The organism is Streptomyces sp. NPDC007917, from assembly GCF_042959105.1.
Classification (GTDB): domain Bacteria; phylum Actinomycetota; class Actinomycetes; order Streptomycetales; family Streptomycetaceae; genus Streptomyces.
Window position 1 is genome coordinate 115,343 of sequence record NZ_JBIBKK010000018.1, and the last position, 57,671, is coordinate 173,013.

General features: G+C 71.4%; 32 protein-coding genes (2 of these 32 running past the window's edge). 18 read left to right on the forward strand and 14 right to left on the reverse strand.

Annotation, left to right across the window (positions count from 1 at the left end):
- Positions 1-11,947: the 5' portion of an amino acid adenylation domain-containing protein gene (locus ACFZDL_RS30735; RefSeq protein ID WP_353595001.1), read on the reverse strand. It extends 764 nt beyond the left edge of the window; only the first 11,947 of its 12,711 coding nucleotides appear in the window; the start codon lies at positions 11,945-11,947; its stop codon lies beyond the left edge, outside the window.
- A 731-nt stretch (positions 11,948-12,678) separates the two neighbouring features.
- On the opposite strand from ACFZDL_RS30735, the gene ACFZDL_RS30740 reads away from it, so the two are divergent.
- Together ACFZDL_RS30740 and ACFZDL_RS30745 are read left to right on the forward strand one after the other, a co-directional pair.
- Positions 12,679-14,169, forward strand: coding sequence for a tryptophan 7-halogenase (locus tag ACFZDL_RS30740; protein ID WP_353595028.1), 1,491 nt, complete (start codon positions 12,679-12,681; stop codon positions 14,167-14,169).
- A 72-nt stretch (positions 14,170-14,241) separates the two neighbouring features.
- Positions 14,242-15,000 carry a 3-hydroxyacyl-CoA dehydrogenase gene (locus ACFZDL_RS30745; protein ID WP_353595000.1) on the forward strand — a complete coding sequence of 253 codons (759 nt, stop codon included), beginning with the start codon at positions 14,242-14,244 and terminating at the stop codon, positions 14,998-15,000.
- Between the two features lie 57 nt (positions 15,001-15,057).
- On the opposite strand, the gene ACFZDL_RS30750 is transcribed toward ACFZDL_RS30745, so the two are convergent.
- The 7 genes from ACFZDL_RS30750 to ACFZDL_RS30780 form a co-directional block, all read right to left on the reverse strand.
- Positions 15,058-16,581 (reverse strand): MDR family MFS transporter, encoded by a 1,524-nt coding sequence (locus tag ACFZDL_RS30750; RefSeq protein WP_353595026.1) that lies wholly within the window; start codon positions 16,579-16,581, stop codon positions 15,058-15,060.
- 205 nt (positions 16,582-16,786) lie between these two features.
- Entirely contained in the window at positions 16,787-17,413 is a 627-nt protein-coding gene (locus tag ACFZDL_RS30755) for a TetR family transcriptional regulator (protein WP_353594999.1), read from the reverse strand.
- 153 nt (positions 17,414-17,566) lie between these two features.
- Positions 17,567-18,508 carry an NAD-dependent epimerase/dehydratase family protein gene (locus ACFZDL_RS30760; RefSeq protein WP_353594998.1) on the reverse strand — a complete coding sequence of 314 codons (942 nt, stop codon included), beginning with the start codon at positions 18,506-18,508 and terminating at the stop codon, positions 17,567-17,569.
- A gap of 58 nt (positions 18,509-18,566) precedes the next feature.
- A complete protein-coding gene (locus tag ACFZDL_RS30765) occupies positions 18,567-20,321 on the reverse strand; it encodes an alpha/beta hydrolase (protein WP_353594997.1) in 1,755 nt (584 codons plus the stop codon).
- 90 nt (positions 20,322-20,411) lie between these two features.
- Positions 20,412-21,386 carry a 2-hydroxyacid dehydrogenase gene (locus ACFZDL_RS30770; RefSeq protein WP_353595024.1) on the reverse strand — a complete coding sequence of 325 codons (975 nt, stop codon included), beginning with the start codon at positions 21,384-21,386 and terminating at the stop codon, positions 20,412-20,414.
- A gap of 16 nt (positions 21,387-21,402) precedes the next feature.
- A complete protein-coding gene (locus ACFZDL_RS30775; RefSeq protein ID WP_353594996.1) occupies positions 21,403-22,677 on the reverse strand; it encodes a glucarate dehydratase family protein in 1,275 nt (424 codons plus the stop codon).
- A 58-nt stretch (positions 22,678-22,735) separates the two neighbouring features.
- Positions 22,736-23,698: a 2-hydroxyacid dehydrogenase gene (locus tag ACFZDL_RS30780; RefSeq protein WP_353594995.1), complete on the reverse strand. Its 963-nt coding sequence runs from the start codon at positions 23,696-23,698 to the stop codon at positions 22,736-22,738.
- Between the two features lie 376 nt (positions 23,699-24,074).
- Between ACFZDL_RS30780 and ACFZDL_RS30785 the strand changes: the two genes are divergently transcribed.
- The 6 genes from ACFZDL_RS30785 to ACFZDL_RS30810 are packed head-to-tail and all read left to right on the forward strand — an operon-like array spanning position 24,075 to position 30,316.
- Positions 24,075-25,589, forward strand: coding sequence for an ABC transporter substrate-binding protein (locus ACFZDL_RS30785; protein ID WP_353594994.1), 1,515 nt, complete (start codon positions 24,075-24,077; stop codon positions 25,587-25,589).
- A 1-nt stretch (position 25,590) separates the two neighbouring features.
- Positions 25,591-26,520 carry an ABC transporter permease gene (locus ACFZDL_RS30790; protein WP_353594993.1) on the forward strand — a complete coding sequence of 310 codons (930 nt, stop codon included), beginning with the start codon at positions 25,591-25,593 and terminating at the stop codon, positions 26,518-26,520.
- Positions 26,521-26,534: 14 nt separating this feature from the next.
- Positions 26,535-27,530, forward strand: a complete 996-nt coding sequence (locus tag ACFZDL_RS30795) for an ABC transporter permease (RefSeq protein ID WP_353594992.1) — start codon at positions 26,535-26,537, stop codon at positions 27,528-27,530.
- Positions 27,527-28,540, forward strand: coding sequence for an ABC transporter ATP-binding protein (locus ACFZDL_RS30800; protein ID WP_353594991.1), 1,014 nt, complete (start codon positions 27,527-27,529; stop codon positions 28,538-28,540). The genes ACFZDL_RS30795 and ACFZDL_RS30800 overlap by 4 nt, the downstream gene beginning before the upstream one ends.
- Positions 28,533-29,603, forward strand: a complete 1,071-nt coding sequence (locus ACFZDL_RS30805; RefSeq protein WP_353594990.1) for an oligopeptide/dipeptide ABC transporter ATP-binding protein — start codon at positions 28,533-28,535, stop codon at positions 29,601-29,603. The genes ACFZDL_RS30800 and ACFZDL_RS30805 overlap by 8 nt, the downstream gene beginning before the upstream one ends.
- On the forward strand, positions 29,600-30,316 hold the full coding sequence (locus tag ACFZDL_RS30810; RefSeq protein WP_353594989.1) for a sulfite exporter TauE/SafE family protein: 717 nt from the start codon (positions 29,600-29,602) through the stop codon (positions 30,314-30,316). The genes ACFZDL_RS30805 and ACFZDL_RS30810 overlap by 4 nt, the downstream gene beginning before the upstream one ends.
- Positions 30,317-30,549: 233 nt before the next feature.
- Here the strand turns inward: ACFZDL_RS30810 and ACFZDL_RS30815 are convergent, their stop codons facing one another.
- The gene (locus ACFZDL_RS30815; RefSeq protein WP_353594988.1) at positions 30,550-30,855 is read right to left on the reverse strand and encodes a hypothetical protein; all 306 of its coding nucleotides are present in this window, start codon (positions 30,853-30,855) and stop codon (positions 30,550-30,552) included.
- A 141-nt stretch (positions 30,856-30,996) separates the two neighbouring features.
- On the opposite strand from ACFZDL_RS30815, the gene ACFZDL_RS30820 reads away from it, so the two are divergent.
- Positions 30,997-31,887 carry an oxygenase MpaB family protein gene (locus ACFZDL_RS30820; protein ID WP_353594987.1) on the forward strand — a complete coding sequence of 297 codons (891 nt, stop codon included), beginning with the start codon at positions 30,997-30,999 and terminating at the stop codon, positions 31,885-31,887.
- Positions 31,888-31,898: 11 nt separating this feature from the next.
- On the opposite strand, the gene nhaA is transcribed toward ACFZDL_RS30820, so the two are convergent.
- Positions 31,899-33,779, reverse strand: a complete 1,881-nt coding sequence (gene nhaA, locus ACFZDL_RS30825) for a Na+/H+ antiporter NhaA (protein ID WP_353594986.1) — start codon at positions 33,777-33,779, stop codon at positions 31,899-31,901.
- Positions 33,780-34,150: 371 nt separating this feature from the next.
- Positions 34,151-34,828: a type 1 glutamine amidotransferase domain-containing protein gene (locus tag ACFZDL_RS30830; protein ID WP_353594985.1), complete on the reverse strand. Its 678-nt coding sequence runs from the start codon at positions 34,826-34,828 to the stop codon at positions 34,151-34,153.
- A 151-nt stretch (positions 34,829-34,979) separates the two neighbouring features.
- On the opposite strand from ACFZDL_RS30830, the gene ACFZDL_RS30835 reads away from it, so the two are divergent.
- Together ACFZDL_RS30835 and ACFZDL_RS30840 are read left to right on the forward strand one after the other, a co-directional pair.
- Positions 34,980-35,879, forward strand: a complete 900-nt coding sequence (locus tag ACFZDL_RS30835; RefSeq protein ID WP_353594984.1) for a LysR family transcriptional regulator — start codon at positions 34,980-34,982, stop codon at positions 35,877-35,879.
- Positions 35,880-35,980: 101 nt separating this feature from the next.
- On the forward strand, positions 35,981-37,177 hold the full coding sequence (locus ACFZDL_RS30840) for a cytochrome P450 (protein WP_353594983.1): 1,197 nt from the start codon (positions 35,981-35,983) through the stop codon (positions 37,175-37,177).
- 15 nt (positions 37,178-37,192) lie between these two features.
- Here ACFZDL_RS30840 and ACFZDL_RS30845 read toward each other — a convergent pair whose 3' ends face one another.
- Together ACFZDL_RS30845 and ACFZDL_RS30850 are read right to left on the reverse strand one after the other, a co-directional pair.
- On the reverse strand, positions 37,193-43,069 hold the full coding sequence (locus ACFZDL_RS30845) for a type I polyketide synthase (protein WP_353594982.1): 5,877 nt from the start codon (positions 43,067-43,069) through the stop codon (positions 37,193-37,195).
- On the reverse strand, positions 43,062-49,847 hold the full coding sequence (locus ACFZDL_RS30850; RefSeq protein ID WP_353594980.1) for an SDR family NAD(P)-dependent oxidoreductase: 6,786 nt from the start codon (positions 49,845-49,847) through the stop codon (positions 43,062-43,064). Before ACFZDL_RS30850 ends, ACFZDL_RS30845 begins: the two co-directional genes overlap by 8 nt.
- A 409-nt stretch (positions 49,848-50,256) precedes the next feature.
- Between ACFZDL_RS30850 and ACFZDL_RS30855 the strand changes: the two genes are divergently transcribed.
- The 6 genes from ACFZDL_RS30855 to ACFZDL_RS30880 are packed head-to-tail and all read left to right on the forward strand — an operon-like array spanning position 50,257 to position 55,375.
- Positions 50,257-51,960, forward strand: a complete 1,704-nt coding sequence (locus ACFZDL_RS30855) for an AMP-binding protein (protein WP_353594979.1) — start codon at positions 50,257-50,259, stop codon at positions 51,958-51,960.
- A complete protein-coding gene (locus ACFZDL_RS30860) occupies positions 51,957-52,823 on the forward strand; it encodes a ferritin-like domain-containing protein (RefSeq protein ID WP_353594978.1) in 867 nt (288 codons plus the stop codon). Before ACFZDL_RS30855 ends, ACFZDL_RS30860 begins: the two co-directional genes overlap by 4 nt.
- Positions 52,820-53,353, forward strand: coding sequence for a PaaI family thioesterase (locus ACFZDL_RS30865; protein ID WP_353594977.1), 534 nt, complete (start codon positions 52,820-52,822; stop codon positions 53,351-53,353). Before ACFZDL_RS30860 ends, ACFZDL_RS30865 begins: the two co-directional genes overlap by 4 nt.
- Positions 53,350-53,640 carry an acyl carrier protein gene (locus ACFZDL_RS30870; RefSeq protein WP_353594976.1) on the forward strand — a complete coding sequence of 97 codons (291 nt, stop codon included), beginning with the start codon at positions 53,350-53,352 and terminating at the stop codon, positions 53,638-53,640. Before ACFZDL_RS30865 ends, ACFZDL_RS30870 begins: the two co-directional genes overlap by 4 nt.
- Entirely contained in the window at positions 53,637-54,506 is an 870-nt protein-coding gene (locus ACFZDL_RS30875) for a class I SAM-dependent methyltransferase (RefSeq protein WP_353594975.1), read from the forward strand. Before ACFZDL_RS30870 ends, ACFZDL_RS30875 begins: the two co-directional genes overlap by 4 nt.
- Positions 54,503-55,375, forward strand: coding sequence for an acyl-ACP desaturase (locus ACFZDL_RS30880; RefSeq protein ID WP_353594974.1), 873 nt, complete (start codon positions 54,503-54,505; stop codon positions 55,373-55,375). Before ACFZDL_RS30875 ends, ACFZDL_RS30880 begins: the two co-directional genes overlap by 4 nt.
- Before the next feature lie 121 nt (positions 55,376-55,496).
- Here ACFZDL_RS30880 and ACFZDL_RS30885 read toward each other — a convergent pair whose 3' ends face one another.
- Positions 55,497-56,000 (reverse strand): YfbM family protein, encoded by a 504-nt coding sequence (locus ACFZDL_RS30885; protein ID WP_353594973.1) that lies wholly within the window; start codon positions 55,998-56,000, stop codon positions 55,497-55,499.
- A 153-nt stretch (positions 56,001-56,153) separates the two neighbouring features.
- Between ACFZDL_RS30885 and ACFZDL_RS30890 the strand changes: the two genes are divergently transcribed.
- On the forward strand, positions 56,154-57,671 hold the 5' portion of the coding sequence (locus ACFZDL_RS30890) for an alpha-glucuronidase (RefSeq protein WP_353594972.1). The gene runs 540 nt beyond the window's last position; only the first 1,518 of its 2,058 coding nucleotides appear in the window; its start codon is at positions 56,154-56,156; its stop codon lies off the right edge, out of view.

Sequence of the window (57,671 nt, forward strand, 5' to 3'; positions counted from 1 at the left end):
GCTCCACGACCAATTGCCGGATCTTGGGCCAGTGCCGCTCGTCAATGCCCCGGAGCACCTCGTACTCGGCGTTCTCCACGTCCACCTTGAGCAGGTCGACCCGGTCGATGCCCTGTTCGGCCAGGACGTCGGAGAGGGGGCGCAGCCGGCAGCTGAACTGTTCGCTGTCGAGCCGGGCGCCGACCACCTCGTCGACGAGGTCGTCACCGGCGACCGCGTCGTCGTCGATCAGCTCCTCCTGGTTGCGCAGATACGAGCGCATCAGGTCCTGGGCCTGCTCCCGGGTGGTGCGGCTGCTGGAGATGACGGTGTTGTGGCGGTAGAAGGTGAAGGTCTCCTCCTTGGCCTCGGCCGCCAGGCCGTGGTCGAACACCGTGGCGTCGATGCCGTGCAGGGCGACGTTGCGGCGCAGCGAGTCGGCGACCGGAGGGATCGGCTCGAACGCGTAGATCCTGGCGCTCGGGCAGCGCACCCCGGCGAAGAGGGTGAACAGGCCGATGTTGGCGCCGACGTCCACGATGGTGTCGCCGTCGCGGATGGTGACACCGTGCCGCAGGTACTCGAGGTTGGTGAAGATCTCCTCGTAGACGAAGTCGGTCTCGCTGCGGTTGTGGTGGAACACCGGCAGGCCGTTCGGCAGCTCGTAGGTCCGCTCCAGCGCCTCGGGCTCGGTGCGGGCCAGGCGCAGCAGTTCGCGCACGGGGCGCGCGCTCTCCTGGGCCGGCACCACATAGCCCACCAGGCGTTTGTCGTCGTCCCCGTAGTCGCGCAGCACCACCCTGGCGTCCTCGACGCCCTCGTGTGCGCCGAGCCGCGCCTCGATCTCGCCCAGCTCGATGCGGAAGCCGCGCACCTTCACCTGCTGGTCGTTGCGCCCGAGGTATTCCAGGGAGCCGTCGGGCAGCCGGCGGGCGAGGTCGCCGGTGCGGTAGACGCGGGCGGTGGGATCGTCGCGGAACGGGTCCCGCAGGAACCGCTCCGCGGTGAGCTCCGGCCGGTTGAGGTAGCCGCGCGCCACCCCGGCGCCGCCGACGTACAGCTCGCCGACCACGCCGATCGGCGCGGGCCTGCCGTGCCGGTCCACCACATAGGTGCGCAGGTCGGGGAGGTGGACACCGATCGGGCTGACCGTGGCGTCCAGGTCCGACTCGCGCAGCGGCCGGTAGGTGACGTGCACCGTGGTCTCGGTGATCCCGTACATGTTGACCAGTTCGGTGTTCTGGTTGGCCGGGCGGCGCAGCCAGGGCCGCAGGGCCGCGACGTCCAGCGCCTCGCCGCCGAAGACGACCGTGCGCAGCCGGTGCGCCGCGGGCTCCTCCCCCTGCGCCGCGATGAGCTGCCGGAAGGCGCTCGGCGTCTGGTTGAGCACGGTGACGCCCTGGGCGCACAGGAGGGCGTAGAACTCCCGGGGGTCGCGGGTCACGGGCTCGGGCACGACCACCAGGCGGCCGCCGTGCAGCAGGGCGCCCCAGATCTCCCAGACGGAGAAGTCGAAGGCGAAGGAGTGGAACAGGGTCCACACGTCGTCGTGCCCGAACCGGAACCAGTCGGCCGTCGCCGTGAACAGGCGGGTGACGTTGCGGTGCTCGACCATCACCCCCTTGGGGGTGCCGGTGGAACCGGAGGTGTAGATGATGTACGCCAGGGTGTCGGGCCCCGCCGCCGACATGGCCGGCGGGTCGGTGTCCGGGGCCGTGGCCCAGCGGTCGGCGTCGGCGCGCAGGTCGATCAGCGGGACCTCACCGGTGGCCAGGCCCTCCGGCAGCGGGCCGTCGGTCAGCACGGCGTGCGGGGCGCTGTCGGCCAGCGCGTGGGCAAGCCGCTCCGGTGGCGAGGCCGGGTCCAGCGGTACGTAGGCGCCGCCGGCCTTGAGCACGGCCAGCTGCCCGATCACCATCTGCTCGCTGCGCGGCAGACAGAGCGCGACCAGCGCCTCCGGGCCGACGCCCAGGTCACGCAGGTGGTGTGCCAGCCGGTTGGCGCGGGCGTTGAGCTCGCGGTAGCTGAGCGAGGTCTCCCGGTACGTCACGGCGGTGGCGTCCGGCCGGCGGGCCGCCACCTCCTCGAACCAGGTGTGCAGACAGCGGCCGTCGTCGTACGGCGTCGGCTCCTCGCCCCACCCGGTGAACACCTGGTGGCGCAGCTCGGCCGGCAGTACGGGCAGTTCGAGGGCGGGGCGCTCCGCGTCCTCGGGCGCGGCCAGGGCGTCCACCAGACCCGCCATGGCGGTCTCCAGATAGTCGACCACCAGGCCCGCGTCCTGGGCCCGGTCGATCAGCGCCTCGACGGAGAACGCGTGGCCCCGGTCGTCGACCGAGACGGCCACCGGGTAGTTGCTCCGCTCGATCACCCCGGTCAGCGGGGTGACCCCGGCGATCGCCGACCCGGGCTCGCCGGCGCGGTCCCCGGTCTCCATGTGCCGGTAGTTGAAGTACGCGTTGAACAGCGGGACCTCGGGCGCCAGGCCGCTGTGGCCCTGGGCCTCGGGGAGCGGGACCTGTTCGTAGCGCACCAGCTCGCGCAGGGTCCGCTCGGTGTCCCGTACCAGGTCCCGGACGGACCTGTCGGCGAGGTCGAGGCGCACGGGGAGGGTGTTGATGAAGCTGCCGAGCATGCGCTCGATCCCCTCGGGGCCCTGGAGCCGGCCGGACATGACCGTGCCGAACACCACGGTGTCGCGGTCGGCGCACGCCGCGACGACCAGCGCCCAGCCGGCGTGGAACAGGGTGGCCGGACTGACCCGCAGCTCCTTGGCGAGCGCGCGGATCCTCCCGCCCAGCTCCTCGTCCAGTTCCCGGCGCAGCTCGACGGTGCGGCTGCCGTCGCCGTGCACATCGTGCAGGCCGAACATCACGGTCGGTTCGGTGATGTCCCCGAGCTGCCCGGCGAAGAAGTCCGCGGGGTCGAGCCGGTCGGCCAGGTGCCCGGTGCGCGCGACGAAGTCCCGGTACGGCGTGGGGGCCCGCAGCGTGTCCGCCCGCCCGCCCATCCGCGCGGCGATCTCCGTGAGCAGCAGCACGAACGACGAGGCGTCGTGGATGACGTGGTGGACGCTCAGCACCGCCCGCCACACCCCGGTGACCGGGTGCCGTGCGGCGCGCAGCCTGATCAGGGGGGCCCGGTCCAGCGGTATGGCCGCGGCGCGGGACAGGATCTCCTCGATCTCGTCCTCGGCGGTGGCCCCCGGGCCCACCTCGATCTCGTCGACGGTGAAATCGGCGTGGCGCACCACCACCTGGACGGGGCGGCTGAGCCCGTCGGTGAGGATCGCGGTGCGCAGCGCGTCGTGCCGGTCGATGGCGGCGCTCAGGGCCTCGGCGAAGCGGTCCAGGTGGGCGCGGCTGTCGAAGGCGAACATGCCCGACAGCACGTACGGGTCGCGCCCGCCCTCCCTGAGGCTGTGGAACAGCATGCCCTCCTGGAGGGCCGCCAGCGGGTACACGTCCTGGACGCCTGCTGCGCCGCCGGGCACCGCGGCGACAACGGCCGCTATCTCGTCCTCGGTCAGGGCCACCAGCGGCAGCATGTCGGCGGTGATGTGGGCGCAGCCCTCGGGGATCCCGCTCCCGGCCGGGGCCGGATCGTCGGGCGCCGGGCCCTGGCCGGTCGCGACGGCCGCGGCGATGTCGCCGAGCGTCCCGGCCGCGAAGACGCTCTGGGCCTCGCAGGTCAGCCCCCGGTCACGCAGCATCGCCGAGAACCTGGGGACCAGCATGGAGTGGCCGCCGAGCGCGATGAAGTTGTCCTCGATGCCGATCTCCTCGCCGCGGAAGTCGAGAAGTTCGGCACAGACCTCGAGCACGATCCGCTCGGTGTCGGTGAGGGATGTGTCCGGTTCCGCTTCGGCGGGCGGCGCGGTGTCCTGGACGGCGGGCGCCTGACGGTCGGCGGGCGCTTGAGCCCGCACGGCGACCGGCGCCCCGGGCCGCGGCGCGACCCAGTAGGTGACCGGCTCGAAGACGGTGGCCGGGAGGGACACCAGGCGGCGGCCCTCGCCGTGGAGTCCGTGCCACGGCACCTTCAGTCCGCGCACCCACAGCTCGGCAAGGCGCTCCAGGTCGCCGTCGGCGACGAGGGCGGACAGGAACGTCTCGCCCTGGGCGCCGTCGAGCAGCATGCGCAGCGGACCGGCGTCCTCGTCGGCGTTGCCGAGGTGGATCGGCGCGGCCAGGCCGGCGGTGGCGGCGGTTGCGTGCTGGGCCTGCGCCGCCTGCCCCGCGGCCCCGGACTCGCTCGCCAGGTGGTGTGCGAGGGCGCCGCGCAACTCCGCCCGGGAGGACACCACCACGGCGAGCCGTTCGGGCTGTGCCTCGCGGCCCAGTTGCAGGGTGTACGCGATGTCCGCCAGATCCGCCGCGTCGTCGCCCGCAAGGAAGTCGTGCAGCCGCCGCGTCGCCGTCCGCAGCCGCTCGCGGTTGCGTGCGGAGACCACGATCAGCTGGGGTCCCGCCTCCGCGGCGCGCCGCTCGGCGGCGGACGGCGGCGGTGCCTCCACGACCAGGCTGACGTGGCTGCCGCCGGCGGCGATCGAGTTGATCAGCGCCCGGCGGGGCGTGTCCGCCGTGCCCCGCGCTTCCCAGTCCGTGAGCCGGTCGCACAGCCACAGCGGTGTGCCGGCGAGGTCCAGGTCGGGGTTGGGCGAGCCCACCTCGACCAGGGGCGGGATCTTTTGGTGCCGCAGCTGGAGGACGACCTTGGTGAGCTGGGCGATTCCGGAGGCCGCCTCGGGGTGCCCGAGGTTCGACTTCACGGTGCCGAGCGCCACCGGTTCGGTCGCGTCGGTGAACACCTCCCGCAGGGCGCGGAACTCGACCGCGTCCGAGAGAGCGGCGCCGTTCGCCGCCGCCTCGACATAGCCGATGGAGTCCGGTTCGACGTCCGCCCGCTCCAGCGCCCGGCGCATGACCTTCACCTGCGAGGCGTGGCTCGGCATCATGAAGCCGTTGCCCCGGCCGCTGTGCAGGGAGGCGGTGCCCTTGATGACGGCGTGGATCGTGTCCCCGTCCCGGACCGCCGCGTCCAGGGGCTTGAGCAGTACGGCGCCGACGGCCTCCGCGGGCAGATAGCCGTCCCCGTCCCGGAAGCTGCGGCTGCCCGGGTGGCTGCCGAGCAGCTGGAGCTCGGACAGGGCCACGTACTTGCCCTGGTCGATCGTCAGGTTGATGCCCCCCGCCACGGCCAGCTCGGTCTCCCCGCGCTGGAGGTCGGCGCAGGCGAGGTGGATGGCGGTCGCGGACGATGAGCACATGCTGTCCACGGCCAGGCTGGGACCCTCCAGGCCGAAGAAGTACGAGACCCGGTTGGCGATCATGTTGTACGAGGTCGACGAGGTGAGGGCGACCAGCGTCGGGTCCGACTCCTCCGCGCGGTACATCTGGTAACCCGCGCCGATGTAGACGCCGACACGCCGCTCATAGCGCCGCTCGATCGCCTCCTGCGTCACGCCGCTCTGCTCCAGCAGATGCCACACGGTCTGCAGGAGCAACCGCTGCTGCGGGTCCATCGCCTTGGCGTCCCGGGGCGCGATGCCGAACAGCTGCGCGTCGAACTGGTCGACCCCTTCGATGAACCCGCCCCACTTGCCGCGGCTCAGGCCCGCGTCGTCGAGGAGCCGGTGGTCCCAGCGCTCCCGCGGAATCTCGGTGACGCCGTCCTCGCCGTCCCTCAGGTGGGCCCAGAAGGTGTCCAGGTCGTCCGCCTGCGGGTAGCGTCCGCTGATGCCGACGATCGCGATCTCCTGGCCGCGGCCGGAGCGCTCCTGACGGGGCGCGGGAGCCGTGGGCCGCGGCGCGGTGCTGACCGCGGCCGCGGTGGGAGCGGGAGTGACAGCGGGGTGCACCCGATCCGCCTGGTCCGCCTGCTCTGTCTGATCCGCCTGCTCCGTCTGATCCGCCTGGTCCGTCTGTGGCGACTCGGCCGGCATGCCGACCAGCGAGCGCAGCGCCTGCGTGTGTTCGGCCGCGAAGTACCGGGCCAGCTCACGGACCGTCGACATCTCGAACAGCAGGGTCTTCGGCAACGGACCGAACGGCTCCTCCAGTCGGGAGATCACGTTGACCGCGACGACGGAGTCCATGCCGAACTCGTCCAACGGCGTCTCGACGTCCAGACGCTCCGGACCGAGCTTCAAGGAGGCCGCGAGCAGGCGCCGCAGATGGGCCACCGCCCGGTCCTCCAGCGCACGCGCGGCGCCCTCCCCTGCCGGGCGCGGCGCGGGAGCCGGGGCGGCCGGCGGTTCCTCGCCGTGGCCGGGCAGCCGGGAGAGCACCAGATCGCGGCGTCCCACGAGGACGAGCAGCCGGCCGGCGTCGAGGCCGTTGTCAGCCGCCGCCATGGCGGCCCGCAGCGCCAGCGTCCCGCGGGGGGTGTCCAGGGGTGCGAGCCCGGCGCCGCGCAGCTGCGCGCGGACCGTCTCGTCCCCCATGCCGCCCTCGTCCCAGAGCGGCCAGCCGATGGAGACGGTCCGGCCGTGGCGCGCACCGGTGTCGACAAGGCGGTTGCGCTGGGCCGCGTAGGCGTCCATGAACGCGTTGCCGGCCGCGTAGTCGGCCTGCCCGGCGTTGCCGAACGCCCCCGCGGTCGACGAGAAGCACACGAACACCTCAAGCGGCTGGTCCTGGGTCAGCTCGTCGAGATGGACCAGGCCGGCGACCTTGGGGGCGAGGACGCGCGCCACGTCGTCGGTGCCCTTGCGCAGGATGAACATGTCGTCGATGACCCCGGCGGAGTGCAGCACCCCCGTCAGCGGGCCGTGAGCGTCCGCCACATGGGCCAGCACACGGGCCAGCGAGGCCCGGTCCGCCACATCGGCGCGCTGGTGGTCCACCGTCAGGCCCGCCGCGCGCAGCGCGTCCAGCGCGCCGCGCTTCTCGTCGCTCAGCGGGGAGCGGCCGGTGAGGACCACGGTGGCGTGGCGGACCGACGCCGCGATGTCCCGGGCGACGACGAGCCCGAGGCCCCCGGCGCCTCCGGTGATGAGGTAGACGCCGCCTTCCTTCCACGGGGTGTCCGGGACCTGTACGGGCGACACCTCCTCCCACCGTTCGACGCGCCGCCGGCCGGCGCGGTGCCGTACCTCCGGCTCGAGGCGGTGTGCCGCCTCGGACTTCAGGCGGGCGGCGACGGTGGCCGGGGACGCGCCGTCGAGGCAGTCCACGTACTGCGTGTGCAGCAGCGGGTTCTCCAGGCTCGCCGTCTTCAGCAGACCGGTGAGTCCGCTCAGACACGCCAGGCGCTCGGCGTCGGCGGCCGTGCCGACCGGCGCGACCTGGAACAGCACGGGCCGCCGTACGCCCCCGTGCAGCAGCTCGCGGACCAGGGTGAACACCTGCTGGGCCGCGTCGGTGTACATCCGGTCGAGCGAGCCTTCCGCCGGTTCCACGAACCGGCACACGGCGCCGGCGGGCAGCGCGGCCCGCAGCTGCTCTCGGTCCGCGGCCGGGAGCCGGCCGATCACCACGACGTGGTGTTCGGCGTAGGTCTCCCCCGGGCCGGCCGGGCCCGCTTCCCGCGCGTCCCACACCGGGCGCAGCAGCACCAGGTCACCGTCTTGGGCCTGGTGGGGCTCCGTCGCGCGCGGCGGGGCCGCGGCGGGGAGGGCCGGCAGCTCCGACGCGTCGCCGTCCAGGTCGAACCAGCACCGGTCCCGGGCGAACGGATACCCGGGCAGGCTGATGCGCCGCGCGGGCGTGGCCGAGGGGTGCGCCGCCTCCCACCGCACCGCGGCGCCGTCGGCCCACAGGCGCAGCAGCCGGTCGTGGACGCCGCGGTCGGTCCAGTCCGACAGGGCCGAGCGCAGCGCCTCGTCGCCCGGGCCCGCCGCCGGTGCCGCCCCGCCGGATCGGACGGTGCCGCGCACCCAGGGTCCGGGCCGCTGGGGGTCGGCGATGAACGATGCGAGCCGGTCCCTGGCGGCGGAGAGCGATGTCGCCGCGAAGGCCAGCCGCTCCTGCAGCGCCATGCGCCCCACCTGGAGGGTCCAGGCGACATCGGGAAGGGCGTCGTCGCTCAGCTCCGCCAGCCGCCCGTGCAGCCGCCGGGCCTGCTCCACGAGCTGGGCCTCGCTCTGCGCGGAGAGCACCAGCAGCGCCGGCCGGCCCTCGGCGGCGGCCCGCCGGGGTTCCGGGGCCGGGGGCTGGTACTCGGAGACGATGAGGTGGGCGTTGGAGCCACCCGCGCCGAAGCCGGAGACGCCGGCGATCCTGGGGAGCGTCCGCTGCTCCCCGTCGATCTCCACCGTCGGCCGCTGCCACGGCTCCACGCGCTGCTGCACCCGCAGCGGCGTCCCGTCGAAGTCGAGGTGCGGGTTGAGCGTGTCCGAGTGCAGGCTCGGCACCAGTTCCCCGTGGCGCAGCTGGAGCAGCACTTTGGTGAGTCCGGCGATGCCCGCGGCGCTCTCGGCGTGCCCGATGTTCGACTTGACCGAGCCGATGGCGCAGTTCGACGGCGGGCCGTCCGGGCCTCGCAGGGCCCTGGCCAGGCCGCTGACCTCGATCGGGTCTCCGAGCGCCGTTCCGGTGCCGTGTGCCTCGAGGTAACTGACCGTGCGCGGGTCGACGTTCGCGGCCGAGAGGGCGGCGGTGATGACCTCGCCCTGCGCCATCGGGGAGGGCACCGAGTAGCCGGAGGTGCGGCCGCCGTGGTTCAGGGCGGTTCCCTTGATCACGCCGTGGATGTGGTCTCCGTCGGCGACGGCGCGCGCCAGGGGCTTGAGCAGGACGGCTCCGACGCCCTCGCCCGGCACATAGCCGTCGCCGCCGTCGCCGAAGCTGCGGCAGCGGCCGTCGCTGGAGAGGAACCGGCGCTGGCTCAGCAGCACGTACTTGTTCGGGTGGGAGGTGATGTTCACCCCGCCGGCCAGCGCCGCGTCGCACTGACCGCTCTTGATCGCTTCGCAGGCCAGGTGGATGGCGGTCAGCGAGGACGAGCACATGGTGTCCACGGTGATGCTGGGCCCGTGGAAGTCGTAGAAGTACGAGACCCGGTTGGCGACGCTGGACCCGCTGCCGGACAGGGCGGCCGCCCGGCCACGGTCCTGTGCCTGCGCGCCGTAGAGCTGGTACTCCTGGTACATCACGCCGACGAAGACGCCCACCCGGCCGGAAGTCCGCCCCGCGGCGTCAGGGGCGGAGGAGGCCCGGCCCAGCTGTTCGCCGGTGTATCCGGCGTCTTCGAGCGTGTGGTGGGCGCATTCGAGGAACAGGCGCTCCTGGGGGTCGAGGAGTTCGGCCTCGTGCAGCGAGATCTGGAAGAACAGCGGGTCGAAGCGGTCGATGCCGTCGATGAACCCGCCCCAGCTGCCCTTCGAGGAGCCGCCGATGTCGGCGTACCGGCGGTGGTCCCAGCGCTCCGCCGGCACCTCCCGGATGCAGTCGCGGCCGGAACGGAGGTTCTGCCAGAACTCGTCCAGGTCCGCGGCTTCGGGGTAGCGGCCGCTGACGCCGACGATCGCGATGTCGGTGTCCGCGTAGGCGCCCTCGGCGACGGGGGCCGGGCGGGCCTCCGCCCGGACCGGCGTTGCGTCCTCGTCGCGCGGGGTGGCCCGCCCTGCCGACGGAGCGGGGTCCGGGCGCTGTGGCACATCCGTCAGCACCCGGGTGTTCAGCCCGGTCAGGTCCGCGCAGACGCGGCCCTGTTCGTCGAACACGGTCACATCCAGCCGGGCCGACGCGGCGCCGGGCCAGCTCCCGGTCTGGTGCCGGATCCACGCGTACGCCGTGGCGGGGGTGGCGGCCCACGCCGCCACCTCGCGCACGGCGAACGGCAGCGCGGGGTCGGCGGGCAGCCCGTCGGGCTGCGGCGCGGCCAGCGGCAGGCCGATCGTGGCCTGCAGGGCGCCGTCGAGGATGCTGGGGTGCAGCAGATAGCGGTCCAGCGGCTCGGCCGCCGCCGGCAGGCGCAGTTCGGCCAGCGCCTGGGGGCTGCCCGTCTCGTCCCTGCCCACCCGCAGCGTCGCCACCGACCGCTGGGTGGGTCCGTAGTCCATGCCGACGCGCGCGTACAGGTCGTAGACCTCGGTACCGCTGATCACCCGCTCGGCGCAGGCCACGCGCAGGTCGTCCAGTGTCGGCACGGTCCGGTCGCCGACGTCCGCCGTGCTCGCCCGGCCCGTGCCGCACACCGTACGGGCACCGTCGCCGTCGACGCGGTCGATCGTGTACTCCCAGCGGCCGTCGGGCAGCGGCTCGATGCTCACCCGCAGCTCCAGCCCCTCCGGGCCGCAGGTCGCCGGCCGCAGCCACACCACGTCGTGCAGCCGCACCCGCTCCGCGTGCTCCTCGCCCAGGGCGGCCACCACCGCCGCGCGCGCCATCTCCAGCTGCGCGACCGCGGGGAGCAGCCGGCTGTTGCGCACCCGGTGGTCCCGCAGGAACGGCTCGTCGCCGCTGAAGTGTGTGTGGCACACGACGACGTCGCCGCCGTCGGACACCACGCGATGCACCATCGGGTGCGGGCGCCTGTCCGCCTCGGCAGCCGCCGTGGCGGAGCCGTCCCGCGCCGGCACCGGCTCGTGGTGGGTGGCGGCCACGTACTCGGCCACGGCCTGCGCGGTCCTGCGTTCGATGAGCACGGCGGAGGTGAGGGCCGGCCCGTAGCGGTCGTCGAGCCGGGCGGCCAGCTGGGCGAGGCCGGTGACATCGAGCCCGAACTCCCCGAACTCGGCGCGCGGATCCACCTCGTCGGCCGGCACGCCAAGCAGTACGGAGATCTCGTCGACCAGCGTGGCGCGCACGGCGGCCACCCGGTCGGCCGGGCCGAAGTCCTGCGTCGCCCCGTGTCGTTCGGTGACCTGTCCCTGCAGCCAGTCCGCGAGCTGGGCGACGGATCTGTACTCGAACACGATCGTCGGCGAGAGCGAGAGGGCCAGCCGGTTCTCCAGCGCGGGCACCAGGGACACCAGCTGCGCGGAGGTGAGTCCCAGCTCGTAGAAACTGCCGTTGACATCGATCTGGGAGGCGGGCCGCTCCAGGCGTGCCGCGACCAGCTCGCGCACCGTGGCCAGGGCGTCCCGCCCCTCGGTGGCCTCAGCGGTGGCCGGTCCGGCCACCGGGTCCGCCGTGGGGGTGGCGGCCACCGCCGCCGGGATGTTCCCGTCCCGGACGTCCAGGGACTCCACGGCGCGGACCCGCTTGGCCACCAGCTGGCCGATCTCCGCGATCTGGGCACCGGTCTCGTCGTAGAACTCGACCGCCAGCCGGAACAGCTCGTCGTCCCGGCGCGCCGAAGCCGCCGGTACCCGTACGAAGCAGCGCGGGCCGAGGGGCGCGATCGCCCGGAACGACTCGAACACCAGCGGCAGATAGAGGTCATCGCCCTGGTGCTCCTCGTCGAGCACATGGATGCCCACGCCCCCGCCGAGCAGCCCCGCTTCGAACAGCGCCGGGTGGAAGAGGAAGTTGGGCGAGCTGCCGGAGTGCGTCCGGGGAAGTTCCAGCGCCACGACCGAGTCGGCGGCCCGGTGGTGCACCGTGCCCTCGACCTTCATCAGGCCCGAGTGGACCAGCTCGCGCTCGCGGACCCAGGCGTAGACATCGGCGATGGGAAGCAGCCGCTCGGCCCCCGTGAGCGGCAGGGACAGCCGCCGCCCGCCGAAGTCCGGCGCGGGCTGCCGGTGTGCGGTGACCGTGGCGTGCAGCACGTCCGCGCTGTCCTGGGGGCGTCGGCTGCGGACCTCGATCCGCCACCCTCCGGCAGGCGCCGGGCCTGCCTCCACGGTGGTGAGAATCTGCTCACCGGGGCCCGCCACGAGCGGCGCGAGAATGGTGAGGTTGCGCAGTTCGACGTCGGGCATGGCGTGACCATGCCGGGCGAGAACCTGGAGCACCAGATCCACATATCCGACGCCTGGAAGGAGGGTGCGCCCGTACACGCGGTGACCGCTGAGCAGTGGATTGTCGGCGGTGACGGTGAAGGTCTCGCTGAACGTCGACGAGCCGGTCGTTGGCATCTCTTCCCCAGGAGAAGTCGTAATCCATCCCAGAAGAGCGTCGAACCGGCGACCCAGGGATGTTCAGAGCGTACGCAGAATGTGCTGAAAATCGGCGGCGCAGCGCTGCGAATAACAGCGGACCCCGAGTTCACGTCAGAAAATACGTCAGCACCGTAAAGAGCGCCTAAAAAATGTTCAGCGCAGAACAACCCAGCGCATCAGAAAGTGGACACTTTCCGGCACAGCGGAATGCGGTCGCAAGAACTGCGTAGACATTGCCAAACCCCCGTTATGAGCAAATCTCGCACAACAGCGCAGGTCCTACCGTGGGGACGTCTCGTCCGCCAACCCCCCGATCTGCGCCAACTGTTGAACCCTACGTCGCGGTCGATCTCGACGCAATAAACTCAGCGTGATGAGGCGGCATCGAAGCGTCAAAGCGGATTAGTTGAATCCGGTGCGCATTACGTCCGTGAACGGAAGGTGAACGGATCTCCCTGGACCTTGTACCCACAGAACTCGGTCGACATTGCAGTCGGCCATCCTGTAACCTCGCGCCGATGCTCTTCAGGCATTAGGGGATCGACACAGAAGACCCAATGCCGTCGTCGGCGCCGGGCCACCGTGGCATGTTGGACGAACGACATTGACAGCCACCCGCGTCATTGGCATACGTTGCCTGACACCGCCCTCCGTATACGACATCGCCATGCTCAGCGAGAGAACCAGGGGGAAGACACGTGGATAACGTGGATAACTTCGAAGAATTCGACGTCGTGGTGGTGGGTGGCGGCCCTGCCGGTTCGACACTGGCCGCGCTCGTGGCCAAGAAGGGCCATTCGGTGCTCGTTCTGGAGAAGGAGTCCTTCCCGAGGTACCAGATCGGGGAGTCCCTGCTGCCGGCGACGATCCACGGCATCTGCCGGCTGACCGGCGCCGCGGACGAGCTGGCGAAGGCGGGCTTCCCGCTGAAGAAGGGTGGCACGTTCCGCTGGGGGGCCAACCCGGAGCCGTGGACGTTCGAGTTCGCGGTGTCACCGAAGATGGCGGGCCCGACATCCACCGCCTACCAGGTCGAGCGCTCGAAGTTCGACGAGATCCTGCTGAACAACGCCCGCCGCGTCGGCGCGCAGGTGCGTGAGGGGTGCGACGTCATCGACGTCGTCGAGGACGGCGACCGGGTGGCCGGCGTGCGGTACACCGACGGTCAGGGCGTCGAGCGACAGGCGGCGGCCAAGTTCGTGGTGGACGCCTCCGGCAACAAGAGCCGCCTGTACAAGCGGGCCGGCGGCACGCGTGAGTACTCGGAGTTCTTCCGCAGCCTGGCGTTGTTCGGTTACTTCGAGGGCGGCAAGCGGCTGCCGGAGCCCACCCGCTACAACATCCTCTGCGTCGCCTTCGAGAGCGGCTGGTTCTGGTACATCCCGCTGAGCGACACGCTGACCAGCGTCGGCGCCGTGGTCCGCCGGGAGATGGCCGAGAAGGTGCAGGGCGACCCGGAGAAGGCGCTCCAGGCGCTGATCGACGAGTGCCCGATGATCTCCGACTTCCTCTCCCCCGCCAAGCGGGTCACCGAGGGCCAGTACGGTCAGATCCGGGTCCGCAAGGACTACTCGTACCTCAACACCGCGTTCTGGCGACCGGGCATGATGCTCGTCGGTGACGCCGCCTGTTTCGTCGACCCGGTGTTCTCCTCGGGTGTGCACCTGGCCACGTACAGCAGCATGCTGGCCGCTCGGTCGATCAACAGCGTGCTGGACGGCCAGGTCGAGGAGAAGGCGGCGATGCAGGAGTTCGAGGCTCGCTACCGCCGCGAGTACAGCGTCTTCTACGAGTTCCTGGTCTCCTTCTACGAGATGCACCGCGACGAGAACTCGTACTTCTGGCAGGCGAAGAAGGTGACCAACGCCAGCCGCCCCGAGCTGGAGTCCTTCGTCGACCTGGTGGGCGGCGTCTCCTCCGGGGAGTCCGCGCTGACCTCGGCCGACGCTCTGGCGGAGCGCATGCAGTCGCACACCAAGGAGTTCTCCGAGGCGGTCGACAAGATCGGCGAGAACGCCGGTGGCGGCTGGGGCAACCTGGTGAAATCCTCTGTCGTCCGCGAGGCGATGGTCGAGGGGGCCAAGGTCCAGATGCAGGCGCTGCTCGGCGAGGACGCCGAGGAGGAGACACCGCTGTTCGAAAGCGGTCTGATCCCCTCGCCGGACGGGCTGTCCTGGGTGCACGCACCGACCGGGTGACCGCGGGACCACCGTCACGGCACGACCACTTCGGCAGAACACCTGCGACAGAACACAGAACTGGAGCGACACGTGCGGATCGGGGGAAACGTCGCGCTGGTCACCGGCGGTGCGTCCGGACTCGGCCTGGCGACGGTACGCGCCCTGCACGACCGGGGCGCGAAGGTGGTCATCCTCGCCCGGTCCGCGCGGGGCAAGGACATCGCGGCGGAGCTGGGTGAGCGCGTGGTGTTCTCTCCCGGGGATGTGACCAAGGAAGAGGACGTCGCCACCGCGGTCGACCTTGCCGCGAGCCTGGGCACGCTGCGTATCGCGGTGAACTGCGCCGGGACCGGCAACGCCGTCAAGACCGTCGGCAAGGACGGCCCGTTCCCCCTGGACGCCTTCAACGAGGTCGTCCAGGTCAACCTGATCGGCACCTTCAACGTCATCCGGCTGGCCGCGGCGCGGATCGCTCAGGCCGAGGACGACGGTGAGGAGCGCGGAGTGATCGTCAACGCCGCCTCGGTGGCGGCGTTCGACGGTCAGATCGGGCAGGCCGCCTACGCGGCCTCGAAGGCGGGCGTCATCGGTATGACCCTGCCGATCGCCCGTGACCTCGCATCGCTGCGGATCCGCGTGGTCACGATCGCACCGGGGCTGTTCCACACCCCGATGTTCGCTCCCTACCCCCGGTCCGCGATCGAGGCGCTGGGCCGGCAGGTGCCGCATCCGGCCCGGCTCGGGGACCCCGCGGAGTTCGCCTCGCTCGCCGCGCACATCGTCGAGAACCCGATGCTCAACGGCGAGACGATCCGCCTCGACGGCGCTCTGCGCATGGCGCCGCGGTGAGCTGACCGCGCGTCCGACGGGATGGGGCCCGGCCGACCGGCCGGGCCCCATCGCTGCTCACTCCGGCGCGGAACCCGCTGTCTCCTTGGCCCGGCGCTGGTCGCCGGTCAACGTCTGCAACGGCTTCTCCTTGATCAGCGCCACCGCGATCACCGCCACCGCCGCGATCGGGATGGCATCGCGGAACAGATCGGCCGTGGCCGAGCCGTAGGCGTCCTGGACGGCGCGCAGCACCTCGGGCGGAAGCTTGCTCAGCTCGGGGACCTTGACGGTGCCGTCTCCCGTGGCGGCCGACCCGAAGCGCTCCTGCAGACTCGTGGTCACGCGGTTGGCGAGCACCGCGCCAAGGGCGCTGACGCCGATCGCGCCGCCCATGCTGCGGAAGAAGCTCACGGTGGAGGTGGCGGCTCCCAGGTTGCTCGCTGCCACCTCGTTCTGCGCGGCCAGCACCAGGTTCTGCAGCAGCAGCCCGATACCGGCGCCGAACACCACCATGTAGGCGCTCAGGAGCAGGACGTTGGTGTGCGCGTCGATGGAGCTGAACAACAGGGCCCCGACGGTCATCAGCGCGGCGCCGGCCAGGAGGAACGGCTTCCAGCGGCCGTGCCGGGTGATCAACGAGCCGGCGAGCGTGGAGGCGACCAGCAGTCCGAAGACCAACGGCAGCGTCATCAACCCCGCGACCGTCGGCGACTTGCCGAGGCTGATCTGCAGATACTGCGACAGGAACACCCCGCTGCCGAACATCAGAACACCGACCACCACGGTGGCCAGCGTGGCCAGGGCGACCGTGCGGATGCGGAAGATGCCCAGCGGGATGATCGGCTCTGCCGCCCGCGACTCCACGTACACCGCGAGCCCGAGCAGCACCACACCACCGGCGACCAGGACGGCGGTCTGCCAGGACGCCCAGCCGAACTTGTCGCCGGCCAGGGAGGACCAGATCAGCAGGGCGCTCACCCCGCCGACGATCAGTGCGGCACCAAGCCAGTCGATCCTGACCTCGCGGCGCGCCACCGGCAGGTGCAGGGTGCGCTGGAGCAGGACGACGGCGGCGAGCGAGAGCGGTACGCCGAGGAAGAAGCACCAGCGCCAGCCGAGCCAGGAAGTGTCCACCATCAGACCGCCGAGCAGCGGGCCGATGATGGTGGACAGGCCGAAGACCGCGCCGAACAGACCGGAGTAGCGGCCCATTTCTCGCGGTGAGACGATCGCGGCGAGCACGGCGATCGCGAGGGCGTTCATACCGCCGGCGCCGATGCCCTGGACGACCCGGCTGAGGATCAACACCTCGATATTGGGCGCGAAGCCGGCGATCAGCGAACCGCAGACGAACAGGACGAGCGAGAGTTGGATCAGCAACTTCTTGCTGTAAAGGTCGGCCATCTTGCCCCAAAGAGGCACGGCGGCGGTCATGGCCAGCAGTTCGGTGGTGACGATCCAGGCGTAGACGCTCTGGCTGCCGCCCAGGTCGGGGATGATGCGCGGCAGCGCGTTGGACACAATCGTGGAGGCAAGATTAGACACGAACATGCCAAGCAGCAGTCCGGAGAGCGCCAGGCTGACGGCCTTGGGAGACATCCGGCCGGGCAGTGCGCCCGGCGGGCCGGCCGGGTGGGGAGCCTCGGGCGGAGCCGGGGCGCCCGTGGCGGCGGCGCTCTCGGCGCCCGGCTCGGTCGGCTCACTCGTGGTGGCTTCGACCTGTGGTCGGTCGGATGACGGGGTGCCAGGGGTCATCTCAAACCCTTCGTCGGCGTGGTTGCGACAGCGTGATGTGCTGGGTCGGTCAGGGCGACAGATGCGCCGGTTCGGTGAAGCCGCTGGCGACGGAGTTCAGCGCCTCGTCGACGAACTCGCCGAGCGGCCGGGCCCCGGCGCACAACGCCCACCGGATCAGGGCCGTCCGGAAGGCGGCACCGACGACGGCGGTGACCAGAGCCGGAAAGCCACTGTCGGGGTCGGCCCCGGTGCGGGTGGCGACGGCACCGACCATCGCCTCCTCGGCCACGGCACCGCGGGCCAGCAGCCGCGGCATCATGGACGGGTTCCTGCAGATCATCGTCATCCGGAGGAACCACAGGTCCCGCTCCGCCTGCAGACGTTCGACGCTCGGGACGAACGCCTGCCGCAGCGCGCCGAGGAGGGGCAGGGCCGGATCCGCGGCGAGAAGCTGGGCGCAGAAGTCATCGCCGTCGACGAAGTGATCGCCGATCAGCGCGTCGTCCTTGGTGGCGAAATAGTTGAAGAACGTGCGCGGCGACACACCGGCCGCCTCACTGATGTCCTCCACCGTGACGTGATCGAGCCCGCGCTCCAACACCAGGCGCAGAGCGGTCAAGATCAAAGTGGAGCGGGTCTGCTGCTTCTTGCGGTCCCGCCAGCCCAGCGCGGCACCTGTCGAGGCGTCGATCACGCGAGGAACCGTAGGGCATAATTGCAGCGACTGCAATGTTCACTGGTCGGGCCGACGCACCAGCCAACCGACCTGGCGGAATGGCAAGTTGGCCCGCCCCGTGGAGACGGCGACCGCGCCCGGGTGGCGGCGCGGTGTCCGCCGTCACGGATGTCACCCGGTGGTGGCCAGTCGCTCGCGCCACCATGCCACCGTCGCCTTGACCTGCTCGTCGACGGGGGTGGCCCGTACCGCGAACTCGGCCTCGTAAGCGCTCGCGTCCATCACGAAGGGGCGCTCGAACTGGTAGCGGACCTCCTTCAGTTCGCGGATCAGCGGAGAGAAGACCGACGCGACGCCCAGTACGGCCGGCGGCAGCCGGCGCACCGCGACCGGCCCCGTTCCCGCCTCGGCGGCGAGGAGGTCGACCATCTCCCGGGTGGACCGCGCGGGCTCCGTCGGCACGTGCCAGGCCCGCCCCCAGGCCCGCTCCTCGCCCGCCAGCTCGACCAGGGCGCCGGCCACATCGGGGAGATGGCTCCAGCTGTGCGGGGCGTCCGGATCGCCGAGTGTGGCGACCGGTTTGCCGCGCAGCAGTCGTGGCATGACCCGCGCGGCCAGATGCCCGCCATCGGTCACCCCGGGCCCGAAGAAGTCCGAGGCCCGCACCTCGACCGCCTTGATACGGCCCTGTTCGTGCAGTGTCCGCGCCTGCTCCCACACGGCGGCGCGCACCCGCCCCTTGGGGCCGGTCGCGGCGAGTGGCAGCTCCTCGGTCATGGGACCGTCCACCGGACCGTAGCCGTAGAGGTTGCCCAGCATGACCAGGACGGCCCCGGTGGCCTCGGCCGCCGCGCAGAGCGACGAGGCCAGCGCAGGCCATGCGTCCGTCCAGCGGTGGTAGGGCGGTGCGGCGCAGCCGTAGATCGCGGCCGCGCCCCGCGCGGCTGCGGTCAGCCGCTCGCTGTCCGCCGCGTCGAGCGCGATGTGTTCGATGCCGGGCTCGGGGCTCCGGCCGGACCTGGTGATGACCCGTACCGCATGCCCCTGCTCGGCCAGCAGTCGAGCGGTGGCGGCCCCTGCGGGCCCGGACCCTATGACGACATGGAGACTCACATCCGCACACTAGCGCGCGTATACCGGGCGGCTCGACGGCGGGCCGGGCAGGAGGCGCCTACTTGAGCCGGACCTCGTCGTAGCGCCCCACCACGACGCGCGCCTGGTTCTCCAGGCTCTCCGAACCGGCCACCCAGTAGTTTCCGTGCCCCCTGGTGTCGGTGGACATCTGGTTGGCACCGAAGATGGGGTCGTGGGGGGTGATGAACTGGGTCAGACCCTCGTGGTGGCCGTGGCTGGGCGCCCCCAGCGTGGGGACCGGGTCGTCCTTCGCCTTCTGGTTCCACACATGCCCCGGGGGTACGTCCATGTCCTCGGCCCGTCCCACCTGGACGCCGGGGCTGCCGCTGAACATCACATCGTCCGCCTCCAGGGTGCCCTGGCGGGCGGCGGAACCCGCCACCACGCTCCCGTAGCTGTGGGCCTGCACCGACAGGTGGTCATTGGCCGACGGGCTGTGGGAGGTGTGCAGCCCCGACAGGAAGTCGTTGAAATCTCCCGCCGCCCGGTCGGCGTACCTGTTCAACGCGCCTTGCGGGAAGACGTTCTGCGGAGCGTCGTAGCCCTGCCAGGTGATGGTCGACACCTCGGGTTCGCCCGGCATCGCGCTGGCGGCCTGCCACAGATTGGTGCCTCTGATGATGGGGGTGCGGATGGCGCCGAGCTTGCTCTTGGTGCCGTCGACCATCACGGCGGTGTGGTCGGCCGTGTCCGGATTGCCGTTCGCGATGATCGCGCGCCCGTTGTTCTCGGGGTCGATACCCAGCAGATACGCGGGCGGCAGCCCGTCACCGGTCGGTTTGTAACCGGAAGGTCTCTTGCTGGGATAGGGGTCGACCTTTCCCGTCACATCGAAGCGCTCCTGAATAGCGTTCAGGCCGTCGAGGGAGGACTTCAGATGCTTTCTGCGGTTGTCCCATGTGAGCCATTCCGGGTTGGTCACATACGAGCGCCCGGCGAGGATATTCCTGGGCTTGGGCTCGGGCGGCAGATTCGCCAGCTCGGTCTGGTACTTCGCCCGCTGCTCATTGAGCACAACACGGTTGGCCTCGTCCCGGTCCTCGACGGGAAGGCCGTCCAGCTTGCCCACGCTCGCCGGGAAAAGGGAGATGTACTCCGCCTGCTCCTCTTTGCTCAGGCTCTTCCACCAGGCCGCGTTGTCCTTGGGCGACTTGTCCTTGGGAACCTCGCGCAGATAGTCCCCGACCGTCTTCTCAACCGCCCCCCGGTCCTTGTCCGCATCGATCCAGTCGTCTTTGGTGACCGACAGATCGGCCACCGTGATCAGCTTGCCCAGGGCCCTGGCGTATCTGCCGTCGGCCTCGGTCGCGTCCTTGAGGGCATCGCCGATCCGGTCGGCGAACCCCTGGGCCTGCTCCTTGGGCGTCGTCGTGACGAACGGGGTGCGGCCGTTTCCGGGCTGCTCGTACTCCTGGCCCGGGAGCAGCACCATCGGGGGCTTGTACTCGACCGAACCGTCTTCCTTGACGGTCATCCCCGCGTCCTGCGCGTCCTGGACGGCGTTGTCCAGCTTCTTCTTCGCCGCCCGCAACTCCGCGGCCAGCCCGTTCAAGGCCGTCAGGATCAGCGCGCACTCCACCTGCATGTAGTGGAAGTTCCCACTCAGCCGCTCCAGCCGGCCCAGCGCCGCGCCGACTCCCTGGCCCTTCAGGCCCCCGCGGAGCTTCGCGTTGATCTCATTGTCCAGCCGGTCCTTGGCCGCACTGGCGCTGCTGCTCACCTTGTGCCAGCCGTCCGCCGCCTGCTCGAACTGGGCAGGATCGACCGCCTTCAACTGCGCGAAAGTCACCATGCCGCGGGCCCCCGTTCCCCTGCCTAACCGAGCGCGATAACGGACGGGAAGTTTACGTGAGTTCCGCTACGCGGGGGCGGGTCCCGGGAATTACCTCGATACGCCGGCTCCACGTACCACGTTGGTGAGGGCGCTCCCCTGTGCCAGACGGGTGATGTTGGCGGCGATCTCCGTGGCCCGGGCGGCGAAGGTCTCCTCGGTGTGGCCGGAGTTGTGCGGTGTCATCACGACGTTGGGCAGGGTGTGGAACGGCAGGCGGCTCGGCGCGTGTGGCGGGCCGGCCCACCACACGTCCAGGGCGGCGCCGGCGATGGTGCCGGCCGACAGCGCCTCGTACAGCGCCTCCTCCTGAACGACGGGGCCGCGGGCGACGTTGACGAGGAGGGCGTGGCGGCCCATCGTGGCCAGCTCGGCCGGTCCGACCAGCCCGCGGGTCGCGGGGCCCAGCGGCACGGTGACCACGACGATGTCGGAGTCGGCCAGCAGTTCCTCGAGCCGATCCGTGCCACCCACCCAGTCGGGTCGCAGACCGTCCGGCAGGGGGGCCGACGGATCGCGGCGTACGGCCCGTACGCGCAGGCCGACCGCCTGGCACAGCCGGCCGATCTCCGTCCCCGTCTCCCCGAAGCCGATGACGCCGACGCGCCGCCCCCGCAGGGTGTCGCCGAAGGGCAGCGTGTGGTCGACGGCGACGTTCCGCCACCGCCCGGCGCGCAGCTCCTGATCGGCCGCGAGCACACGCCGGGACAGCATCAGCACGCACATCAGGACGTGTTCGGCGATCGACCTGCCGTGGTGGTGGGTGTTGGCCACGATCACATCCGGCCCCAGCGCCCCCAGGGGGATGCCGTCGTAGCCCGCGCCGACGACGTGGACGAGCCGGAGCCGTCGGGCCCGCCGCGCGTCGTCCTCGGTGAGCTGTGAGCCGACGTAGACGTCGATGTCGGCGATGGCGTCGGCGATCCGCCCCGCGTCCCAGTCGGAGGCCTCCAGCCACTCGTGGCGGCCCTCGGTCCGTGTCCTCAGCCGCTCGGTGAACCTGCTCAGGATCCGGTGGTTGAGCATGATGCGCACAGCTCGGTCACCACCGGGGCGTCTTGGGCTCGAAGGTGGGGTCGAAGCGGCGGATGTAGCCGGTGTCGTCGCGGTCGCGCAGCCCGCAGTCGAGGTACTGCTGATGCAGCCGGGCGAGCGCGTCCCGGTCCAGTTCCACGCCGAGTCCCGGCGCGGTGGGCACCTCGACCCGCCCTTCGGTGAACCGCAGGACACCGGGGGCGATCACATCCTCGTCCGGCTGCTTCCACGGCCAGTGCGTATCGCAGGCGTAGGTCAGCCGTGGCGTGGCGGCGGCCAGGTGCGTCATCGCGGCGAGGCTGATGCCCAGATGGGAGTTGGAGTGCATGGACATGCCGAGGCCGAAGGTCTCGCAGATGGCGCCGAGTTGCGCACAGCGCCGCAGGCCGCCCCAGAAGTGGTGGTCGCCCAGGACGATGCCCACCGAGCCCTGCGCGACGGCGGGGGCGAGGTCGTCGAAGGAGACGACGCACATGTTGGTGGCGAGCGGCGTGTCGGTCTGCCGTGCCACGGCCGCCATGCCGGCCAGGCCCTGGGTGGGGTCCTCCAGGTACTGGAGTGTTCCCTCGAGTTCACGGGCGACGTGGAGCGAGGTCTCCTCGCTCCAGGCGGCGTTCGGGTCGAGCCGCAGCGGCAGGTCCGGGAAGGCCGCCCGCAGGGCGCGTATCGCGGCGATCTCCTCGTCGGGAGGGAAGACGCCGCCCTTGAGCTTGATGGAGGAGAAGCCGTACTGATCGACCATGCGCCGGGCCTGTTCGACCAGCCCCTCGGGGTCGAGCGCGGCGCCCCAGTCGTCGTCCGCCTGATCCGGGTGTCCGGCCCACTTGTAGAAGAGGTAGGCGCTGTAGGGCACGGCCGAACGCACGGCGCCGCCGAGGAGATCGCTGACCGGCCGCCCCACCAGCTTGCCCTGGATGTCCAGGGACGCGACGTCGAACGGGGACATGACGCGGTCCACGGTGCTGCTGCCCGTGACCATGCCGGACATGCCGTCCCCTCCGGCGGTGTCCGAACCGAGCGCGCGACGGGTGCGCTGGATCAGGTCGTTCAGGCTCCAGACGTCCATGCCGACGAGTTCGCCGGCGGTCCGGCGCAGCCGCTCCAGGTGCACGGTGCCGCCGTAGCTCTCACCGATGCCGGTGACACCGCTCTCCGTGGTGAGTTCGACGATGGTGCGCAGCGCGTACGGCTCGTGCACTCCCACCGTGTTGAGCAGGGGGTAGTCCCGGAAGGCCACCGGGGTGACCGTGACCTCGGCGATGCGTTCAGCCGCCCGAACCATGAACACCGTCCTCATATGTAGTCGACGTCTTCATTTGTAAACAGCGGCCGGGTGGCTGTCAATGTTCCGGTACCGGTGTGAGGAGGGCGCCCTCGGTCATGAACCGGTGGAGGTTGCGGAAGGCCAGTTCCCCCATGGCCTCGCGCGTCTCATGGGTGGCGCTGGCGATATGCGGAAGCAGGACGACCGTGTCCAGGTCCAGCAGGTCCTTGGGGACACGGGGCTCATCCGCGAAGACATCGAGCGCCGCGCCCGCTATCGAGCCGTTCACCAGGGCGTGCACCAGGGCCGGTTCGTCGATGACACTGCCCCTCGAGACGTTCACCAGGTAGCCCTGGGGGCCGAGCGCGTCGAGCACGCCCGCCGACACCAGACCCTGGGTGGCGCCGCCTCCGGAGACCGCCACGACCAGCGCGTCGCACTCCGCGGCGAGCTCGGTGGGCGAGGAGATACGGCGGTAGCTCACATCCTCGGCGGGCGTGCGCGAGCAGTAGAGGAGCTCCACACCGAAGCCCTCCAGCCGCCGGGCGATGGCGCGGCCGATCCTGCCGAGCCCGAGGATGCCCACGCGTTTCCCGCTCACCTTGGCCGAGAGGGGGAAGGCGTCCTTGGCCCAGGCGCCACTGCGGACGAAGCGGTCAGCGGCCGACAGCCGGCGCATCACATCGATCAGGGCGCCGACGGCGAGATCGGCCACGCAGTCGGTGAGGACGTCCGGGGTGTTGCTGACGTCAATGCCGCGCGCCCGGGCCCGGGCGACGTCCGTGGTCTCGTAGCCGACCCCGAAGTGGACGATCGCGCGGAGCGCGGGCAGGGCGTCCATCAGATCGTTCGACACACCGATCCGGGCGCTGGTCACGGCGGCCACCACCTCGTCGCCGTGGTCCCGCAGATAGGCGTCGGGATCGGGCAGATCCGCGAGCCGTACGGTGTGATGGCGCTCAGCCAGCGCGGTCTCCAGGCTCGACAGCAGCGGACACACCTGAAGGACAGTGCCGTCGGTGCCGGTTGAGGAAGGCATGGGGCCACTCCCGTTCTTGTGGAATGGCCGGGAGCGTATGGCCGATTTCAATGCCTGTCTAAGCTCAAAAGTGGATCGCTCGATACCTTCTCCATATCAATGGGCGGCCGGAGGACCCCTCCCGCCCCGCTTCGGACCGCGCAACCAACGCTTTGGCCGCACCCCTTGACGCCCCCGCACCTCGGCCTTAGCTTCGGCGTTTACAAATGCAGACCGGGTACGCATGTATGGACAGCCATGTCAGCAATCGCGTCTCCGGCGGCACCACTTCAGCCCTTTCGGAGATACGCCGACGATGAAGTCCTCCGTACGCTCCATGCCTCGCCCAAGAAGGTCCCGAGCACATCCGGTTCTTAACGTTCTGGCCTCGGGCACGATGCTGCTGACCACCGCGTGCACGGTGGCGAACAGCGACTCCGCCGGCGACGCCGGCAGCGCCGACGGCCGCACCCTGCGTGTGGTTCTCACCCAGGAACCCCCGACGCTGGAGCCCTGCGAGTCATCGACGACCGCGACCGGTGTCGTGGTCCGCTCCAACATCACCGAACCGCTGATTGAACGGGACCCCACCTCGGGCAAGCTGGAACCGCTGCTGGCGACCGGCTGGCGGCAGACGAAGCCCACGACATGGACCTTCGACATCCGCACCGGCGTGACCTTCCAGAACGGGCAGCCGTTCACGGCGAAAGACGCCGCCTTCTCCATCGACCGCGCCGTCAACTCCGATCTCGCCTGCAACGTGGACGGCTACGTCTTCGGCGACGAGAAGCTCGACGTGCGCGCCGTCAGCACCACCCGGCTGACCGTCACCACCAAGAAGGCCGACCCCATCCTCCCGCTGCGGATCAGCTTCATCGAGATCGTGCCGCGCACCACCGACGCCAAGGCCAAGGTGCGCATACCGATCGGCACCGGCCCCTACGCCGTCAAGAAGTGGCAGACCGGTGTCTCGATCTCCCTCGCCCGCAACCCCGAGTACTGGGGGAAGGCTCCCGCCTACCCCCGGGCCACCTATGTCTGGCGCAGCGACGCCAGTGTCCGCGCCGCGATGATCAACAAGGGTGAAGCCGACATCACCACATCGCTTGACCCCATGGACGCGACCAAGGACAACTCGGTCGCCTACCCCAACAACGAGACGACCGCCCTGCGGCTCGACGGCCGTGAGGCACCGCTCGACGACATCCGGGTGCGCAAGGCGATCGGCATGGCCATCGACCGCGACGGCATCATCGGCGCCCTTCTCGACGGGAAGGCCAAGCCCGCCGCGCAACTCGTCCCACCCGGCGTGGTGGGCCACAACGACGACCTCGCCCCACCCACGTACGACGTGGCCAAGGCCCGCGCGCTGGTCAAGCAGGCGGCCGCCGACGGCGTCCCCGTCACACGGCGGATCACCATCGTCGCGCGCAACGGCCAGTTCGCCGGGATCGCGGAGACGGCCGAGGCCCTGCAGTACGAGATGGCGCGGATAGGGCTGAACGTAAGGATTCGCATGGCGGACACGGCCACCAGTCTCCAGTACCAGCTGCGCCCGCTGCCCCGCGATGTCGGGCCGATCGCGATGCTGGTCATGCACGGCAACCAGGCCGGGGACGCGGCCTTCACCACCAGTCAGTACCTGCTGAGCGACGGCCCGCAGTCCACCTTCGGCACCAAGGAGCTCGACCGGCGCATCGCCGCGGCGAACGCGCTGTCCGGCAAGGCCCGTGCGAAGGCCTTCGCCGATCTGCTCGCCTATCAGAACAAGACGGTGGCGCAGTACGCCTACCTGGCCCATATGCGCGGGCTGCTCGGCCTGTCGCCGTCGGTCCGGTACCGGCCGAACTCCGCCACCGGAGACGAGATGCGGCTGGCCGAGGCCAGCCCCGTGAAGGCGGGGATCCGCTGATATGACGTCTTTCCTGGGCAAACGCATCATCTCCAGCGCCATCCCGCTGGTGTTCGTGGTGCTGGGCGTGTTCTGCCTGGCACGGCTGACCGGCAACCCGGTCGACCTCTATCTCCCGCTGAGCGCCACCCCCCAGCAGCGCGCCGAGTTCTCCGCCGCGCACGGCTTCGACGACTCCATCCCGGTTCAGCTGTGGGACTACCTCACCCAGGCCGTGCAGTTCGACTTCGGCACCTCGCTGCGCACCGGGCAGTCGGCCTCCACGATGGTGCTCGACGCGTTTCCCGTCACGCTGCAGCTCGCCGGTATGACCATGCTCCTGGCGATCCTCGGCGCCCTGCTGGTCGGCAGCCTCGCCGCCTACCGGCCCAACTCGCTCATCGACCGGATCGCAGGTCTGCTGTCGATGGTCGCGGCCAGCATCCCCGACTTCTGGTTCGCCATCATGGGTGTGCTGGTCTTCGGGGTGGGCCTGGGGTGGCTGCCGACCTCCGGCACCCTGGGCGGCCCCGAGGTGTGGGTGCTGCCCATCGCCACCTTGCTGATCCGCCCGTTCGGCGTGCTCGTCCAGGTGGTCCGCGGCAGCATGGTCGGCGCGCTCTCCGCGCCCTACGTCAAGGTCGCCCGCAGCAAGGGGGCCGGCGCCGGGCGCGTGGTGTTCGGACACGCCCTGCGCAACGCCGTCACGCCCGTCCTGACCGTCGCCGGGGACCTCACCGTCGGTCTCGTCAACGGCGCGGTGATCGTGGAGACGATCTTCGGCTGGCCGGGGATCGGCAAGCTCATGATCGACTCGATTCTGCAGCGCGACTTCGCCGTGCTCCAGGCCGCCGTTCTGATCACCGCCGTGACGATCTTCGCGCTGAACATCCTCGTCGACGTCTGCCACGCCTTGATCGACCCCCGAGTGCGCCAGGCGGTGCCGGCGTGAGCGAAGGAGCCACCATGACCGACCCCGCTGACCGTCCCTCCGGGGACACCGTCCCTCAAGCCACTTCCGCAACCGCCCCCGAAGCCGCCTCGCCACACACCCGCCCGCCCCGCTGGTGGCTGCTGCTCGGCAGGGACCGGGGCGCGGCCGTCGCGGCCGTCATCCTCGCCCTGGTGTTCCTGGTGGCGCTGTTCGGCAGGCTGTTCATCGGCGACCGGGCGATACGGCAGGACCTTCGCGCCTCGCTGCGCCCGCCGTCCCTCGACCACGGCTTCTACGGGCTGCTCGGCACGGACGTGCTGGGCCGCAGTGTGGTGGCCCGGCTGGTCGAGGCCGCCGGGACGACGCTGTACGTCGCGGTGCCCGCGGTGCTGTGCTCGCTGCTGATCGGCTCCGCGCTGGGGATGTGGGCCGGCTACCACGGGGGCTGGCGGGAGAACATCGCGATGCGCGTCGCCGATGTCATCCTCAGCTTCCCGTCCCTGCTGATCGCGGTGGTCGTGCTGTATGTCTTCGCGCCCAGCGCGCTGAACATCGTGCTGATCCTCGCCGTCGCGCGCATCCCCGTCTATCTGCGCACCGCCCGCGCGGAGTCGGCCGAGCTCAGAAGCCGGCTGTTCGTCGACGCGGCCCGCACCTTCGGCACCCCGAGCCGGCACATCATCTACCGGCACATCCTGCCGATCGCGCTGCCGACGCTGCTGACGGTGGCCACGCTCGACTTCTGCTTCGTCATGCTGACCGAGTCGTCGCTGAGCTTCCTCGGCATCGGAATCCAGCCCCCCGATGTGAGCTGGGGGCTGATGGTGGCCCAGGGCCGCCAGTATCTGCAGACCGCCTGGTGGATCGCCGTGCTGCCGGGCATCGCGATCGTCCTCACCACGGTGTCGGCCACGGTGCTCGCCGCATGGGTGCGCCTGGCCACGGATCCCGCGCAGCGCTGGCGTCTGACGCTGCCCAAGAAGCGGCGCGGGGCCCGAGCCGCTGTGTCCCCGGAGGTGATCGCGTGAAGCCGTCAACCCTGCCCGCGCCCACCGCGGCCGATGGCGCCGCGCTCGAAGTCGAAGGGCTCTGCGTCGAGCTGCGCACCCCTTCGGGCACGGTCCGCGCCGTGGACGGCGTCAGCTTCAGCGTGCGCAAGGGGCGCACCCTGGCGCTGCTGGGCGAGTCCGGCTGCGGGAAGTCCATGACCGCGCTGTCGATCGCCGGGTTGCTCGACCCGGTGGCCGAGGTGACGGATGGATCCGTACGGGTGTCCGGCACCGATGTGCTGCGGCTCGGCCCGGCGGGCCGCAGAAAGCTCGCCGGCCCCGGTCTTTCGATCGTGTTCCAGGACGCGCTGACCGCGCTCAACCCCGTGCAGCCGGTCGGCAGGCAACTGGCCGAGCCGTTCCGCATCCACCGCGGGCTGTCGCGGCGCGAGGCCAGGGAGAAGGCGATCGAGCTGATGACCCGCGTCGGCATCCCCGAACCGCGGCTGCGGGCCCGCTCGTACCCCCACCAGTTCTCCGGCGGTATGCGCCAGCGTCTGCTGATCGCGATGGCCGTCGCACTCGACCCCGATGTGCTGATCGCCGACGAGCCCACCACGGCGCTCGATGTCACCGTGCAGGCACAGATCATGCGGCTGCTGCGGGACCTGCAGACCGAGCGGCACATGGCGATTGTCCTGATCACCCATGACCTGGCCGTGGTCGCCCAGCGGGCCGACGATGTGGTGGTCATGTACGCGGGCAACGTGGTGGAGACCGGCCCGGTACAAGAGGTGTTCGCCCGCCCCCGCCACCCCTACACCAAGGGGTTGCTCGACTCCGTTCCCGAGCATGCCGTCAGGGGCCGGCCACTGCCCGCCGTGCCCGGCAGCCCGCCCGAGCTGAGCGCGATCCCCTCCGGCTGTGTCTTCCAGGCCAGATGCCCGCTGGCCCAGGAGCGCTGCGCCCAGGAACGTCCTCATCCGGTGTCCGTCGGCGCCTCGCGCTCGGCCGCCTGCCACTTTTCCGAGGAGCTCGACCGTGTCTGAGATCTCCGGTGCCCCCGTCACCGAAACCACCGTCGCACACCCGCGCGGCGACAGCTCGGCCGGCTCCCCGCCCCTGCTCGAGGTCAGCGGCGTCACCAAGTCGTTCGGCCACGGTCGCCGGCGCCTGACCGCGCTGGACGGAGTCGATGTGCGGCTCGAGCGCGGGGAGACCCTTGGCCTGGTGGGCGAGTCCGGCTGTGGCAAGTCGACCCTGGCCAGGGTGGTGCTCGGGCTTGAGCGGCCGGACGCGGGGACGGTGCGCTTCGACGGCACCGACCCGTTCACCCTCAAGGGCAAGGAGCTGCTGGCCTGGCGGCGTCGGGTGCAGATGGTGTTCCAGGACCCGTTCGCCTCCCTCAACGCCCGGATGTCCGCGGCCGACCTCATCGGGGAGCCGTGGCGCACCCACCGCGACATCGTGCCCACGGCGAAGGACCGGGAGCGGCGGGTACGTGAGCTGCTGTCCCTCGTCGGGCTGCGGGAGAGTGACGCCCACCGCTACCCGAACGAGTTCTCCGGCGGACAGCGGCAGCGCATCGGCATCGCCCGCGCGCTGGCGCTCGACCCGGACCTCATCGTGTGCGACGAACCGGTGTCCGCGCTGGACCTGTCGGTGCAGGCCCAGGTGCTCAATGTGCTCTCCGAGCTGCGGACGCGGCTCGGCGTCTCCTATGTCTTCATCTCCCATGACCTGTCGGTGGTCAGACATGTCTCCGACCGGGTGACGGTGATGTATCTGGGCAAGGTCATCGAACACGGCCGCACCGAGGGCGTCTTCGACCGGCCCCTGCACCCGTACACCGCCGCGCTGATGTCGGCCGCGCCCACGCTCGACGTCTCCGGGGAGGCACAGGACGAGGAGATCCAGTTGCGCGGGGAGATCCCCTCCCCGTACGACATTCCGTCGGGCTGCCGGTTCCGCACCCGCTGCTGGAAGAGCGAGGCCCGGTGCGCCGAGCACGCTCCCCTGGCCATCACCCGCGACGGCGCGGCGGACACCGGGCCAGAGGCGCACGAAGCGCTGTGCCACTTCCCGCTGGGCGTCGGGCCGACGGGAGCATGAGCGCGCCGGAGTTCGCCCTGCTCTTCGTCACCGTGGCGGTCGGGTCGCTGTTCCAGGTCTCCATCGGCTTCGGACTCGGCCTGCTCGCCGCCCCGGTGATCGCCACGCTGGACCCCTCGCTCACCCCGGTGGTGGTGCTGCTGCTCGCCACCGGGGTCACGGGCGCGGTCCTGGTGCTGGAGGGCGGGCACGCGGACATCCGGGGAGCGGGGTGGGCACTGGCCGGCCGGGTACCGGGCGTCCTGGGCGGCGCGGCGCTGGTCGCCCTGCTGCCCGCCCGGCAACTCGCCTTCCTCGTCGCCGCGGTCGTCCTCGTGGGCGTCGCGGTGAGCCTGCGCGGCTTCGTACCGCGGCCGGGCCGGCGGTCCGTGCTGCTGGCCGGTCTGGTCTCGGGGGTGATGGGCACGGCCACCTCCATCGGAGGGCCGCCGATGGCCATGGTCTGGCAGCGCCTGAGCGGCCCGAAGCTGCGCTCCACGATGAGTGGGTTCTTCCTGGCCGGCTCCGCGATGAGCCTGGTCACGCTGGCGGCGACCGGGGCCGTGCACACCGACAGCCTGCGGTACACCGCCCTGCTGGCCCCGGCCGCGGCGATCGGGGTGCTGCTGGCCCGCCCGCTGTCGAGCAGACTGGACATGCGGCGCACCAGGGCCGTCGCCATGGTGCTCGCGGTGGCGAGCGCGACGGTGCTGGTCGTCCAGCAATTCGTGTAAGCCGGCGCCTTGGGGATGACGGTGACGGCGCGTCAGGCGCTCGCCGCGCGTGCCGCCGCCAGGTCCGTCACCAGGCGCTCCTCGACCGGGACGCTCGGGTCGGATTACCGGCCGGACTGACATCCCCGCGCTCGCGCCGCTGCGCCGCTCGCCCGTCGCCCGACGGAAAGCTGGCCGAGCAGTTGGCACACCGAGAACATCGGCCGCGCCTTCGACCTGGTCCCCATCGCCCGCTATCTGCTGAACACCGTCATCTTCGCCGGTGGCACCACGATCCTGGAGACGGTCACGGCGGCGCTGGCCGCGTACGCCTTCGCCCGCCGGTTGCCGAATGCCGACCAAAAGGTCGAGTCCGGTCCCAGCCGGGTGAAGTTGTCAAGGCCCGCGAAGCCGGGCGGGCTGAACAGGTTCCAGTCGAGGAGGGAGATCACACCCGCGGCGATGACCGGGCCGGCGGTGAAGACGAGGAACCCGCACCGCCGCATCCCGGGCCCCGTCCCCGCGGCCCACCGGCCCGCGCCCCCGATGGCGCCGCTCACAGGCGGGCCGACCCTGCGGACGTCGGAGCCTGCGGGCGGGCGTTCGGCACCAACCCCCTGTGCGGGCTGCTCATCCTCGTGGCCGTGCTCGCCGGGCGGATCAGTACCCTCGGCTGAGGGACACGGACCCTGGAGGTGCTGGTGGGACTGCGGGAACGGATCGCGGCGGAACTCACGGCGACCATGCACGGCGGGGATCTCAAGCTGGAGCAGTACGCGGGGCCGCCCGGTGATCCCGGACTGTTCGGGATCGCGCCGGGGGACCCGGTGTGGCGGGTGCACGGGCAGGCCACCGGGATGCTCACCGGCGGGTTCGCCGCGCTCATGCTCCAGTCGCTGCATCCGCTGGCCATGGCGGGGGTCGACCAGCACTCCGACTTCCGCGCCGATCCGGTCGGGCGGCTGAACGGAACCGTACGGTTCATCACCACGACCACCTTCGGCTCCTCGGCCGCCGCCCGCGAGGTGATCGACCTCGTCCGGCGGATCCACACCCGGGTGCACGGCACCGCCCCCGACGGCCGGCCGTACCGCGCGGACGACCCTGACCTGCTCACCTGGGTGCACACCGCCGAGGTACGCAGCTTCCTCGCCGGCCACCAGACCTACGCACCCCGGCCGCTCCGGCTGACCCCCGCCGAGTGCGACGCCTACTACCGCCAAGCCGCCCCCGTGGCCGAGGCGCTGGGCGCACGGAACGTACCGCGCACGTCCCCCGAAGCCGAGCGCTACCTGACCCGCCTGCGCCCCCAACTCCACGCCACTCCGGCCGCGCTGGACTCGGTACTGTTCCTCCGCCGCTTCGGACGCACACGACGGGAGCGGCTGGTCGTAGGCCTGCTCACGAACGCCTCGGTCGGGCTCCTCCCCGACTGGGCCCGCACCGAACTCGGCATCCACCGCCCGGCCCTCGTCCGCACCGGCTGGGACCGGCCCCTGGCGACGGCCGTCGGACGCACCCTCCAGTGGGGGCTCGGGCCCTCCCGCATCCAGGCCGCCGCACGGGGGCGGCTGGCGGGGGCGCGGCCCTAGGCCCTCAGGGCCTAGGCCCTCACCGCCGCCCGCGCACGGGCCAGGCGCACGGCCGCGGACAGGCCGTCGATGTCGTACGCCCCTTGGTGTCTGCGCCCGTTGACGAAGAACGTGGGGGTGCCCGCCACTCCGCCGAGGTCCGCCGACTCCACGTCCTCCGCGACGCGGGCCGCACCGGCGCGGGAGCGCATGTCCCGCTCGAAGCGCGCCACGTCCAGACCGATGTCCGCGGCGTATCCGCGCAGATCGTCGAAGCGCAGGGCGCCCTGGTGGCTGAGCAGCAGGTCGTGCATGTCCCAGTAGCCGCCCTGGAGGGCCGCCGCCTCGGCGGCCTCGGCGGCGAGCTGGGCGTGGACATGCACATCCGTCAGGGGGAGGTGGCGCCAGACGTAGCGCACATCCCCGAAGTCCCCGAGGAGCTCGCGGATGACCGGCTCGGCCTGGCCGCAGTAGGGGCATTCGTAGTCGCCGTACTCGACGACGGTCACCGGGGCGTCGCGAGGTCCGCGTACGTGGTCGCGCTCGGGGTCCACGGGGGCGGCGAGGTCGACGATCGTCTCGGCCTTGCCGAGCAGGGCGCGCAGTTTCACTTCTCGCGGCAGCGCCTTGATGACGCGGGTGATCAGCCAGCTGATGACGAAGGAGCAGAGGACGGCGCTCAGGATGCCGATCTTGGCGTCCTGGAGCTGTGTGCCGTGGAAGGCGAGGGTGGCGATCAGCAGGGAGACCGTGAAACCCACGCCGGACAGGGAGCCCGCCACGGTGACGGCCCCCCACCCGACCGGCAGCCGGATGCGGCCGCGGCTGAGCCAGGTGGTCAGGGCCGACGCCCCGATGACGCCCATCGGCTTGCCGAGGGTGTATCCGAGCAGGATGCCGAGGGTGACCGGTGAGGAGAACGCGCGTGACAGCTGCTCGCCGCTGATCGGGATGCCGGCGTTGGCCAGGGCGAAGAGGGGCACGATGACGTAGCCGGCCCAGGGGTGGAAGATCTGCTGCAGACGGTCGTTGGGTGAGATCGCGGAGGCCAGTCCGGCGCGCACCGTGCGCTCCAGCTCGGGAGTGGGCTGTTCACGGAACAGCCGGAACAGCCCGGTGGCGCGCTCCAGGTCGCTGCGCGCCGCGGGGTAGGCGTACGTCAGCAGCCCCATGGCCAGCCCGATGACGACGGGATCCACACCCGATTCGAGCAGGGCGGCCCACGCCGCCACCGCCAGCACCGCGTAGACTGCGCCACGGCGCACTCCCATCCGCCGCACGAGCAGGACGACGGCGAAGATGCCCACCGCCACCAGCAGCGCCGGGACGGAGAGGTCGCCGCTGTAGGCAACGGCGATGACGGCCAGCGCCAGGAAGTCGTCGACCACCGTGATGGTGAGGATGAAGACCCGCAGTCCGGAGGGCATGCGCCGGCCGACCACGGCGAGGATCCCGAGGGCGAAGGCGGTGTCGGTGGACATGGCCGCACCCCAGCCCTGCGCCGACGCGTGGCCGGCGTTGATCGCGAGGTAGACGGCGATCGGTACGAGCATGCCGCTCAGCCCCGCCGCGACCGGAAGGGCCAGTCGGCTGCGCTCGCGCAGCTCCCCCATGTCGAACTCGCGCCGCGCCTCCAGACCGATGACGAAGAAGAACACCGCCATCAGCCCGCTGTTGACCCATTCGCGCAGGTCGAGCGCGATGCCATGGGAGCCGAGCCGCAGCGACAGACGCGTGTGCCAGAACGCCTCATAAACCGAGGGCGCCACATTGGCCCAGATGAGCGCGGCGAGCGCCGCCGTCACCAGGACGGCGGCGCTGCCGGTTTCGGTCCGCAGGAAGTCACGGAGCGGGGAGTGTGAATCGGCGGCGAAGGCGGTCTGCTCCGTGTAGTCGGTGGCCTCGGAGGACATGATCAGCCGCGCACCGCGTGCTGCCCGGACGGCGTGGCCATGGCGTCGGCGCGGTGGCCGTCGAGGGCCTTCTTCCGGTCGTTCGGCAGGTCGATCAGGACGGTGCTCACTTCTACCTCGCGTCGTAATCCAAGTGTCCGACATGTCCGCCGGCCCTGCCCGCCGGCTCACCGACACTTCGCCGGGGCGACGGCTCTCGCCGCAACAGCGACCACCAGCCGTTTCATTCCTCGGTGGCCGAATCGCGGCCGCGGTCGTGAGAACAGCCGCGGTCGTGAGACAACAGAACCGACGACGTCCTCATGGATCAGGAATCGGCTCCAGGCGAGCCGAGTCCGACGGCGGCCCTGGCCGCCGTCCTGATCGATCCGTCATGAGAGGACCTTGACGAGGGCTTCCCCGAGTGCGGTGGCCGAGGCCGGGTTCTGGCCGGTGACCAGGCGGCCGTCGACGACCACATGCGGTTCGAAGTCGGGGGCGCCGGTGTGCTTGGCGCCCCGCTCCTCGAGCTTGCTCTGCAACAGGAACGGCACCACGTCGGTGAGCCCCACCGCGGCCTCCTCGCTGTTGGTGAAGGCCGCGACGTTCTTGCCCTCGACCAGGTACGCCCCGTCGGACAGCTTGAGATTGACCAGGCCTGACGGGCCGTGGCACACCGCGGCGACCGCCCCTCCGGCCTCGTAGATGTCGCGCGCGATCCGGGCGAGGCCGGTGTTGTCGGGGAAGTCCCACACGGTGCCGTGGCCGCCCACGTACACGATGGCGTCGTAGTCGCCGGGGGTGATGTCCTCCGGCCGGGCCGTCGCCGCCAGCTTCTGCGCGATGCGCGGGTCCTCGAGGAATGCCTTCTGGATCGGATCGGACGGATCGAGGCCGTCCATCGGCGGACGGCCCCCGGAGACCGAGACCAGGTCGACCTCGTAACCGGCGTCGGACACCACCTTCCAGGGGTGCGCGGCCTCGCCCACGTAGAAGCCGGTGGTCCGGCCGGTTTCGCCGAGTTCCTGGTGGCTGGTCAGGGCGAGCAGGATCTTTCGGGTGCCGGGCATGGCGGTCTCCTCTGCGCTGTGCGATCGACGGGCCGCTTCCCGGCCCCTCGGCGTCCTGGCAGAGTAGGGCGGCGCACCCATGGGCGACCAATGGAAAGATCGTCCCACACCCATCGGAAAACCGATGGGTCGCCGGACCTGGGGAGCCCTGGTGGATCTGTCCCTGCTGAAGACCTTCCTGGCCGTCCACCGGTCGGGTTCCCTCACGGCGGCGGCGCGCCAGATCGGCCGGTCCCAGTCCACCGTCACCGCGCAGATCCGCGCGCTGGAGGAGCAGATGGGCCAGCAACTGTTCCGGCGCATGCCGCGGGGGGTCGTACCGACGTCCGTGGCCGATGAACTCGCCGCCGAGGCCGGCCCGCATGTGGACGCCCTCGCCGCCATCGCCGAGCGCGGTGTCGCCGGCCGCACCGCCCCGTTCACCAAGCCCCTGCATCTGGCCGGTCCCGCCGAACTCATGAGCACACGGGTGATGGCGGCGCTGGCGCCCCTGGTCCATGACGGACTGCGGCTGAGGGTGACCCTGGGGCTGACCGACGATCTGCTGGCCGGTATCCCCGACGGCCGGTTCGACCTGGTCATCTCGACCATCCGCCCCCGCGGCAAGGCGATCGCTTCGGTACCGCTGACGGATGAGGAGTTCGTCCTGGTCGCCGCCCCGCGCCTGGCCGCGCTCGTCGACAGCGGGCAGCTCATGCGGGAGGGACCGGTGGCCCTGCGGGAGCTGCCCCTGCTCAGCTACGCGGAGGACCGCCCCATCATCCGCCGCTACTGGCGCACCGTGTTCGGCACGCGCCCCACGGGCAGCCCCGCTGTCGTCGTCCCCGATCTGCGGGGTGTTCTGACCGCGACCGTCGCCGGCGCCGGGATCACGGTGCTGCCGCGCTACCTGTGCGCGGAGGAACTCGCCTCGGGTGCCCTGGTGCCGCTCCTGGAGCCGGAGATCCCGCCCATCAACACGCTCTACCTCGCCTGTCGCCTCGGCACCGAGAACGCACCGGCGATCGCCGCCGTTCGTACCCGGCTGCTCATGCGGGCCCCTTCGTGGTGATAGCACTTTCCCTAGTCCGGGCCCCGTATCCTGGCTGTGCGTCTCTGGAAAATGTTATGTCTCAGTGGGTAAATCGAGCGACATACAGAGGCGGGGAAGAAATGACCATAATTTTCGATCCGCGAGATCCGTCGGTCCGCACCGACCCATATCCCATCTATCGACGCCTGCGCGAGACAGATCCCGTCCATCAGTCACACTTCGGGTACTGGGTCCTTTCCCGCTACGCCGATGTGGATGCCGTACTGCGCGCGCCGGGAGCCTCGAGCGAGTTCTACCGGGACCGTACGTGGGCCGATCGCCGCGGCGGTCCTGACAGCCCGCTCGTGCAGAGCGTACGAAAATGGATGCTGATGCTCGACGGCCCCGCACATCGACGGATCCGCGGCGTGATCGGCAAGGTTTTCACCCGAGCCTCCGTGGAACGGCTGCGGCCGCGTATAGCCGCCGAGACCGACCGGCTGCTCGACGCCGTGGGGGAAGGCGAGACGGACCTCATCAACAGCCTCGCTCTGCCCCTTCCGGTGACTGTGACCTGCGAACTTCTCGGGCTGCCCGGGAGCGATCGGGACCAGTGCCGCCGCTGGACGGAACAAATAAGCCGCGTGATCGACCCCTCGATAACCGCCGAGGACGCGGTCGACATGAATGCGGCAGAAGTGGAATTCCGGGAGTACGTCGCCGGTCATCTCAAAGAGCGCAGGTCAACACCGCGAGACGATATTCTCTCCCTCCTCCTGCACGCCGAGGTCGACGGCGGCCGGCTGACCGAGGAGGAGATCATCGCCAATGTTCAGTTCTTGTTCGTCGCGGGCCATGAGACAACCGTCAATCTGATCGGAAACGGTCTCCTGGCGCTGCTCCGCCATCCCGACCAGTTGCGGATGCTGCGGGACAGCCCGGAAACAATCGCCGACTCCATCGATGAGATCACTCGATACGACCCTCCCGTGCAGATCGTCTCCAGGATCCTGACCGAAGACGTCCCCCTGGCGGATATCACCCTTCCCGAGGGGGCCAAGGCGATGCTGCTTTTCGGGGCGGCCGGCCGTGACCCGGAGCGCTATCCCGACCCCGACCGGCTCGACCTGACCCGCACCGGGGTGAAAACGCTGGCTTTCAGCGGCGGGCCGCACTACTGCATCGGTGCCGCGCTGGGAAAGCTGGAGACCTCCATGGTGCTGACGGAGCTGCTGCGCCGGTATTCCACGATCGAGCTCACCGGCGAGGACCTGGTCTGGCGACCGAACGTCAGCTTCCGCGGTCTGCGGGAGCTGCCGCTCGAACTGGCGCGCTGACGCGGCTCGCAGGCCTCAGCCGAAGGTGCCCCGCATCCAGTCACGCATCAGGGCCGCCGTATGCGGGGCATGGTCCTCCAGCATGGTGAAGTGGTTGCCGCGGGTGGTGACGGCGGTGTGGTCGAACGGCCAGACGGGTCGCCAGTCCCATTCCGCCGGCCAGCTCTCCAGCGGTTCCCCCGCGCGTACGAACAGTACCGGGGCCGGCAGTTCGGTGAACGGCCAGTGGAACGTCTCGTAGTGCAGCATGGCGGTCACCCAGCTGTTGTCGCTTGGCACCGCGGAGTTCGGGTCTTCGGCCCGGTGCTGGAGTTCTCCCCGCAGACCGGGGGCCAGCAGGGCGAGCCGTTCGTCCTCGCCGGGGGCGTAGCTGTCGAGCAGGATGACACCGGCGGGCGGGGTGCCCCGGTCGTACAGGTACCGGGCGAGGAGGTGAGCGATCAGGCCGCCGGAGGACAGGCCGGCGAGCACGAAGGGCCGCTCCCCCAGTTCCGCGCGCAGACTGGCGGCGTGCGTCTCGAGCAGCACGTGCGGGGTCCGCGGCAGCGGGTCGCCGCGGCGGAATCCCGGTTGCCGCAGGGCCCAGACGTCCCGTTCCCCCTGGAACGGCTTCGCCAGGCGCGCGTACTGCACCGGATCGGATGTGCCGATGGCCGAGGTGACGCACACCAGCGCCGGCCCCTCCGGTCCACTGGCCAGCCGGGTCGGTCGCGGGATTCGTGGCAGGTCCGCCGGCGAGGCGAAGTAGGCGCGGGTGTGCGCCCATGCGGTGGCCCTGGTCCGGGCGATCAGCTCGTCGACGGTCTCGCCGAGCTCCTCCGGGGCCGGTTCGGTCTCCGGCCGGGCCAGCGCGTCCGCCAGGTGCCGGACCAGCGCCAGGGGTGTCGGATGGTCGAAGACGACGGTCGCCCGCAGCCGTACGTCGAGTGCCTGGCCGAGGTGGTTGCGGATGTGGACGGCGGCCAGTGAGTCCACTCCCATCTCCAGGAACCCGGTGTGAGGTCTGAGCTCGTCCGTGCCGTCGTGTCCGAGGACGAGCGCGACCTTGTCCAGCACCAGGTCGAGCAGCGCCCGTTCGCGTTCCGGTTCGGCCAGGACGTCGAGCGTCTGCCGCAGGTTTTTCTCCGGGACCTCCGGCTGGTTCACCAGCTCCCGCAGCAGGGGCCTGACCTGACGGCCGCGCACATCCAGCCGGGCGGGCACCAGCACCGGATCGGCGAGCGCGGCCGCGGCGTCGAACAGCGCCAGTGCCTCCTTGGTGGACAGTGCGTCGGCGGTGGACGGCGGGGTGGCGGTCGCGTCGAGGTGGCGGGTCATGTCGCTGCGTTCCCGCCACAGGCCCCAGGCGAGCGAGACCGCGGGCAGCCCTCGCGCACGCCGGTGGTAGGCCAGCGCGTCGAGTACGGCGTTGGCGGCGGCGTAGTTGGACTGGCCCGCGCTGCCCGCGGTGGCGGCGGCCGACGAGAACAGCACGAAGGACGTCAGCGGCAGGTCACGGGTCAGCTCGTGCAGGGCGAGAGCGGCCTCGGCCTTCGGCCGCAGGACGGCGTCGAGGCGGTCCCGCGTCATGGCCGTCACCACGCCGTCGTCGAGCACCCCGGCCGCGTGGACGACGACCGTCGGCCGGTGGGCGCGGAGCAGCTGGGCCAGTTGTGTCCGGTCCGCGACGTCGCAGGCGGTCACGGTGGCGGTGGCGCCCAGCGCGCCGAGTTCGTCCCGCAGCCCGGGCGCGTGGCCCCGGCGGCCGGCCAGGACCAGCCGCCGCACCCCGTGCTCGGTGACCAGGTGGCGGGCCAGCAGCCGGCCGAGTGTGCCGGTGCCCCCGGTGATCAGTACGGTGTCCTCAGGCCCGGCGAACGTTCCGCGGGCCCGGGGGACGGCCCGCACCAAGCGGCGCGCCAGCACCCGTCCGCCCCGCAGGGCGACCTCCGGTTCCTCGGCGGCCAGGGCGGCGGTGACCGTCTGCGGGGTGATCTCGTCGGCGTCCAGCAGGACGAACCGGCCGGGTTCCTCGGCCTGCGCCGACCGCACCAGACCGACGACGGCCGCGCCCGCCAGATCGGGGACGTCGTCGCCGGGCCCGGCCGCCGCCGCGCCCGAGGTGAGGAACACCAGCCGGGACGCGGCGAACCCCTGGCGCGCGCTCCACCATTGGACCAGCCTCAGTGCGCGGTGTGCGGATTCCCGGACCGTACCGCGGGAGCCGGGGACGAGCACCGCGCCCGGCACGGGCAGCCCCGCGCGGACCGCCTCCTCCAGCGCCGCGAGACCGGGGAAAACCGGGAAGTGGCGGCTCTCGAAACCGACGGCCACCACGGTCTCCGCCGCGAGGCCGCCCGACGGGCGCACCTCGACCCACCTGTTCCGGAACAGCGCGTCCCGCGGGGCGCCGCCACGTACGGCCGCCGGGCGCAGCGCCAGCGAGTCGACCGACAACACCGGCGCGCCTTCTCCGTCGGTCACGGTCAGCCGCACGCCGTCGGCGACGGACCCGCACAGCCGCACCCGCAGTGTCGAGGGACCGGCCGTGTGCGCGGTGACGCCGGTCCATGTGAACGGGAGCACCGGTCCGTCGGCCGCACCGGCCCCGCCACCCGCCGAGGCGACGGAGCCGAGGGCGTGCAGAGCGGAGTCGAGCAGCGCCGGATGGACCACGAAGCCGCGGGTGTCCACCGGGCAGGCGACCTCGCAGAAGACGGCGTCGCCGCGCCGCCACACGGTGCGCAGCCCCTGGAACGTGGGGCCGTAGCGCAGCCCACGGCCGACCAGCGCGGGATAGAGCCCGGTGTGCGGGACCGCTTCCGCGCCGGCGGGTGGCCACTCCTCCAGCGCCTCGGGCTCGGCGGGTGCCGGGCCGAGCACACCTCCGCCGTGCCGCACCCAGCCCGCGCCGTCCACTTTCGCGTGGAGGTCCAGCCCGCGGCGCCCGGCGCCGTCGGGTGCGCCGACGCGCAGCTGCACCGTCGCGGCCCCCTCGTCCGGCAGGACCAGCGGCGCCTCCAGGGTGAGTTCCTCGACCGTGGCGCAGCGCGCCGCGGCGCCCGCCCGCAGCGCGAACTCGAGCCAGGCGGTGCCGGGCAGGATCACCTCGTCCAGCACGCGGTGGTCGGCCAGCCACGGGGCCGACGCCACTGACAGGCGTCCGGTCAGCACCAGCTCGTCGCTCTCCGCCAGCTCGACCGGCGGATCCAGCACGGGGTGATCACCGCTCCTGGACTCACCGGGCGTCAGCCAGAACCGCTTGCGCTCGAACGGATAGGTGGGCAGTTCGGTGAATCCGGGAGTGTCCGGCCCGGCCCACGCCGTCCAACGAGGGCACAGACCGCGGACGTACAGCTCGGCGAGCGAGGCGAGCAGCGCCTTGCGGCCGTCCTCCCCGCGGCGCAGCGATCCGACGGCCACGGCCTTGTCGCCGACGGCCTCCAGGACCGCCGGGACCAGCACGGGGTGCGGGCCGACCTCCACGAAGAACGAGTGTTCCGGCGCCGCGAGAGCGGCGATGGCCTGGTCGAACCGCACCGGCAGGCGCAGGTTGCGGTACCAGTACCCGGCGTCGAGCTCCGTTCCGGCCAGTACGGCGCCGGTCACCGCCGAGTGGAAGGGGATCCGCGTGGCCTTCGGCGATATCGGCGCCAGCTCGGTGAGGACGCGGTCGCGAATGAGCTCCACCTCGGGCGAATGGGACGCGTAGTCCACCGGCAGCTTCCGCACCCGTACGCCGGACTCGGCCAGGTCCGCCAGCAGCGCGTCGAGCGCGTCGGTGGCTCCGGCGACCACCGTGGACCTCGGCCCGTTGACCGTCGCGACGCACAGCCCCTCGTCCAGCCGGGGCCACAGTTCGTCCGCCGGCAGCTCCACCGACGCCATGCCGCCGCTGCCGGACAGTCGGGTCAGCGCCTTGGCGCGCCTGGCGACCACCAGCGCGGCGTCCTTCAGGGACAGCGCGCCGGCCACATGGGCCGCGGCGATCTCGCCCTGGCTGTGCCCCACCACGGCATCCGGCTCGATGCCGCAGGAGCGCCAGAGGGCGGCGAGCGCGACCATGACCGCGAACAGCGCCGGCTGCACCACGTCCACCCGCTCGAGCGAGGGCGCGCCCGGCCGCTGCCGCAGCACGGCCGGCAGGTCCCAGTCGACATGCGGTGCCAGCGCCTGGGCACAGCGGTGGATGTGTTCCCGGAACACCGGCGATGTCTCCAGCAGGTCGCCGGCCATGCCCGCCCACTGGCCGCCCTGGCCGGGGAAGACGAACACCACCTTGCCCGTCAGATCGGCGGTGCCCGTGACCAGGCCCGGCGCGGTGCCGCCGCGGCTCAACGCGGTCAGGTTGGCCCGGGGATCGGTGTCGAGCACCACGGCGCGACGCTCGAACGTGCTGCGGGAGGTGACCAGCGCGTATGCGACGCCTGCCGCGTCCCTGCCGTCCCTCTCGCGGTCCATGTGCGAGAGCAGCTGTCCGGCCTTGGCACGCAGCGCGGAATCGGTGCGTGCCGAGAGCACCCAGGGCAGCGGCTCCGCGTCGACAGCCGGTGTCGCCTCAGCGGGTGGTGCCTCTTCCAGGATCACATGGGCGTTGGTGCCGCTGATGCCGAACGCGGACACTCCCGCGCGCCGCGGGCGGCCCGGGCTCGTCGGCCAACCGCGGCTCCCGGTGAGCAGTTCCACCACGCCCAGGTCCCAGTCCACCTGCGACGACGGGCTGTCCACGTGCAGTGTCTTCGGCAGGGTCCGGTGCCGTAGTGCCAGTACGGTCTTCAGCACTCCGGCGATACCGGCGGCGGCCTGGGTGTGTCCGATGTTCGACTTCACCGACCCGATCGCCAGCGGGGCTGCCCGCTCGCCACCGTACGCCGCCTGCAACGCCGACGCCTCGATCGGGTCGCCGAGCCGGGTTCCCGTGCCATGTGCCTCGACGGCGTCCACATCCTGGCCGCGCAGCCCGGCGTCGGCCAGCGCGTCGCGGATGACCCGCTGCTGCGCGAGCCCGTTCGGCGCGGTCAGCCCGTTGGAGGCGCCGTCGGAATTGATCGCGGTGCCCCGCACCACGGCCAGCACGGGGTGTCCGTGGGCGAGGGCGTCGGTCAGCCGCTCGACGAGTACGACCCCGGCGCCCTCGCCCCAGCCCACGCCGTCCGCCGCCTCGGCGAACGCCTTGCAGCGGCCGTCCGCGGCGAGCGCCCCCTGGCGCTGGAAGGCGGCGAACAGCCCGGGGGTGGACAGCACGACGACGCCGCCGGCCAGTGCGAGATCGCATTCTCCTGAGCGCAGCGACCGTACGGCCAGGTGCAACGCCACCAGCGAGGACGAGCACGCGGTGTCGATCGTGGCCGAGGGGCCCTCCAGCCCGAGGAAGTAGGCGACCCGCCCGGACAGCACGCCGGCCGCGGTGCCGGTCGCCAGGTGGTCGGCGTGTTCGTTGTGGTTGCTGACCCTGCCCAGCAGGCTGCGGTAGTCCTGGTCGTTGGTGCCGGTGAACACCCCGGTCCGGGAGCCGCGCAGGGACATCGGGTCGATTCCGGCCCGTTCCACCGCCTCCCAGGAGATTTCCAGCATCAGCCGCTGTTGCGGGTCCATCGACAGGGCCTCGCGGGGGCCGATGCCGAAGAAACCCGCGTCGAACCAGGCCGGGTCGGACAGGAACGCCCCCGCGCCGGTGAACTCGTCCGGCCAGCCGCGGTCGGCGGGGAAGGAGGTGACGGCGTCGCGGCCCTCGCCCACCAGCCGCCACAGCCCTTCGGGGTCACCGACTCCGCCGGGGAACCGGCAGCCCGCCCCCACGATGGCGATCGGCTCGCGGGCGCCGGCCTCGGCCACGCGCAGACGTTCCCGGGTGTCCCGCAGCGCGGTGGTCAGGCGCTGCACGGTGTCGAGCAGCCTGCCGTCGTCAGCCATCGAGTCGGTCCTTCCCTGCCCGGGAGAGTTCCTGTTCGGCGCGGCTCAGGATGGCCTCGAGATCCGTCGCCCGGGGCTCCGCCTCCGGTGCGCCGTCGACCTCCGGTGTGCGATCGGGGTCGCCGGCGGCCGGGGCGAGTTCCGCGGCGAGGTGGCCGGCCAGTGCGGAGGGGGTGGGATGGTCGAACAACACGCCGGCGGGCATCCGCACACCGGTCTGCGCGCTGAGCTGGTTGCGCAGCTCGACGATGCCAAGGGAGCTGAGCCCCTGCTCATGGAAGGGTTTCGCGGGCTGGATCTGCGCGGCCGAGTCGTGCCCGAGCACCTGCGCGGTGTACCGGCACACCAGATCGCGCAGCGTACGGACGCACTCGGCCCGCGGCATCCGGGCGAGCCGCCGCACGAGCGAGGAGGTCTCCGCGGGCGGTGGGGCGGCGTTGCTCTGCGCCTCGGGCAGGTCCGCGAACAGCGGGCTGTTCCGGGTGGTGGCGAGCGCCGAGAGGAATCGCGCCCAATCGATGTCGGCGATCACCAGCCCGGATTCGTCGTGTGCGTGGGCCCGGCCCAGTACGGCGATCGCCAGGTCCGGGTCGAGCACCGTCATGCCGTTGCGGCGCAGCCGTGTGCCCACGATCTGTGCGTCCGTGCCGTCGACCGCCATGCCGCCGGCCCCCCATGGCCCCCAGGCGACCGACGTGGCCGCGAGTCCGTCGGCGCGGCGCTGTTCGGCCAGCGCGTCGAGGTAGGTGTTGGCCGCCGCGTAGTTGGCCTGGCCGGCGTTGCCGACCGCGCCGGTGGCGGAGGAGAACAGCACGAACGCCTGCAGCTCCCCGGCGAGCTCGTGGAGGTTCTTGGCGCCGGTGGCCTTGGCGTGCAGCACCCGGGCGAGCCGCTGGGGGTCCAGGGCGTCGAGCACACCGTCGTCGAGCACCCCGGCCGCGTGGACGACCGCGGTCAGCGGGCGGTCCTCGGGGATCGACGCGAGCAGGGCCGCCACCGCTTCCCGGTCGCCCACGTCGCAGGCGGCGGTGTCGACCTCGGCACCGAGCGCGGTCAGCTCGGCGACCAGTTCGGGATCGTCGGCGTGGCGGCCCGTCAGGAGCAGCCGCTGGGCGCCCTCGGCGGCCAGCCACGTCGCGACGCGTCTGCCCAGCGCGCCGAACGCTCCGGTGATGAGGGTGGTTCCGCGCATGGGCCATTCGCGCCGGGGACCGGTGGGAAGCGGTGCGCGCAGCAGACGCCGGACGAACACTCCCGAGGCGCGGACGGCGGCCTGGTCCTCGGCCGAGGAGAGTATCCCGGCGAGCCGTTCGGCCGCCGGTGTGTCGACGGTGGCGGGGAGGTCGACCAGTCCGCCCCACCGCCCGGGGTGCTCCAGCGCCGCGACCCGGCCGAGTCCCCACACCATGGCCTGCGCCGGGCTGCCGGGCCGGTCGCCGTGGCCCGTGGACACCGCCCCCTGTGTCGCGCACCAGAGGGGAGCTTCGAGGCCGGCGTCGCCCATGGCCTGGATGAGCGCCGTGGTCAGCGCGAGTCCCCCGGGGACACCGGGCGCATCCGGGTGGGTCCGCTCCTCCAGCGCCAGCAGGGACAGCACCCCGTCGACCGGTTCGGCGTTCGCCGCGGACACCAGGCGCTCGGCGATCTCCGTGCGGTCCGCGTCGATGGCGAGGGGCAGTGTGCGGGAGCCGAGCGTGGCGCCGAGGGGTTGCGGCACGGGGAGGGCGTCGGAGTGGACGATCAGCCAGTTCCGCGGTGAGGCGGCCGGGTCCGCCGTGGGTTGCCAGCCGATCCGGTACCGCAGCCGGTCCATCGCGGCTTCCCGGTCCGTCCGCTGGGGGTGGTTCGCTGCCGCGTCGGGCAGCAGCCAGAACCGTTTGCGCTGGAAGGCGTATGTGGGCAGGTCCACGCGCCGGGCCCCGCTTCCGGCGTACCACCGCGACCAGTCGGGCCCATGGCCACGGACCTGCAGCGCCGCGACGGCGCCGAGCACATCGTCCTGGCGCAGGGCGGGGAACACCGCCGCGTCGGTGGTGTCCGTGAGGCAGTCGGCGGCCGTCTCGGTGAGCGTCGTGTCCGGTCCCAGCTCCAGGAAGGTGGTCACGCCCTCGTCGTGCAGGGTCCGCATCCCGTCGTGGAACCGGACCGTGCCGCGCACATGGCGGACCCAGTACTCGGGCGAACACAGGTCGTCGGCGGTGGCGAGCCGCCCGGTCAGGTCGGAGGCGACGGGGATCCGGGGCGGGTGGTAGGTCAGGCCCTGGGCGACCGTGTGGAACTCGTCGAGCATGGGCTCCATCACGGAGGAGTGGAACGCGTGGCTGACCCGCAGGCGCGCGGTCCTGCGCCCCTGGGCGCCGAACCGCTCCGCCAGCGCGACGACCGCCTCCTCGTCGCCGGAGATCACCACCGAGCGGGGGCCGTTCACCGCCGCCAGCGACACGCCCGGCGGCAGCTCCGCGACCTCCTCCCGCGCGGCCGCCACCGCGTACATCGCCCCTGCTTCGGGCAGCGCCTGCATGAGCGAGCCCCGCGCCGCGACCAGCGCGCACGCGTCCCGCAGGGACAGGACCCCGGCCAGGTGGGCGGCGGTCAGCCCACCGAGGGAGTGTCCCAGCAGCAGGTCCGGCCGGATGTCCCAGCTTTCGAACAGCCGGAAGAGCGCCACCTGGAAGGCGAACAGCCCGGTCTGCGCGTACTCGGTCCGGTCGAGCGGTTCCTGGTCCGTGCCGAACACCGTCTCCTTCACCGGCAGGCCGAGCCCGGCGCACACCTCGTCGAAGGCCTCGGCGAAGACCGGGTACGCGGCGTACAGCCCGCGTCCCATGCCCACCCGCTGGCTGCCCTGACCGGTCAGCAGGAAGGCCAAGCCGCCCTCGGCCACCGCGCCGACCGTGAGGTCGGGGTCGGGCCGGCCCGCCGCCAGCGCGGTCAGCGAGCGCCGCAGCCGGTCGCGGTCGCCGCCGGTGAGGACGGCTCGGTGGGTCAGGGCCGAGCGTGTCGTGGTCAGCGAGAAGCCGATGTCGCGCGCGTCGAGACCGGGATGGGCGTCCCAGTGCGCGGCGAGCCGTCCGGCCTGGGCGCGCAGGGCGGCGTCCGAGCCTCCGGAGACGGTCCACACCGGGGGGACGTTCCGTACGGGCTCCGCCGGAGCCGGTGGCTCGGCGGGCGGCTGCTGAAGGATGACATGGGCGTTGGTCCCGCCGATGCCGAAGGACGAGACGCCCGCCCGCCGCAGCGGGCCGTGGTCGGGCCATGGCGTGTCCTCGGTCACCAGCCGCAGCCCGGCGTCCCAGTCCACGTGCGGGCTGGGCCGGTCGACGTGCAGGGTCGCCGGGACCGTCCCGTGCCGCATGGCCAGCACCATCTTCATCACCCCTGCCGCGCCGGCCGCGGCCTGTGTGTGGCCCAGGTTGGACTTGAGCGAGCCGACCAGCAGCGGGCGGTCCGGCGGCCGGTGCGCACCGTAGGCCTCCAGGAGGGCACCGGCCTCGATCGGGTCGCCGAGCATCGTTCCGGTGCCGTGCGCCTCCACGACGTCCACGTCGGTCGGTCGCAGCCGGGCGTCGGCGAGCGCGGAGAGCAGCAGCCGGTGCTGGGCGGCTCCGTTGGGCGCGGTGAACCCGTTGCTCGCGCCGTCGGAGTTGACCGCCGAGCCCACGATCAGGGCGAGCACCGGATGGCCGTTGCGGCGCGCGTCGGAGTACCGCTCCAGGACGAACATCCCACCCCCCTCGGCCCAGGCGGTGCCGTCCGCGCCCTCGGCGAAGGGTTTCGCCCGGGCGTCCGGCGCCAGCCCGCCCTGGCGGCTGAACTCGACGAACACCATGGGCGACGACAGCACGGTCACCGCGCCCGACAGCGCCAGCGAACACTCGCCCCGGCGCAGCGCGGTGGCGGCGAGGTGCAGCCCGACCAGCGACGACGAACACGCGGTGTCGATGGCGAGGTTGGGCCCGTTCAGTCCGAAGGTGAACGAGATCCGGCCGGAGGCCGTGCTGGCCCCGGTGCCGATCGCCAGATGCGGTCGCAGACTCATGTCCGCGTATCCGGGGCCGGTGCCGTAGTGGCCGTGTGACAGCCCGGCGTAGACCCCGGTGTCGCTGCCGCGGAGGGTGGCCGGGTCGATACCGGCCCGTTCACACGCCTCCCAGGTCAGCTCGAGCAGCAGCCGCTGCTGCGGGTCCATCTCCAGCGCCTCGTGTCCGCCGATGCCGAAGAACGCGGGGTCGAACTCGGCGGCGTCGTGGAGAAATCCGCCCTGGCGCACATAGCTCGTGCCCGGGCGTTCGCGCTTGGGGTCGTAGAGCCCGGTCAGGTCCCAGCCACGGTCCTCCGGCATCGGCGAGACGACGTGACGGCCCGCGGCGAGCAACCGCCACAGGTCCTCCGGCGAGCGCACCCCTGCCGGAAACCGGCAGCTCATCCCGACGATGGCGATCGGCTCGTCCGGCGCGCTCCGGCGGGGTCGGGCGGCCACCGGCCGGGGTGCGCGCCTGTCCAGGTGTGCGGCCAGCCGATTCGGGGTGGGGTGGTCGAACAGCGCGGCTGTGGCGATCTTGAGCCCGGTCCGCTTCCGCAGCCGGTTCACCAGTCGCACGGCCGCGAGGGAGTCGAGCCCGAGCTCGAGGAACGACCGGTCCGGCGCGTAGCCGCCCTCGGTCATCGCCTCGACCTCGGTCCGGATCAACCGTCGCAGATCCGTCGACCGGGATGCGGCAGGAGCGGCAGGGGCGGGCTGTGCCACGCCGGTCGGCAGGTGGATGCGCTTGCCGCCCCAGCCGCGGAAGACGGCGGACCAGTCCACCGGGACACCGTGGGTGTGCAGCCCGCCCAGCGTGCCGAGCACGGCGTGCGGATCGGACCCCTCGCCGTGCAGCGCGGCGGTGATGTGCGCGTGTGCGGCGGCGGACTCGGGCAGCGTCTCCTCGACCAGCGCGGCCAGCACTCCGTTCGCGCTCATGTCCACGTAGGTGTCCACGCCGGCCGCGTCGAGGCTTGTCACACAGTGGAGGAAATGCCCGGTGCCGCGCACCTGCGCCCCCCAGTATTCGGGCAGGTGGACGACACCGGGGTCTGATCCCAGCGCGTTGTGCACCGGGACAATCGGAATGCGCGGCGGGCGCGGTGCGAGGCCGCGGACGAATTGCTCGAAGTCGCCGGCCATCGCGGCCATATGCGGGGAGTGGAAAGCCCGGTCGACCGGCAGCTGTTTCACCTTGCGTCCCCGCCGCGACCACAGTGCGGCGATCCGAAGCACGGTTTCCCGGTCCCCGGAGACGACGACGGAGTTCGGGGCGTTCACGGCGGAGATGCCGGCCAGATGCTCGAGCCCGGCCAGCGATTCCAGCGCCTCGGCCTCGGAGATCCGCATCGCGACCATCGCGCCGCCGACCGGTGTCTTCTCCCGGAACAGCCGGATCCGCTCGGCGAGCAGCGCACAGACGTCGGGCAGGGAGAACACCCCGGCCGCCGTCGCCGCGGCCAGCTCCCCGACGGAGTGCCCGACCACGAAGTCCGGGCGTACGCCCCAGTGCTCGAACTGGCGGAACAGCGCCACCTGAAGGGCGAACAGCGCGTCCTGGGTGTACAGCGGCTCGTCGGCCGGCGCGACCTCGGTGGCCTTGCCCGTGCCGAGCAGCAGATCGCGCACCGACCAGGCGGCCACCGCGTCCATGTGGGCGCACACCTCGTCGAGCGCGTCGGCGAACACGTCGAACAGCGGATAGAGCTCGCGCCCCATGCCCGGCCGCTGCCCGCCCTCGCCGGGAAAGAGGAAGGCCACCTTGCGCCCGCCGTCGGCCCGCTGCGCGCCACCCCGTCCCAGGGCGAGTTCACCGAGCCCGTCGGCGAGCTCCGCCCGGTCGGCGCCGAGAACCACCGCGCGATGCGGCAGATGCGGCCTGGCGACCGCCAGGGTGTGGGCGGCATCGAGCGGGTCGGGGCTCTCGGGCTCGGTCAGATGGGCGCGCAGCCGCTCCGCCTTGCCGTACAACGCCTCTTCGCTGTCCGCCGACAGCAGCAACGGCAGCGCCGGTACCGCCCTCCTCGCCGACGGCGACGGGCGCGCAGGCGGTTCCGACAGCACCAGCGCGCAGGCCACCCCCGCGCCGTCCGAGGAACTGTGGACGGCGGTGAGGCGGCGGTCGAGGTCGGGCCGGGCATCAGAGAGCGGAACCCGGCCGCGGCCCAGCAGCACGGGCATCTCCAGCAGGGCCGCCACCGCGTCCTCGCCCCGGCCGCCCGGCTGGTCCCCGCCGGACAGGGCGCCCGGCGCGGCCCCGCCCGCGTGGTAGCCGCCCCGCCACCAGAAGTGGATCCCGTCATCCGCCACCTCGCCGCGCGCACAGGCCTGCCGTACGACATCACCCCGGCCCAGCGCGCTGCCCTCGATCACACAGTGGACCGGGTCGCCCTCGGCCACCGCCGCCGGAACCGGCTTCAGCACAAGGAATCCGCTGCCGCCGTCCGGTGCGACGACCCCGGCGAGTGCCAGCGCGGACTCACCCGTGTGGATGCTCTGACAGGCCAGGTGAACCACCCCGGCGGGAAGGGTGTCCAGCGTCAACGCGGGTCCGGTCACATCCAGTTCGGCGGCGATCAGGTCCGCCTGCGTGGTGGCGAACACACCGGCCGCCACCTCCCGGAGCGTGTCCGGGACGATGCCGGCGTTCTCCAGCGCCCGCAGCGCCGCCTCGGGCGGCGGAACCTCCGGGGCACAGGATGACAAGCCGATCACCGCGACCGGCGCCGGGCGAACGGTACTGCCGGGCTGCATGGAACCACCTGTCCTGTTCACCGTCTCACCGTCGGGTTCGCCGTCTCACCATCGGGCGGAATCGTGCCGAACACGGGCCGTGCATCTATCGCCGGTGGGAATACCGCCGAATACGCGGGCATTCCCAGGAAGAGGCAATGAGATCGGCAGGCTAACCTTTCCGGTCAAGCGCTTCCAAGCCCCGCATCTGCGGGGAGCGGGTGTTTAGCAGATCTCCTAGTCATTCCCGTCGGCCGCGCTACGCCTCGCACGGCCATGCCATGATGAGATCTCCAGGGCTGTGATTGCCCGACTCAAAAGCGCTTCGGATTGCCTGCTCAGGATTGATCGTTCGCGTCATCAATTAAGGGTCCGGAATGCATGAATCTGGTCTTCGACCCGCGATAGGGGAATCAGCGTGCAGCGACCCATGCGACCTGCCTTGCTGGACGGACGGACCCTGGGAGAAAGCCTGACCCACCTGGCGAAGGCCTCGCCGGACTCCCGCGCGAGGTTTCCCACCGCCGGCGATGACATCACCGCGGCGGACCTCGACAGTGCTTCCGCCGCGGCGGCGCACGAGTTTCTGCGCTCCGGGGTGCGGCCCGGTGACATCGTGGGCGTGCTGGTGCCCACCGCCGCCCGGTTCCTCACCACGGTCTTCGGGCTCTGGCGGGCAGGGGCCGCGATCAGCGTGCTGCCGGTCCAGGCCGGTTTCGGCGACCCGCGGGACACCGCGCACCGCATCGTACGCATCGCGGACGTCGCGGGCCTGCGCCACCTCGTACTGGACCGGGACCATGAAGAACTGGGCCACGAGATCACCACGATGACCACCGGGGTGGCCCTGCTGCCCCCGCCGTCGCCGAGCGGCACCGGCAGCCCGCTCACACTGCCCACCGTCGATCCCGACTCGCTGGCCATCGTCCAGTTCACCTCCGGCAGCACCAGCCTGCCCAAGGGTGTGATGCTGCCCCATCGCACGACCATGGCCGGTCTGCGCGCCTGCGTGGTCTCGGGCGCCTTCAGCCCGGACGACGTGTTCGTCCAGTGGGTGCCGACCTTCCACGACATGGGGCTGATCGGTTTGCAGGCCCACTGGCTCAACGGCGCCGACGTCCACGCGTTCTCACCGACCACCTTTCTCCGGCGGCCGGGCGCGGTCCTCGAACACTTCGCCGCACACCGCGGAACAGTGATGACCGGGCCCAACTTCTCCTACGACTACCTGCTCGACCGTGTGCCGGCCGAGCGACTCGCCACCCTCGACCTGTCCAGCTGGCGGCTGGCGTTCAACGGCGCCGAACCGGTCAACGCGGCCACCGTGCGGCGGTTCACCGAGGCGCTGGCGCCCAGCGGCGTCGGCCCCTCCGTGATGTACCCGGTGTACGGCATGGCCGAGGCCACCTTGTCGATCAGCTACCCCGCCCCTGGAGACGCCCCCAAGGTCCGCACGGTGGACCGGGACGAGCTCGCCAGGACCGGTGTCGCACGCTCCGTCGACCAGGGCGCGCCCGCGGCCAAGCCGGTCGTCTCGGTGGGCCGCGCGGTGCACGGCATCGAGCTGCGGATCGCCGGGGAGGACGGGGCGGTGGCGGCCGACGGCACGCTCGGCGAGATCCAGATCGCCGGGGAGCCGGTGACCACCGGCTACTTCCGCGCCCCCGAGGCGACACGGGAGGTGTTCGACCACGGATGGCTGCGCACCGGCGATCTCGGTTTCCTGCTCGACGGCGACCTGTACGTCACGGGGCGGCGCAAGGAAATGGTCGTGGTGCACGGGCAGAACTTCTTCCCCGACGACGTCGAGAATGTCGCGCGCACCGTCCCGGGCGTCTACCGCCGCCGCTGCGTCGCCTTCTCCGACACCGACACCGAGGGCGGCGAGCGGATCGGCGTCATCGTGGAGACGGACCACGACCCCGCCCCGGTGCTCGCGGAGGTCCGCAGAAGGGTGGCGGCCGAGCTCGACCTGTCCCGGGTGCGGGTCTACGCGGTCAAGCCCCGCTGGCTCCCGCGCACCACCAGCGGAAAGTGGCAACGCGTGCTGGCCGCACGGCGCGTCGCCGCTGACGGCGACAGCGCGGTGGCGTACCCCGCCACCGGAAGTCCAGACCGAGGAGAACGGGTGTGAACAGCAGAACACAGTCGCCGGCCGGGGTCCCCCTGCTCGCGGACGACCGGATGCACAGCGCCCGGGTGTTCGCCGACTATCAGCACGCCACCTGGGAGCTGCACCACATCCCATGGGAGGAGTTCCGGGCAGATCTGGTACTGCCAGAACACATCGTGTTCGCCAAGGGAGCCATCGTGGGCGAGTCGAACGTCATCGCCGCGACCCACGGCCTGCTCAACGAGTTCGCCATGGACTACGACTTCTCGCAGTTCGCCTGCGTCTGGGGCTACCAGGAGATCCAGCACCACCTCGCCTTCCAGACATGGCTGCAGCTGGCGGGCCACGGCATCGACCACCACACGATCGCCTCGATGCGCGGGGCCTACCCGCCGGGAGTCACCAGGGCGGCCACCCTGGCCACCAACGTCATCTGTGAGGTCCTGGCGACACACGCGTACAAATGCGTGGCCCGCACCATGAAGGAGCCGGTCCTCGCCGCCATCCTGAAGAAGGCCAGCGGCGACGAGGCGCGCCACGCGCGCGAGTTCGTCCACTACACCGCGCAGCAGCTGGCCGCACGGCCCCAGGAATGCGCGTCGGTCGTGGAGACCCTGTACATCTACATGGGCACCACCCGCGACTTGTACCGCCATCCGGTCAGCCGGTTCAAGGGAGATCTGCCCGAGCTGGAGAACCACGAGACCATCGACGAGATGTTCGCCTACTTCGCCGAGGTCGACGAGGACGGCAGGGAATGGGCGAAGTGCTGCGAGCAGCTGTTCAAGTACTTCTCCGCCCTCACCGGCCACAAGCTGACCAAGATGTCCGATGTGCGGCGGGCGATCGCCGAGGAGTCGCTGAACAGCAAGGTCCCCGCATGAGCACCGCACAGCACACACCCACCGGCGAGGCGATCGAACTTCCCTGGCACGCGGAGCCCTCCTTCAACTGCTTCGGCTGCTCACCGCGCAACCCCATCGGGCTCAAGCTGCGCCTGAAGCGGCTGCCGAACGGGGACCACGCCGCCGAGACGACGTTCTCGGAGAACTACGCCTCCTACCCGGGGATCGTGCACGGGGGCATCGTGAACGTGCTGCTGGACGAGGTGATGGGCGACACCCTCGCCCTGGTGCACGGCCTGCTCGCCTTCTCCGTGACCCTGCGCAGCAAGATGCTGCTGCCGCTCGCGGTGGGCGAACCGTATCTGACCGTCGCGCGGATCAGCGGCCAGGGCAACGGGGTGCTGCACACCCAGGCCGAGATCACCGGCTCCGGGGGCGAACTCCACGTCATGGCCACCGGGACCTACCAGCCGATCCGCTCCCAGCAAGCCAGGAAACTCATGCAGCTCGACGATGCCGCCTTCGGCCGCGTCCGGCACTACTTCGACCACGGGACGGGAGAGTCATGACCGCCGAACCCACCGGCCACCAGCCCATCAACCGCGCGCAGATCGCCGCGATCACCACCGAGTACCTCGCCACCGAACTGGAGGTCTCCCCCGCCGAGATCGGTCCCACCGACGCCCTCAAGGCACTGCCCGGCGCCGACTCGATGAAACTGCTGCGGGTGGTCTCCAAACTGGAGCGCCGGTGGGACATCGAGTTCGACGACCAGGCCGTTTTCGCCGCCGACACCGTCGATGAACTGGTCACCCTGGTCCACACCCACGTCAGCGGAGAACTGACCACGCCATGACCTCCGTGACCCCCCAAGCGGCGTACCAGGCCACCAACCGACACTACGAGCTGCCCGCCGAGTTGTTCGGCATCTACCTCGACCGGCGGCTCAAGTACAGCTCCGGGCTGTACACCGACCAGGACACCGACCTCGACCGGGCGCAGACGGACAAACTGCACTTCGTCGCGCGGCAACTCGGGCTCACCGGCGGTGAGCGGCTGCTCGACATCGGCTGCGGCTGGGGCAGTCTGATCCTGTTCATGGCCCAGGAGTACGGCTGCCACGCCACCGGCGTGACGCCCTCACGCCCACAGCTCGAGTACATCCGGACACAGGCGAAGACGGCGGGCGTGGCGGACCTGATCACGCTTGAGCACGGCTCCTTCGGCGATGTGGAGGTGGCCGGGCCGTACGACGCGGTCACCATGCTCGGCTCGATCGTGCACATGCCGGACCGGACCGCGGTGCTGCGCAAGGTCTATGACCTGCTGCGCCGGGGCGGATCGCTGTACCTGTCGGAAAGCTGCTTCCGGAACCGCGCCTCCTACGAGGAGTTCTCGCGACGGCCGGGCACCAAGCACGTCACCGAGGACATCTTCGGGTTCGCCGATATGGTGCCGCTCTCCACGCTCGTGGAAGCGGTGGAATCGGCCGGGTTCAGCCTGACCGCGCTCTCCGATCTCACCGCGCACTACCGCCGCACCATCGAGGACTGGGAGCAGCGGATCCACGCCGAGCGCGACCGCGTCGAACGGGCGGCACCAGGTATGAGCGAGCCGCTTGTCCGCTATCTGCGGACGGCCAACGCCGGCTGGGGCTACACCACCAAACACTACGCGCTGAGCGCACGGAAATCCCGGATGGGCCCGGCGGAGGCACCGTGAACGAAACCGCGCCGCCGACATCCCCGCCGGAGCCGCCCCGGCCCTCCATCGACCCCGCGGAGATCGGGGAGCTGACCCGGAAAGCGGTCAGCCGCGCCGATACGCATCACTGGTCCATCGACGAGCTGCCCTGGACAACACTGCGGCCCGAAGAACTCACCGAGACCGACCGCTCGGTCGTGCGGTTCATCACCTTCATCGAGGACCACATTCCCGGGTACCTCACGTACTTCCTGGACGCCTTCCCGCTGTCCGGTGAGGACCTGGCCATCGAGGAGTTCTGTTTCAACCGTGAGTACTTCCGGTTTCTGATCTCCTGGGCGAACGAAGAGGAGCGGCACGCCTCGGTCCTCACCCGATATCAGATCGAGGCCGGTATCAGCGACCCGGACACCCTGCGCCGGGAGCTGGCCGAGGAAGGCAGAAAGAAGTTCTCACTGCCTTATGAGAGCCCGGTCCAGGCATTCACCTACACACTGGTCCAGGAGAAAGCCACCCAACTTTTCTACCAGCGGTTCAAGGCCGTCGCCAACGAACCGGTGCTACGAGACCTGCTCCACCGACTGGCCAGGGACGAGGCCCGGCACTTCGCGTTCTACACCGAAATCCTCACCGCCTACATCAAGCGGCACGGACTCGCCGCGACCGTACCGGACCTCAAGGACGTGCTCTCCACCTTCCGCATGCCCCTGGCGGACACACTCAACGGATACTGGCGGTGGTCACTGGGCGTCGCGGACGCCGTGTCCTACAACCACACCGAGGCGTACGGCGCCCTTCTCCGGCTCGTCAACAACTTCACCACCGCGAGAGGCAGCGCGTCGGCAGCCGACCTGGCCGAGTTCATCCACCGCGTCCGTGCCGTCTGACCGCCCCATCACCCTCACCGGGAGCCGTCGGGGCCCACCGTCGGCAGGTAGCGCGGCGCCCGCCGGCCCGGCGAGGTTCCGCGGCCCGTCGCGGGTGGCGAGACGCCGCCGTCCGAGCCGGCTAGCCGATCCAGATGACCATGGCGTGCCCGTCGCGGGCCGCCGCCTGGAAGAACGGAACCAGCGCCCGGTAGTAGTTGGTCACATAGTCCAGCGACTCATCGCCCACCCAGACGATCTCGGGATAGATATCGGCCTGGACGAGATCATCCGGAGTGACCCCGCTGACCAAGGCCTCCGGAGGCGTCGCCGCGAACGCCTCAGCCGCCGCCCGCACACGCTCCGGCGTGAGAAAGCAGGGCGGCCCGTGGCCCCAGCCGTCGGCCCTGGGGATTTCCTCCTCGCCGAAGACGACGTCCACGGGGAACGCGAGGCGGCGCAGCAGGAAGTCGAGGGCGTGCCACGCCTTGTCGGTGTCGAAGCAGCGCCCCTGTGACGCCCCGGCCCCCTCGCCCGGCTCGGTTTCGGCCAGCTCGCCGATGAACTCCCTGGCCCAGTCCGGGTCGCGGACCGCGCGCTCGAGTTCGGCCGGGGTCAGCCGCGCGTACTCTCCGATCATGCTCATGGGGCCGGATGTTACGGACGGGCACTGACAGCGCGGGCCGGGAGTCGAGGCCTTCGCGCCTCTCCCGGCCCCGGCCGGCACACGGCATACTTGGGCCGCCCGCCCGCTCCCAGGCGGTCCGGCGCGCTCGATCCGCACTGACCAGGGGTTTCCGTGACAGCATCCGCATCCGTACCCGTATCCGTGCCCGTGCTGCCCAGCGGCGTGGACCCGGCGTGGCTGCCGCCCGAGGTGTTCCGCCCGCTCGGTTCCCGGCGCACGCTGGTCTCTGGGACGGGCCCTTTGGTGGACACGGTGCACGGAGAAGTGGCGGGCGCCTGCGCACGGTTCGGCGGTGAGGTCGTACGGGGTGCGCGGGCCCAGGGCGCGCCGTACGACCTGGTGCTGGAGCTGGGCCGGGACGGCGAGAGCGGCGAGGACGGGGACGGGCTCGGGGACGAGGGGTTCGCGCTGGAGCGGACGGGGGGCGTCACACGGGTGACGGCCACCGGTCAGGCCGGGCTGCTGTACGGGTTGTTCCACCTGGTGCGGCTCGGCGAGGCGGCCTTCCGGGGCGAGCGGGCGCGCGAGACGCACCGGCCGGCGCTGGGCCTGCGGATGCTGGACCACTGGGACAACGTGGCGGTGCACCCGGTGATGGGCCAGGTGGAGCGGGGGTACTCGGGCGGCTCCCTGTTCTGGCGGGACGGACTGGCCCGGGGCTCCCGGGACGAGCTGGAGCGGGTGCGCTGCTACGGCAGGCTGCTCGCCGCGTGCGGTGTCAACGCGATCACCGTGAACAACGTGAATGTGCACGAAACCGAGGCACACCTGCTGACCGACCGCATCGGTGAGGTGGCAGCGGTCGCGGACGCGCTGCGCCCGTACGGAATCCGGACGCATCTGTCCGTCTCCTTCGCCGCGCCCGTCGTCCTCGGCGGCCTGCCCACGGCCGATCCGCTGGACGCGGCGGTGGCCGACTGGTGGGCGGAGACGACCGGCCGGGTGTACGCGGCGATACCCGACTTCGGCGGTTATGTGGTGAAGGCCGACTCCGAGGGGCAGCCCGGCCCCTTCACCTACGGCCGCAGCCACGCGGACGGCGCCAACATGCTGGCCGCGGCGCTCGCCCCGTACGGCGCCACCGTGCACTGGCGGGCCTTTGTCTACAACCACCGGCAGGACTGGCGGGACCGGTCGGTGGACCGGGCACGCGCGGCCCACGACCACTTCGCCCCCTTGGACGGCGAGTTCGCGCCGAACGCCGTACTCCAGGTGAAACACGGGCCGATGGACTTCCAGACGCGCGAGCCCGTCTCCCCGGTGATCGGCGCGATGCCGAACACACGGCTCGCGGTGGAGATCCAGGCCACCCAGGAATACACGGGGCAGCAGCGGCACGTGTGCTGGCTCGGGCCGATGTGGAGCGACGCGCTGCGGTTCCGGCTCAGGGGGGAGGAAGGGCCGAGCGTCGGGGATCTGGCGCACGGCGGCGGTCTGGTGGCGGTCTCGAACGCCGGTGACGACCCGTTCTGGACCGGGCATCCGCTGGCGCAGGCGAACCTGTACGCGGTGGGCCGCCTGGGCTGGCAGCCCGACGCGGACCCGCGCGCGATCCTGCACGAGTGGATCGAGCTGTCCTTCGCCCCCGAGGAGACCGCTGATCCGGCGCGGCTGCGCGACGGGCTGCGG

Bases quoted from the DNA above. Each gene is read 5' to 3' on its own strand.
- ACFZDL_RS30750 (WP_353595026.1), bottom strand. From the start codon at position 16,581: ATGTCTCCCAAGGCCGTCAGCCTGGCGCTCTCCGGACTGCTGCTTGGC.
- ACFZDL_RS30765 (WP_353594997.1), bottom strand. From the start codon at position 20,321: ATGGTGACTTTCGCGCAGTTGAAGGCGGTCGATCCTGCCCAGTTCGAG.
- ACFZDL_RS30770 (WP_353595024.1), bottom strand. From the start codon at position 21,386: ATGCTCAACCACCGGATCCTGAGCAGGTTCACCGAGCGGCTGAGGACA.
- ACFZDL_RS30775 (WP_353594996.1), bottom strand. From the start codon at position 22,677: ATGGTTCGGGCGGCTGAACGCATCGCCGAGGTCACGGTCACCCCGGTG.
- ACFZDL_RS30780 (WP_353594995.1), bottom strand. From the start codon at position 23,698: ATGCCTTCCTCAACCGGCACCGACGGCACTGTCCTTCAGGTGTGTCCG.
- ACFZDL_RS30785 (WP_353594994.1), top strand. From the start codon at position 24,075: ATGCTGCTGACCACCGCGTGCACGGTGGCGAACAGCGACTCCGCCGGC.
- ACFZDL_RS30790 (WP_353594993.1), top strand. From the start codon at position 25,591: ATGACGTCTTTCCTGGGCAAACGCATCATCTCCAGCGCCATCCCGCTG.
- ACFZDL_RS30795 (WP_353594992.1), top strand. From the start codon at position 26,535: ATGACCGACCCCGCTGACCGTCCCTCCGGGGACACCGTCCCTCAAGCC.
- ACFZDL_RS30810 (WP_353594989.1), top strand. From the start codon at position 29,600: ATGAGCGCGCCGGAGTTCGCCCTGCTCTTCGTCACCGTGGCGGTCGGG.
- nhaA (WP_353594986.1), bottom strand. From the start codon at position 33,779: ATGTCCTCCGAGGCCACCGACTACACGGAGCAGACCGCCTTCGCCGCC.
- ACFZDL_RS30830 (WP_353594985.1), bottom strand. From the start codon at position 34,828: ATGCCCGGCACCCGAAAGATCCTGCTCGCCCTGACCAGCCACCAGGAA.
- ACFZDL_RS30840 (WP_353594983.1), top strand. From the start codon at position 35,981: ATGACCATAATTTTCGATCCGCGAGATCCGTCGGTCCGCACCGACCCA.
- ACFZDL_RS30845 (WP_353594982.1), bottom strand. From the start codon at position 43,069: ATGGCTGACGACGGCAGGCTGCTCGACACCGTGCAGCGCCTGACCACC.
- ACFZDL_RS30850 (WP_353594980.1), bottom strand. From the start codon at position 49,847: ATGCAGCCCGGCAGTACCGTTCGCCCGGCGCCGGTCGCGGTGATCGGC.
- ACFZDL_RS30855 (WP_353594979.1), top strand. From the start codon at position 50,257: ATGCGACCTGCCTTGCTGGACGGACGGACCCTGGGAGAAAGCCTGACC.
- ACFZDL_RS30865 (WP_353594977.1), top strand. From the start codon at position 52,820: ATGAGCACCGCACAGCACACACCCACCGGCGAGGCGATCGAACTTCCC.
- ACFZDL_RS30870 (WP_353594976.1), top strand. From the start codon at position 53,350: ATGACCGCCGAACCCACCGGCCACCAGCCCATCAACCGCGCGCAGATC.
- ACFZDL_RS30875 (WP_353594975.1), top strand. From the start codon at position 53,637: ATGACCTCCGTGACCCCCCAAGCGGCGTACCAGGCCACCAACCGACAC.
- ACFZDL_RS30885 (WP_353594973.1), bottom strand. From the start codon at position 56,000: ATGAGCATGATCGGAGAGTACGCGCGGCTGACCCCGGCCGAACTCGAG.